50 protein-coding genes, 1 tRNA gene and 1 pseudogene (1 of these 52 running past the window's edge) are annotated in these 57,671 nt (G+C 45.3%); 28 read left to right on the top strand and 24 right to left on the bottom strand.

The features are described from left to right. From QUA03_RS12880 to QUA03_RS12860, 5 genes are all read left to right on the top strand, one after another. Positions 1-1,133, top strand: partial view of a serpin family protein gene (locus QUA03_RS12880; protein WP_333212603.1) — the 3' portion only. 7 nt of this gene lie to the left of the window's left edge; 1,133 of the gene's 1,140 nt are visible here — the last part of the coding sequence; its start codon lies beyond the left edge, outside the window; the stop codon is at positions 1,131-1,133. A 131-nt stretch (positions 1,134-1,264) separates the two neighbouring features. Next, a complete protein-coding gene (locus tag QUA03_RS12875; RefSeq protein ID WP_333212601.1) occupies positions 1,265-2,467 on the top strand; it encodes a glycoside hydrolase family 10 protein in 1,203 nt (400 codons plus the stop codon). 14 nt (positions 2,468-2,481) lie between these two features. Beyond that, positions 2,482-3,159 (top strand): TIGR02117 family protein, encoded by a 678-nt coding sequence (locus QUA03_RS12870; protein WP_333212599.1) that lies wholly within the window; start codon positions 2,482-2,484, stop codon positions 3,157-3,159. Positions 3,160-3,296: 137 nt separating this feature from the next. Continuing rightward, on the top strand, positions 3,297-4,070 hold the full coding sequence (hisA, locus tag QUA03_RS12865; RefSeq protein ID WP_333212597.1) for a 1-(5-phosphoribosyl)-5-[(5-phosphoribosylamino)methylideneamino]imidazole-4-carboxamide isomerase: 774 nt from the start codon (positions 3,297-3,299) through the stop codon (positions 4,068-4,070). A 147-nt stretch (positions 4,071-4,217) separates the two neighbouring features. Continuing rightward, complete coding sequence (locus QUA03_RS12860; protein WP_333212595.1) at positions 4,218-5,627, top strand: cation:proton antiporter; 1,410 nt, start codon at positions 4,218-4,220, stop codon at positions 5,625-5,627. A gap of 255 nt (positions 5,628-5,882) precedes the next feature. On the opposite strand, the gene QUA03_RS12855 is transcribed toward QUA03_RS12860, so the two are convergent. The 6 genes from QUA03_RS12855 to QUA03_RS12830 form a co-directional block, all read right to left on the bottom strand. Next, positions 5,883-8,714 carry a PAS domain S-box protein gene (locus tag QUA03_RS12855; RefSeq protein ID WP_333212593.1) on the bottom strand — a complete coding sequence of 944 codons (2,832 nt, stop codon included), beginning with the start codon at positions 8,712-8,714 and terminating at the stop codon, positions 5,883-5,885. A 41-nt stretch (positions 8,715-8,755) separates the two neighbouring features. After that, positions 8,756-9,829, bottom strand: coding sequence for a BMP family protein (locus tag QUA03_RS12850; protein WP_333212592.1), 1,074 nt, complete (start codon positions 9,827-9,829; stop codon positions 8,756-8,758). A 263-nt stretch (positions 9,830-10,092) separates the two neighbouring features. Then, positions 10,093-12,267 carry a glutamine synthetase III gene (locus tag QUA03_RS12845; protein WP_333212590.1) on the bottom strand — a complete coding sequence of 725 codons (2,175 nt, stop codon included), beginning with the start codon at positions 12,265-12,267 and terminating at the stop codon, positions 10,093-10,095. A gap of 935 nt (positions 12,268-13,202) precedes the next feature. Continuing rightward, positions 13,203-14,477 (bottom strand): alpha/beta hydrolase, encoded by a 1,275-nt coding sequence (locus tag QUA03_RS12840; RefSeq protein ID WP_333212588.1) that lies wholly within the window; start codon positions 14,475-14,477, stop codon positions 13,203-13,205. Between the two features lie 358 nt (positions 14,478-14,835). After that, complete coding sequence (locus QUA03_RS12835; RefSeq protein ID WP_333212586.1) at positions 14,836-15,495, bottom strand: hypothetical protein; 660 nt, start codon at positions 15,493-15,495, stop codon at positions 14,836-14,838. 4 nt (positions 15,496-15,499) lie between these two features. Further along, the gene (locus QUA03_RS12830; protein ID WP_333212584.1) at positions 15,500-16,786 is read right to left on the bottom strand and encodes an AAA family ATPase; all 1,287 of its coding nucleotides are present in this window, start codon (positions 16,784-16,786) and stop codon (positions 15,500-15,502) included. 554 nt (positions 16,787-17,340) lie between these two features. Between QUA03_RS12830 and QUA03_RS12825 the strand changes: the two genes are divergently transcribed. Beyond that, positions 17,341-19,119, top strand: coding sequence for an SWIM zinc finger family protein (locus QUA03_RS12825; RefSeq protein WP_333212583.1), 1,779 nt, complete (start codon positions 17,341-17,343; stop codon positions 19,117-19,119). A 57-nt stretch (positions 19,120-19,176) separates the two neighbouring features. On the opposite strand, the gene QUA03_RS12820 is transcribed toward QUA03_RS12825, so the two are convergent. After that, entirely contained in the window at positions 19,177-19,788 is a 612-nt protein-coding gene (locus QUA03_RS12820) for a 2OG-Fe(II) oxygenase (RefSeq protein ID WP_015176299.1), read from the bottom strand. A gap of 152 nt (positions 19,789-19,940) precedes the next feature. Between QUA03_RS12820 and QUA03_RS12815 the strand changes: the two genes are divergently transcribed. Both QUA03_RS12815 and QUA03_RS12810 read left to right on the top strand, forming a co-directional pair. Next, the gene (locus tag QUA03_RS12815; RefSeq protein ID WP_333212581.1) at positions 19,941-20,261 is read left to right on the top strand and encodes a hypothetical protein; all 321 of its coding nucleotides are present in this window, start codon (positions 19,941-19,943) and stop codon (positions 20,259-20,261) included. A gap of 176 nt (positions 20,262-20,437) precedes the next feature. Further along, positions 20,438-20,797 (top strand): group 1 truncated hemoglobin, encoded by a 360-nt coding sequence (locus tag QUA03_RS12810; protein WP_333212579.1) that lies wholly within the window; start codon positions 20,438-20,440, stop codon positions 20,795-20,797. A gap of 469 nt (positions 20,798-21,266) precedes the next feature. Here the strand turns inward: QUA03_RS12810 and QUA03_RS12805 are convergent, their stop codons facing one another. Further along, positions 21,267-21,602 carry a XisI protein gene (locus QUA03_RS12805; RefSeq protein ID WP_333102648.1) on the bottom strand — a complete coding sequence of 112 codons (336 nt, stop codon included), beginning with the start codon at positions 21,600-21,602 and terminating at the stop codon, positions 21,267-21,269. A gap of 104 nt (positions 21,603-21,706) precedes the next feature. Continuing rightward, on the bottom strand, positions 21,707-22,003 hold the full coding sequence (locus QUA03_RS12800; RefSeq protein ID WP_333212577.1) for an element excision factor XisH family protein: 297 nt from the start codon (positions 22,001-22,003) through the stop codon (positions 21,707-21,709). A 158-nt stretch (positions 22,004-22,161) separates the two neighbouring features. On the opposite strand from QUA03_RS12800, the gene QUA03_RS12795 reads away from it, so the two are divergent. From QUA03_RS12795 to QUA03_RS12765, 7 genes are all read left to right on the top strand, one after another. Then, positions 22,162-24,522, top strand: coding sequence for a glycoside hydrolase family 31 protein (locus QUA03_RS12795; protein ID WP_333212575.1), 2,361 nt, complete (start codon positions 22,162-22,164; stop codon positions 24,520-24,522). 19 nt (positions 24,523-24,541) lie between these two features. Further along, complete coding sequence (locus QUA03_RS12790; RefSeq protein ID WP_333212573.1) at positions 24,542-24,667, top strand: hypothetical protein; 126 nt, start codon at positions 24,542-24,544, stop codon at positions 24,665-24,667. After that, positions 24,667-25,275, top strand: coding sequence for a Uma2 family endonuclease (locus tag QUA03_RS12785; protein ID WP_333212571.1), 609 nt, complete (start codon positions 24,667-24,669; stop codon positions 25,273-25,275). Before QUA03_RS12790 ends, QUA03_RS12785 begins: the two co-directional genes overlap by 1 nt. A gap of 43 nt (positions 25,276-25,318) precedes the next feature. Then, positions 25,319-26,467 carry an AAA family ATPase gene (locus QUA03_RS12780; protein WP_333212570.1) on the top strand — a complete coding sequence of 383 codons (1,149 nt, stop codon included), beginning with the start codon at positions 25,319-25,321 and terminating at the stop codon, positions 26,465-26,467. Continuing rightward, positions 26,464-27,075, top strand: a complete 612-nt coding sequence (locus QUA03_RS12775; protein WP_333212568.1) for a hypothetical protein — start codon at positions 26,464-26,466, stop codon at positions 27,073-27,075. The genes QUA03_RS12780 and QUA03_RS12775 overlap by 4 nt, the downstream gene beginning before the upstream one ends. Positions 27,076-27,357: 282 nt before the next feature. Beyond that, a complete protein-coding gene (locus tag QUA03_RS12770; protein WP_333212566.1) occupies positions 27,358-29,223 on the top strand; it encodes an ABC transporter ATP-binding protein in 1,866 nt (621 codons plus the stop codon). 254 nt (positions 29,224-29,477) lie between these two features. Then, positions 29,478-30,074, top strand: coding sequence for a Uma2 family endonuclease (locus QUA03_RS12765; RefSeq protein ID WP_333212564.1), 597 nt, complete (start codon positions 29,478-29,480; stop codon positions 30,072-30,074). A 129-nt stretch (positions 30,075-30,203) separates the two neighbouring features. Here QUA03_RS12765 and QUA03_RS12760 read toward each other — a convergent pair whose 3' ends face one another. Further along, positions 30,204-30,626: a hypothetical protein gene (locus tag QUA03_RS12760; RefSeq protein WP_333212563.1), complete on the bottom strand. Its 423-nt coding sequence runs from the start codon at positions 30,624-30,626 to the stop codon at positions 30,204-30,206. 293 nt (positions 30,627-30,919) lie between these two features. On the opposite strand from QUA03_RS12760, the gene gnd reads away from it, so the two are divergent. The 3 genes from gnd to arfB all read left to right on the top strand — a co-directional run bounded on the left by gnd (position 30,920) and on the right by arfB (position 33,473). Beyond that, positions 30,920-32,374 carry a decarboxylating NADP(+)-dependent phosphogluconate dehydrogenase gene (gene gnd, locus QUA03_RS12755; protein ID WP_333212561.1) on the top strand — a complete coding sequence of 485 codons (1,455 nt, stop codon included), beginning with the start codon at positions 30,920-30,922 and terminating at the stop codon, positions 32,372-32,374. A gap of 142 nt (positions 32,375-32,516) precedes the next feature. Then, on the top strand, positions 32,517-32,987 hold the full coding sequence (locus QUA03_RS12750) for a restriction endonuclease (RefSeq protein ID WP_333212560.1): 471 nt from the start codon (positions 32,517-32,519) through the stop codon (positions 32,985-32,987). Positions 32,988-33,059: 72 nt separating this feature from the next. Beyond that, the gene (gene arfB, locus QUA03_RS12745; protein ID WP_333212559.1) at positions 33,060-33,473 is read left to right on the top strand and encodes an alternative ribosome rescue aminoacyl-tRNA hydrolase ArfB; all 414 of its coding nucleotides are present in this window, start codon (positions 33,060-33,062) and stop codon (positions 33,471-33,473) included. Positions 33,474-33,584: 111 nt separating this feature from the next. On the opposite strand, the gene QUA03_RS12740 is transcribed toward arfB, so the two are convergent. Further along, positions 33,585-33,884 carry a helix-turn-helix transcriptional regulator gene (locus tag QUA03_RS12740; RefSeq protein WP_333212557.1) on the bottom strand — a complete coding sequence of 100 codons (300 nt, stop codon included), beginning with the start codon at positions 33,882-33,884 and terminating at the stop codon, positions 33,585-33,587. 346 nt (positions 33,885-34,230) lie between these two features. Here QUA03_RS12740 and QUA03_RS12735 point away from each other — a divergent pair, with 346 nt between their 5' ends. Then, positions 34,231-35,232: a hypothetical protein gene (locus tag QUA03_RS12735; RefSeq protein ID WP_333212556.1), complete on the top strand. Its 1,002-nt coding sequence runs from the start codon at positions 34,231-34,233 to the stop codon at positions 35,230-35,232. A 7-nt stretch (positions 35,233-35,239) separates the two neighbouring features. Then, on the top strand, positions 35,240-35,401 hold the full coding sequence (locus QUA03_RS12730; protein ID WP_333084216.1) for a hypothetical protein: 162 nt from the start codon (positions 35,240-35,242) through the stop codon (positions 35,399-35,401). A gap of 145 nt (positions 35,402-35,546) precedes the next feature. On the opposite strand, the gene QUA03_RS12725 is transcribed toward QUA03_RS12730, so the two are convergent. The 9 genes and pseudogenes from QUA03_RS12725 to QUA03_RS12685 form a co-directional block, all read right to left on the bottom strand. After that, on the bottom strand, positions 35,547-39,095 hold the full coding sequence (locus tag QUA03_RS12725) for a PAS domain S-box protein (protein ID WP_333212555.1): 3,549 nt from the start codon (positions 39,093-39,095) through the stop codon (positions 35,547-35,549). A 538-nt stretch (positions 39,096-39,633) separates the two neighbouring features. Continuing rightward, positions 39,634-40,240 (bottom strand): annotated as a pseudogene (locus QUA03_RS12720) (Uma2 family endonuclease). Positions 40,241-40,403: 163 nt separating this feature from the next. Then, positions 40,404-40,477: transfer RNA gene (locus QUA03_RS12715), tRNA-Val, on the bottom strand. A gap of 86 nt (positions 40,478-40,563) precedes the next feature. Further along, positions 40,564-42,669, bottom strand: coding sequence for a serine/threonine-protein kinase (locus tag QUA03_RS12710; protein WP_333212553.1), 2,106 nt, complete (start codon positions 42,667-42,669; stop codon positions 40,564-40,566). 106 nt (positions 42,670-42,775) lie between these two features. Further along, positions 42,776-43,222 carry an SRPBCC family protein gene (locus QUA03_RS12705; protein WP_015175311.1) on the bottom strand — a complete coding sequence of 149 codons (447 nt, stop codon included), beginning with the start codon at positions 43,220-43,222 and terminating at the stop codon, positions 42,776-42,778. Positions 43,223-43,419: 197 nt separating this feature from the next. Further along, positions 43,420-44,856: a 9,9'-di-cis-zeta-carotene desaturase gene (zds, locus tag QUA03_RS12700; RefSeq protein ID WP_333212552.1), complete on the bottom strand. Its 1,437-nt coding sequence runs from the start codon at positions 44,854-44,856 to the stop codon at positions 43,420-43,422. Between the two features lie 62 nt (positions 44,857-44,918). Continuing rightward, positions 44,919-45,275, bottom strand: coding sequence for a type II toxin-antitoxin system PemK/MazF family toxin (locus QUA03_RS12695; RefSeq protein ID WP_333212550.1), 357 nt, complete (start codon positions 45,273-45,275; stop codon positions 44,919-44,921). A 4-nt stretch (positions 45,276-45,279) separates the two neighbouring features. After that, entirely contained in the window at positions 45,280-45,534 is a 255-nt protein-coding gene (locus QUA03_RS12690) for a hypothetical protein (RefSeq protein ID WP_333212548.1), read from the bottom strand. Positions 45,535-45,670: 136 nt separating this feature from the next. Then, a complete protein-coding gene (locus QUA03_RS12685) occupies positions 45,671-47,323 on the bottom strand; it encodes a DUF6930 domain-containing protein (RefSeq protein WP_333212546.1) in 1,653 nt (550 codons plus the stop codon). Between the two features lie 245 nt (positions 47,324-47,568). On the opposite strand from QUA03_RS12685, the gene QUA03_RS12680 reads away from it, so the two are divergent. From QUA03_RS12680 to QUA03_RS12670, 3 genes are all read left to right on the top strand, one after another. Next, positions 47,569-47,922 carry a HesB/IscA family protein gene (locus QUA03_RS12680; protein WP_006632680.1) on the top strand — a complete coding sequence of 118 codons (354 nt, stop codon included), beginning with the start codon at positions 47,569-47,571 and terminating at the stop codon, positions 47,920-47,922. A 125-nt stretch (positions 47,923-48,047) separates the two neighbouring features. Beyond that, positions 48,048-48,464, top strand: a complete 417-nt coding sequence (locus QUA03_RS12675; RefSeq protein ID WP_333212545.1) for a tetratricopeptide repeat protein — start codon at positions 48,048-48,050, stop codon at positions 48,462-48,464. 196 nt (positions 48,465-48,660) lie between these two features. Further along, positions 48,661-48,858: a hypothetical protein gene (locus QUA03_RS12670; protein ID WP_006632682.1), complete on the top strand. Its 198-nt coding sequence runs from the start codon at positions 48,661-48,663 to the stop codon at positions 48,856-48,858. A 277-nt stretch (positions 48,859-49,135) separates the two neighbouring features. Here the strand turns inward: QUA03_RS12670 and QUA03_RS12665 are convergent, their stop codons facing one another. Continuing rightward, the gene (locus QUA03_RS12665) at positions 49,136-50,767 is read right to left on the bottom strand and encodes a DUF3352 domain-containing protein (RefSeq protein WP_333212544.1); all 1,632 of its coding nucleotides are present in this window, start codon (positions 50,765-50,767) and stop codon (positions 49,136-49,138) included. 148 nt (positions 50,768-50,915) lie between these two features. Between QUA03_RS12665 and thyD the strand changes: the two genes are divergently transcribed. Together thyD and QUA03_RS12655 are read left to right on the top strand one after the other, a co-directional pair. Continuing rightward, positions 50,916-51,842, top strand: coding sequence for a thylakoid membrane protein ThyD (thyD, locus tag QUA03_RS12660; protein WP_333212543.1), 927 nt, complete (start codon positions 50,916-50,918; stop codon positions 51,840-51,842). Between the two features lie 236 nt (positions 51,843-52,078). After that, positions 52,079-52,729 (top strand): Uma2 family endonuclease, encoded by a 651-nt coding sequence (locus tag QUA03_RS12655; protein ID WP_333212541.1) that lies wholly within the window; start codon positions 52,079-52,081, stop codon positions 52,727-52,729. A 22-nt stretch (positions 52,730-52,751) separates the two neighbouring features. Here the strand turns inward: QUA03_RS12655 and QUA03_RS12650 are convergent, their stop codons facing one another. Beyond that, complete coding sequence (locus tag QUA03_RS12650) at positions 52,752-53,696, bottom strand: glutathione S-transferase family protein (RefSeq protein ID WP_333212619.1); 945 nt, start codon at positions 53,694-53,696, stop codon at positions 52,752-52,754. 207 nt (positions 53,697-53,903) lie between these two features. Then, complete coding sequence (locus QUA03_RS12645; protein ID WP_333212539.1) at positions 53,904-54,806, bottom strand: hypothetical protein; 903 nt, start codon at positions 54,804-54,806, stop codon at positions 53,904-53,906. 331 nt (positions 54,807-55,137) lie between these two features. On the opposite strand from QUA03_RS12645, the gene QUA03_RS12640 reads away from it, so the two are divergent. The 3 genes from QUA03_RS12640 (at position 55,138) to QUA03_RS12630 (ending at position 57,475) form a co-directional block, all read left to right on the top strand. Further along, positions 55,138-56,073, top strand: coding sequence for a class I SAM-dependent methyltransferase (locus tag QUA03_RS12640; RefSeq protein ID WP_333212537.1), 936 nt, complete (start codon positions 55,138-55,140; stop codon positions 56,071-56,073). Between the two features lie 303 nt (positions 56,074-56,376). Next, positions 56,377-56,700: a hypothetical protein gene (locus tag QUA03_RS12635; RefSeq protein WP_333212535.1), complete on the top strand. Its 324-nt coding sequence runs from the start codon at positions 56,377-56,379 to the stop codon at positions 56,698-56,700. A 478-nt stretch (positions 56,701-57,178) separates the two neighbouring features. After that, positions 57,179-57,475, top strand: coding sequence for a hypothetical protein (locus tag QUA03_RS12630; protein WP_333212533.1), 297 nt, complete (start codon positions 57,179-57,181; stop codon positions 57,473-57,475). Here QUA03_RS12630 and QUA03_RS12625 read toward each other — a convergent pair. Further along, on the bottom strand, positions 57,453-57,671 hold a 219-nt coding region (locus QUA03_RS12625), incomplete at its 5' end, for a transposase (protein ID WP_333212531.1). The two genes, QUA03_RS12630 and QUA03_RS12625, sit on opposite strands and share 23 nt — an antisense overlap.

The raw sequence follows: 57,671 nt of genomic DNA, 5'->3' as shown, positions 1-57,671 counted from the left end.
CCCCTAACAACCAGATAAATGTAGACGCCAGACTTGTTGCAGCTAATACCAAATTTGGTTTTAACTTGTTCAACACCCTCACCAAACAACAGCCGAATCAAAATATCTTTATTTCCCCTACTTCTGTCGCCCTCGCACTGTCAATGACATACAACGGAGTCAGCGGAGAAACCAAACAAGAAATGACAAAAGCTCTCGAATTAACGAAAATGAGTCCAAAAGCAATCAACGCAGCCAATCACAATTTGCAAAAGAGTTTACAAAAAGATGCCCCCAAAGTTCAAGTATCAATTGCCAACGCGCTTTTTGTCAGACAAGGCTTCTCATTAAAACCCGAATTTTTGCAAATAAATCAACAATACTACCAAGCCATTATTACCGAAATAGACTTTGAAAGTCCGCAAGAAGCTCTCAGCATCATTAACAACTGGGTGAGCGAAAAAACTCACGGAAAAATTGATAAAATAGTCACTAAAATCAACCCTAATACACTTTTATTTTTGATTAACGCCATCTATTTCAAAGGAAACTGGGAAACGCCCTTTGATAAATCTCAAACTGCCAACAAAACTTTTTATTTAACAGACAGCAGTTCCAAAGAGCATCCAATGATGTCCCAGATGGGCTCTTATCGGTGCTACGAAACAGAAACTTTTCAAGCAGTCAGTTTACCTTACGGCAAAAAAGGCGCTCTGAGTATGTATATTTTCTTGCCAAACTCCAATACCAATTTGGCAACTTTCTCGCAGCAATTAACACCCGAAAACTGGAATAAATGGATGCAAGAATTTAGAGTTAAAAGTGGAATGATTGAAATACCGCGCTTCAAAATGGAGTATGAGGTTCAACTGAAAGACACACTTATAGCTTTGGGAATGGCCGAATTTTTCGGTGGATTGAAAACAGACTTTTCCCCGATGACTGATAGCCAAGTAGCAGTAGAATCGGTAAAACACAAAACATTTGTCGAAGTTAACGAAGAAGGTACAGAAGCAGCAGCCGTGACTGTAATTGAGATGACGAGATCTATGCCGGTTTTTCAAATGAATGTAAACCGTCCATTCTTTTGTGCTATTCGAGACAATACTACAGGAACAATATTATTTATGGGTATCATCGTTGACCCCCAATAATATCAAAAATAGTAGGTGCATCAGGAAGTGTTTGAGTGACTTTTAATAAAATAACCCTAGCTGGCGCACCCTAGCAAGCTAATTATACGGTAAAATATCAATCTAAAAATAATCCTATTTGCGACAAATTGATGATTAAATTGCACAAATGGCAGCGGATACTGGCTTTAATAGTTGTTTTTACGATCGCCCTTACCTCCTCCGCGATTTTATCCCCCCGTCTCTTGGCTCAAACCCCGCCCACCACCCCAACAACCGAAGTGCGCGGCGTCTGGCTGACGAACATTGACAGCGACGTTATCTTCTCTCGCAACAACATCATTGACGCTGTAAATCGACTCGATAAACTCAATTTTAATACCATCTATCCCACGGTTTGGCAAGGAGGCTATACGCTTTATCCCAGCGCTGCAGCCGAACGAGTATTCGGACAGTCGATCGACCCCTCGCCTGGATTGAAAGACCGAGACATCCTCAAAGAAATCATAGCACAATCCCACCAAAAAGGTATAGCAGTAATCCCCTGGTTTGAGTTTGGTTTCATGGCTCCCGCCGAATCGGAATTAGCCACACTTCACCCAGACTGGCTGGCGCAGCGGCGCGACGGTTCAACTATTTGGAAAGAAGGCAAACATGATCGAGTTTGGCTGAATCCCTTTCATCCCGAAGTACAGCAATTTATCTCAGATTTAATCCTAGAAATTGTCGATAATTATGATATAGATGGCATTCAATTTGACGATCATTTCGGCTTGCCAGTAGAATTTGGCTACGAGCCGTTAACAGTGTCAATGTATCAGGAACAAATCAAAAGCCCTCCCTCCGACGACCCCCGCGAAACCTTCTGGGTGCGCTGGCGGGCGGACAAAATTAACGAGTTCGTGGGGCGAGTTTCCCGCGCCATCAAATCCCGCAAAGAAAAATGTATTGTCAGCTTATCTCCGAACCCTTTCCACTTTTCTTTACCCGCCCACTTGCAGGACTGGTTTACCTGGGAAAGACGCGGCTACATCCAAGAAATTGTGTTGCAGGTTTATCGCAGCGATATCAAGCGTTTTAGTGCCGAACTGGAACGGGAAGAAGTTAAATTAGCTAAACTTAACATTCCAACTGCGATCGGCATTTTGACAGGCCTTAAAAATAATTCCGTTCCCCTCAAACAAATTCAAGAACAAGTGCAAGAAGTGCGAAAAAGAGATTTCGCTGGCGTGTCGTTCTTTTTCTACGAAAGTTTGTCGAATTGGGCTAGCGAAACCCCCGAACAGCGCAATTATGCCTTGCAAGAATTCTTTCCCACAAAGATGCAGCGCCCGCCATCCGAAGCCAGAATTTGAAACCCAGGGTTAAAATGAGAAAAAGCATACAGCGCTTAGGAATTGTCATCTTATTTTTGACCGCTTTCCTAACAATTGGCTATTTCACTCCCAGAAAGTGGGGAAATTACTCGCAAGCAGATTGCACAATTTCTCTATACATTTCCAACCAAGGCATTCACACCGAAATCATCGTTCCAGTTAAAAATGAATATTTTGACTGGAATCAATTTTTACCGCTAAGAGAAATAGGGCGGGATGCCAATTATGATTATAAATATTTGTCTTTGGGCTGGGGAGATCGAGCTTTTATGCTCGAAACTCCCACATCAGGAAGTATCAACCCAGTTACAGCTTTCAAAGCCCTATTTCTCCTTACTCCGTCTACCCTACACGTTCAAAGTTATCGGGTTGTCCCCCAAAATATAGAAACCAAATGTGTTAAACTCAGTGGAAAAAATTATCTGATGCTGGTAAATTTTATTAAAAATTCATTCCAATTAGACGCAGCAGGTAAGAAAATGAAAATTAGCTACGGCTACGGTAACAGTGACAGTTTTTATGAAGCAAAAGGCAGTTACTATATTTTGAGAACTTGCAACGACTGGACGGCCGAAGCTTTGCAAAAAGCCGAGGTCAATACTCCTTTATGGTCAACGCTTTCTTCGGCGATTATGTTTCATCTTAATAGCGGTTGCGAATGTCACAAATAAATGGTAGTAGGCAATCGTAAGACTCTCTTTACTTTAGGTTGTTAAATTTATAATGAATGATTATGTATGGGTGGGAATATTGCCTAAAGTTGCATTCTTTTTTTTAGCTGGTATAATTAGCAATTTGAGGAAAAATTATGAACGTAATTCCAGCGATCGACTTATTGGATGGAAAATGCGTCAGATTGTATCAGGGAGACTACGCGAAGTCTCAAACTTTTAACGACAACCCTGTCGAAGTCGCCAGACAGTGGGTAAATGAAGGCGCGACAATGCTGCATTTAGTAGACCTCGATGGCGCTAAAGCCGGTCATCCAGTCAACCAAGCCGCCATTGAAGCGATCGTCCGATCAGTAGACGTTCCCTGTCAAGTAGGTGGCGGAATGCGCGATCGCACTTCTGTTGCTGCTATCCTCAATTTAGGCGTCCGCCGCGTCATTCTCGGCACTGTCGCCGTCGAACAACCGCAATTAGTCGGCGAATTGTGCGCCGAATTTCCCGATCAAATTCTGGTTGGAATCGATGCCAGAAATGGTAAAGTTGCCACTAGAGGCTGGCTAGAAACTTCGGAAGTTTTAGCAACTGAATTGGCGCAAAAAATGGCCGAGTTAGGGGCGGCTGAAATTATATACACCGACATTCACCGCGACGGTACTATGGAAGGGCCGAATTTGGAATCTTTGCGCGAAATTGCTAACGCTATTTCGATTCCGGTGATTGCTTCCGGTGGCGTTAGTTCGATCGCCGATTTGTTGAGTTTGCTGGCTTTGGAACCAATTGGTGTCAAAAGTGCGATCGTCGGTAGGGCAATTTATACCGGCGATATCTTGCTAAAAGAAGCAATTCAAGCAGTCGGACAAGGGCGGTGGCAGGATGTACCGCCAGATTTGGGTTCTTCGAGTTTTGCTTGATAATCATGTCGAGTTAACTGGCTACCCAATATGTAACAGTTATCAATTTTCCGACTCACACTCAACAGTCATTAGTCATTAGTCATTAGTCAACAGTCAACAATCAACAGTCACCGTAGAATCGTATTTCTTACCATCATCGTAACCATGTTTTTGAACCATACAATTACAGCTTTAAGTTCTGGGATGGCATCCCTAGTTGCTCCCATACCTTTGTTAGCAACAGTCGAGGCAGAAAATTCGCCGATCGTCCTCAGCGGAGTTTTGCTCACTTTAGTAGTGATTTATGTCGCCAGTAAATTAGGCGCGGAAGTGGCTAAAAAGTTCGATTTGCCGCCGGTTTTGGGTGAACTTGTAGCAGGGGTAATTGTTGGCGTATCTGCTTTACACCTGGTCATTTTTCCCGAAGCAGGGCTGTCAGCATCAGACTCAGGGATTATGACAGTTGTGCAATCGATTAATCATCTGTCTCCTGCCGCCCTCACCAGTGTGTTTGAATCGCAGAGTGAAGTCATTTCAGTGCTAGCTGAATTGGGCGTAATTATTCTGCTGTTTGAAATTGGCTTAGAGTCGGATATCAGACAACTCAAGGAGGTGGGGGCTCAAGCTGTCGTTGTCGCTTGTGTGGGCGTGGCAGTTCCCTTTGCTGCCGGTACTGCGGGTTTGATGATCATTTTCCACACGGCGGCGATTCCGGCGATTTTTGCGGGGGCTGCTTTGACAGCAACCAGCATCGGAATTACCTCCAAAGTTTTGTCGGAATTAGGACAACTCAAATCTAAAGAAGGTCAAATCATTGTTGGTGCAGCGGTGATTGATGATGTGCTAGGAATTATTGTCCTAGCTGTTGTCGCCAGTTTAGCCAAAACTGGTGAGATTGATGTTGTTAATGTCATCTATTTGATTGTCAGTGCAACTGCCTTTCTGCTCGGTTCGATTCTATTGGGCGGCATCTTCAACAAAAGCTTCACTGCGGTCGTGGAAAAACTCAAAACTCGCGGCAATATAGTCATCCCGGCATTTATCTTTGCTTTCTTCATGGCTTTTCTGGGCAACGCAATTCATCTCGAAGCGATTTTGGGTGCGTTTGCGGCTGGTTTGGTGTTGGATGAAAGCGATGCCCGCAACGAGTTGGATGAACTGGTGAAACCCATCGCGGATTTCCTGGTTCCCATCTTTTTTGTAACCGTGGGAGCTCGGGCGGATTTGGGGGTTTTGAACCCAACAGTGCCGGATAATCGGGCTGGTCTTTTGATTGCCGTATTTTTGATTGTGGTTGCGATTTTGGGCAAGCTGGTGACTGGTTGGGTGGTGTTTGGTCTGCCTGGAATCAATCGATTGGCGATCGGAGTGGGGATGATTCCTCGGGGCGAAGTCGGGTTAGTGTTTGCCGGCATCGGTTCCGCGAGTGGGGTTTTGGATAAACCCTTAGAAGTCTCGATTATTATCATGGTGATTCTAACAACATTTTTGGCTCCGCCTTTTCTGCGGGTTGCCTTTGGGGATACGGTAGAGCCTCCTGCTAGTGGCGAACCTTCTAGCGAGCAAATCGTTTGATTAGCGGGTGATATTAAGCCTGTGTTGAGGCGGTTGGGGGCGATCGGCTGGTCTTGAACCACTTTCCGGCGATCGTCTCCATTGTTACTCATATCAATTCCCGTTGCACCGGAATGATATAACAGCCCTCTTAAAACCCACAATGCCGTTCATAAAACCTTCACGAAACCTGTTCGATAAACTATCCCAGTGCGATTTGTAGCTAGCTTCATAGGCGTCTATCATCAGAAACGCTATATATAAATGCGATCGCAATTATTTACCCACGAGTGCTACAGCACCGCTTTGCAACACAGGAATTTCAATTACGAACTCTGCTCCTTGATGGGGTTGAGAGAAGCACTGGAGCAAGCCACCGTGCTTATCAACTACAATTTGATAGCTAATGGATAGCCCTAATCCAGTTCCTTTACCAATTGGTTGGGTGGTGAAGAAGGGATTGAACACCTGTTGTCTAACAGTTTCCGTCATCCCCGGTCCATTGTCTTGAACTTGAATCACCACGTTTTTAGAATAACCGCGCTGAGCTTCGTTTGTGATGAGCTTAGTCCGAATAGTGATGCAACTGGGATTCTTTTGAATGTCTTTTAGAGAACGCTGATTGTCGTAGTTTTCTAAAGCATCGATCGCATTTGCCAGAATATTCATAAAGACTTGGTTCAACTGTCCGGCATAGCACTCTACTAGCGGTAAGTCGCCGTACTCCTTGACAATTTCAATAGCAGGATGATTCGGTTTTGCCTTCAGTCGATTTTGCAAAATCATCAATGTGCTGTCAATTCCCTCGTGGATATCAACAGGCTTCATGTCTGCCTCATCCAGCCGTGAGAAGTTTCTTAGAGACAGGACAATTTGACGAATGCGATCGGCTCCTACTTTCATTGAACTCAGCATTTTGGGTAAATCTTCACTAATGTAGTCCAGGTCGAACTCTTCAATTTTTTCCTGAATTTCGGTATTAGTTGGATAGGTTTGCTGGTAAAGCTGAATCAACTTTAGTAAATTTTGCGTGTAGTCGGCAGTATGGCTCAGGTTGCCATAGATAAAGTTGACTGGATTATTAATTTCGTGAGCCACACCAGCAACCAGTTGCCCCAAACCTGACATTTTCTCTGCCTGAATAAGCTGTGCCTGAGTTTGCTGCAAGGTTTTGAGTGCAACCTCAGCTTCCTCTTTTGCTTGCCTTAATGCAGCTTCGGCTTGCTTGCGCTCAGTAATATCCAGTGCCAAGGATGCAACTCCAATAATATTTCCACCATCCCCTACTAAAGGCGTATTGAACCATTCGCAAATAATGATTTTGCCGTTTTTTGTAAAATTTTCATTGACGCTGTAGATTCCTTGGCTCTGCATCAACAACTCGTTCATAATTTGATCGACGACCTTTCGGGCAGATGCAGGCACAATTAATTCTGCGGGATGGTGTCCGATCGCCTCTGTAGCCGTGTAACCAAAAATCTGCTCTGCCGCTGGATTCCAAGCAGTGACTTTAAAGTTTAAATCCCATTCCACCACTGCTAGTGCAGTTTGGCGGAATAGAAAAGATAGCCGCTGTTCCGACGCTTTGAGTTCCTCTTCTGCCTGTTTCCGTTGAGTAATGTCAATGCCTGTTTTGATGATGTACTCAATTTGACCTTGATCATCGACTAAAGCAGTATCTGACCAGGCAATGAGTCTAAGTTGTTGATCTTTACTCACCCAACTGCCTTCATACTGCTGGGGAAAATTACCAGATTGTAAAGACTCAAAAGTAGTTTTGGCTTGTCTAGCTAAGTCTGAGTTCGGGAACAAGTCCCAAATGTAGCGCCCTTTCACTTCACTAAACGAGTAATGAGTCGTTTGTTCGCAAGCTCGGTTAAAGCGAACGATTTGTCCCTGCGGGTCGAGCACAACTACCAGGGCACCTGCAATTTCAAGAATAGCTGAAACAAAATTGCGTTCGACTTCAACTGCTTTAATCAGTTCCTCTAACTGGGTTGCCATATTGTTAAAGGCGATCGCCAATGTCCCCAATTCGTTTTGGCTGTCGATGTTGACCCGCGTCTCTAATTGCCCCGCACTGAGTTCCGTAGCTGCTGTAGTTAAGCGCTGTAGCGGCACCACAATTTGCCGAATAAATAGATACCCAATGCCAACAGCGACGATCGTCACCAGCGTCAATGAGCCTCCCATAATTGAGAGCATTTGGTAAACGGGAGCATACGCCTCAGCCGTTGGCAGTTCTACAACCACATTCCAATTCACGCTCCGAACTAAGGCACTGGCTCCCAATACTTCTACCTGCTTTAGACCCTGATAAACATTAAGGTGCTTAGTATCCTCGGATGCTTTCAAAAATTGAAAAAAGGGACGCTTTGAAATATCTTGAATTTGAAACGTTTCTGGCTTACTACCCTTTTGAGCAATGAGAAAATTACGCTCATCAACTACATAGACATAACCTGTATTGCCAACATCTGTTTGGGAAACAATAAACCAGAGAAAGTTGAGATTTACCTCGGCTAATAGCACCCCATCCACTTCATCTCGCTCATTCCGAATCGGAACTGCCAGAATGGTGGTTGGTTGGTGATTTGTAGGATTAATTTCTACAGGACTGACATAATCTTCCTGTTGTTTAAAGGCACGAATAAACAGTGGCGACTTGGCTGGATTTTCTAATTTAAGCGGTTTATAGGGTGAAACTGATGCAACAACTTTTCCCTTCCGGTTCAAAATGGCAACGGCTTCATAAGCATCATTATGACGAATCAACCCTTCCAACAGGCTCTGCTGCGCTTGAGGTTGAAAGTTGGTGAGTCCTTTGACCCTAGCTAAATAGCTCAGTTTTCGTTTCAAGTCATCTAGATAATTATCAATCTGCCCTCCTGCTGTCTGGCTACGCGCTTGTTGGAGCGATCGCGATTGCTGGATCTGCGCCTGAAAGCTGAGGTAGATCAGCAAGCCACCTGTGGGCAGTAAGCTCAGAAGAACCAAAAATATCAAACCATAGCGGAGCTGATTTGCAATAGAAAAGAAGCGTTGCCAGGGATGAGAACGAGAGCTTCTGGCGATCGGCAGAGCGCGATCGTTGCGTTGATTTTTCATCGGACTATTGATCAATATTGGTAAATCAATTAATGCGCGCACTAAGGAGAAACATCTATTTGGCCAGTCGTCACAGCATCTCGGATGGTCTTGAAAGTCTCCTCTTCCTGAGACGTGAGACTACCACGGAAAGGGGCAAAGTCGTAGATCTTTTCCTTGAGCCCAAACTTGTAAAGTTTTCCTTCCCAGCGACCTTGCTGGGTTAACACTGCCACATTTAGCACCAGATTGGGAATGTCCTGCAGAACGCTAGTTAGGACTTTGCCGGGAGCCAGTTCGTACTGATCCTTGGCCCAACCAATCACAAGGACTCCTGGCTTTTGCGTAACGGCTTTTAGCGCGGCTAATCCTGCCTCATCCGCGTTGATTGTCAAAACATCTACTCCAGAGGCAACCATATCCGTTGCAACTTTGGTGGCTTGCTCCGTATCAATCCAACTGTTGAGAAAAGCTGTCGAGGCTTGAACAGAGGGATTCGTTGCCTTCACTCCGCGCCTAAACAAGGCTTCTTCTTCTTTGTAAACCGGATAAGGTGCACCCACAATATAGCCAACTTTATTGCTTTTAGTCTTCATGGCAGCCAAAGCGCCTGTGAGGTAGCCCACCTCACCCGATCGAAAGGCAACAGCCCCCAAATTTTGGTTATTCCCTGGATAGGTTGTAACCAGGGCAAATTTCGTTCGCGGAAATTCTTTAGCAACCTTTTCGGCAGCTTTGATATAGCCACCACTGGCTGCAATTACCAGGTCATAGCCTGACTGGGCATATTTGCGAAGGGCAGCTTCACTATCTTCACCGTCAAGGCCAGTAAAGTCTACCTGAGCATTAAATTTATCTTTGATTAGGTTTAACCCTTCAAAGCAGGCTTGAGCCCAACTGTTGTTGTCTTTGGAGCCTGTGACGACCAATGCCACTCTAAAGCTGCTAGAGGTACTTGCTTCAGGGGAAGAGTTTACGTTCGGAGTTGATCGACTGCAACTGATCGCAAAAAATAGAGCTAGAGCCACCAGAGTCATTTGTTTGAAAAGAGATTGAATCCGCATAATAGCTTTTCGCAGCAATATTACTTTTTCTACGCCGATAAATTTGTTGAAGGGTATCTCAACAATCTTCACAACTCTTACTGTAGCTGGGATTTAATGACTCTGGCCGATTCAGCGTACCACTCATTTAACCTCAAAAACAAGTAAGGACACCGCACTGCCGTGTCCTTACAACTCTAACCTGCAATTAATCGAATTTGTTTGCTCTTAGGATCGCGAATTAAATAACTTACAATTTTAATTGTTATTGTGGGATGGGCGTCCCGCCCGTCCTTTTTGGACGGGCGGAACGCCCATCCCACTTTCAAGAGTGGAAGTTATCTCATTCTCATTCCTTACTTAACAAACAGCATTTCTTGATAAGTAGGCAGCGGCCACAAATCGTCAGCCACTTCACCTTCCAGAGCATCCGCATACTGGCGAACCTCATCCATCAAAGGACGAATTGTTTGCGAAGCATATTGCATATGGTCTTCTGTCGAAGCAAAATCGTGCTTGCTCAAAGCAGCACTCAATTTGCTGGCAGTATCAATCATGGACTTAACCAGCACCGCTACTTTTTCGGCACTTTCCTTTTCCAGTTCAATCCCAATCTCTTTCAATTTAGAAATCGTTCCAGAAACTTCAGCTAAATACCTCAAAGCTGCGGGGTAAATAATGGTTTTGGCCATGCTTATTACCAGTTTTGCTTCGACTTCAATTGCCAGCAAATACTGCTCAGCATAAACATCGTAACGGCTTTCCAATTCAACTGGAGTCAGAACACCTGTCTTTTCAAACAAGTCTTCAATGTATCCTTCCTTCAACACGGGTAAAGCATCTGCCGTAGTCCGCAAGTTAGCTAAACCCCGTTCCTCAACGGCCATTTTGTGCCATTTTTCGGAATAGCCGTCGCCACCAAATACAACAGCACCGTGCTCGTCCATCACTTCTTTGAGAATGGTTTGGATGGCAGCATTCAGTTCAGTTCCGTTAGCCAAATCGCTTTCTAATTTGTTAGCAATCCAGTCCAAAGAATCTGCAAGAATTGTATTCATCGCCACCAGCGGCCCGGAAACAGACTGACCGGAACCTACTGCACGGAATTCAAACCGGTTTCCAGTAAAGGCAAAGGGCGAAGTCCGGTTTCTGTCTCCAGCATCCTTCATGAAAGTAGGCAGTGTTTCTACACCTAAGTTCATAATTCCCCGACCTTTAGAATCCTTAACTTCTCCTCGGCTAATTTGCCCGAAGATATCTTCTAATTGCGAACCCAAATAGACAGAGATAATTGCTGGTGGAGCCTCATTTGCACCCAATCGGTGGTCGTTGCTGGCAGTAGCAACTACCGCGCGCAATAGCGGCCCGTATTTGTGAACTCCGCGAATCACAGCGCCGCAGAACACTAGAAATTGTATGTTCGAGTGCGGTGTATCGCCGGGGTCTAATAAGTTTCCTTGGGTGGCATTGCCGACCGACCAGTTGACGTGTTTGCCAGAACCGTTAATGCCGGCGAAAGGCTTCTCGTGCAGCAAACACATAAAACCGTGTTTCTTCGCAGTGTTGCGGAGAATTGTCATGGTTAATTGTTGGTGGTCGCTGGCGACGTTTGCAGCTTCAAAAACTGGTGCAATTTCAAACTGACCGGGAGCTACTTCGTTGTGGCGGGTTTTGGCAGGAATTCCCAGCCGGTACATTCTTTCTTCTACTTCCTGCATGAAGACTTGAACGCGCTCTGGAATCGCTCCAAAATAGTGGTCGTCAAATTGCTGACCTTTGGCAGGAGGTTTGCCAAACAGGGTGCGACCTGCTAGCAGTAAATCGGGGCGGTTGTTGGTGAAATTGGCATCTACCAGGAAGTATTCTTGTTCGGAACCGCAACTGGAATTTACCGGAGCAACTTCGGTATTGCCTAATAGCTTTAACACTCGAGTTGCTGCTTTGTTCATGGCGGCAATCGAACGCAACAGCGGCGTTTTCTTGTCTAAGGCTTCACCTGTCCAGGAGATGAAAACAGTGGGAATGCACAATGTCATGCCGTTGTCTGTTTCCATGACATAAGCAGGGCTGGTGACATCCCAGGCTGTATATCCGCGAGCGGCGGCGGTGGAACGGATGCCGCCGTTGGGGAATGAGGAGCCATCGGGTTCGCCTTGTACGAGAACTTTGCCTGCAAATTCTGAGATGACGGAACCGTCGCCTTGCACTGAGATGAAACCGTCGTGCTTTTCGGCGGTACCGTTGGTTAGCGGGTAGAATACGTGGGCGTAGTAGAGGGCTCCTTTGGAAATAGCCCAATCTTTCATTGCTACTGCAACTACATCAGCTACGGAAGCATCGAGTTTTTGGCCGGTTTGAACGGTGTTTTTTACTGATTTGAAAATGCTTTTGGGCAGACTTTCTTGCATCTTGCTCAGAGTAAAAACGTCTGTTGCCCACATATCTTCTAGCCGCTTGGGAGGCCGACCAGGCATCAGTTTGCGGTTGACGATTTGAGAAATTGCTTGAACGCGCGATTCGTTTCCACTCATGGTTATTTTTATTGGTATTGCGGGACGAGTAGTTGAAAAAAAATAGATGTTAGCAAAAGTCTAACGATTGACGAATATGTTGAATTTACCTCACATTTTGCACTATTCTCAATAAGTCTGGGATGGGCGGGTTCTCCTGCCCAACCCCTACTCCCCACAAGAAAAATCACTCTTTGTGGAATAGGCATGAAAGCCTGTTCTTGATCATGGTGCAACATCTGAGATTTACCCAACGTTTTTAGTCAAAGCTAACTTTTGGGAGAATGCCTTTTTTGGCAGGCTCGAAAAGATTGGAGGAGCGAGGCTCAATCACTTCGCCGTCCATCGGGTGTGACAATCCAGTGTGAGATGCGGTTGGATTTCGGTTATTAGCAAGAAGATAGATGGCAAGAGCCTGTACAAACTTGAGTCAACATTATAGATGTCTGCACTGCACAAATTTAGTAATTAATCTTCACCCTGGTCAGCTCAAAAATTTTGTGCGAATCAATTCCGATGAATTCAGGTCAAAACTACTTATGGTTTTTAACGGTTCGACGATCGATAAATCGCAGTCCAGCAAACAACGCACTCGTTTAGGAGTTTTGGAGAATTATGGAGAGTACACAATCTACACTTGGAGAGTTTAAACAATCATTAACCAAATAAATGTATTGTAGGCTACAGAATTTTATGTTTTTTTCAGAAAGGTCGATCGCACCGATCGCACACAACCGCAGGATTTCAGTTTAACAGGGCATGGGGCATGGGGCATGGGGCATGGGGCATGGGGCATACCTCATCACGCGATCGAACCGCTATATGATAAATAAAGTCTTGCAACTCTTCTCAAAGTTGGTGCGACAATTTGCCTGAGAAATCTTTAGGAGATTTGGGAACTTATTAAACTGTTATAGCCGCAGTTTATTGAGCATAAATGAATAAGTTGGTAATTTTTAGTTAACTCGTTGGTAATCCGAAGACTTCAGAGCATGAGCCAAAAAGCGTTCTGTGTAGTACAAAGCTAATTGATTGCTCGGCCCATTAAAAACTGCATCAAAAGCGTGTTCAGCCCAAGGAATTTCGAGCAAAATAGCCCGTGAAGCGAAGCTATCCCGTAGGGAATCGCCCGTGGCTCGCAATCGTTCGTAGAGCGATCGACCAAACTTGGGCTGAACGATATGGTCGCGACCTGCATAAACCAGTAGAGAAGGGGGAAGATTCGGTTTAATATAATTGATGGGAGAAGCCCGACGGTAAAGCTCATTGAGTTCGTCTGGCGTTCCTCCCAGAAAGGCACGCAAGACGGCTCGAACATTTATGGCATCAGGAAAAGGTGGGTCATTGTATCCGCGGATCAGGTCATTTGGCCCGTAATAGTTGACCACTGCTCGAACAGGAAGTATACTAGAATCATAAGCAGTTAGCATTGCTAAATGGGCACCTGCCGACCTTCCCATAATAGCAATTCGATCGAGATCGATTTCCCAATCAGCAGCATGAGTTTTGATATAAGAAAGAGCGGCTTGTACGTCCTCAAGCTGAGCAGGAAATCGATACTTGGGAGCGTGGCGATAATCAATTGCAACCACACAATAGCCTTGGCCTGCCATATAGCGGCTGAATTCTTCATTGGCATCGGGATTGCCTCTCTGCCAAGCTCCCCCGTAGAGTGTGATAATCGCCGGATATTTGCCAATTTGCATCGGCCGATAAAGGTTTAGTTGCAGTGAAACTCCGTCAGGGTTGGCAAATTCAATAGCCCGATCGATCCTAACCTCTCTGAGGGGAATTCCTCGGAACGCATCTGCGAGGATAAACGGTTGAGGGCGTAGCTGCGCGCGATCGGCTTGAGGAAGGGCTGCTAAATAGTTTTCCCCTAAAACTGCTTGCATTTGGGTAGCTACCGCTGCATTGGCTGCTGGGAACTGAATCAGGGGTAGCAGGCCAAGGATTAGGGCGAACAGGTTACAAAGTGACAAAATAATGTAGACTTTGCCTTGATGCCGTCTGAGCAGGTTCAGCAGAAGGGCGATCGTATTGATACCGACCAACCAAGGACTGATTTCTGGTGCTCCCACCGCCAAAGGGTACAGGAACATCGTGGGTGCTGGTACGATGACCCAGAGACTGAGAAATAGGGCGATCGCACTCAGGAACCAAGAAATAAATGGCGAGATTAAGAATGCTGCCAATAAGGGTAACTTTTTGCGGTTCTTCTTGTGGATCATCGGATTTTCGCAGCCTAATTTTTAATCAGTTTAAATTAATCTGGCCGTTTTTATTGGTAAGTCGATCGCCTCTGGTATTTTACCCAACCAGCAGCTTCATTGACTCCGACATCCTGCGTCGGTTGAAAATGCTTTGCATCGTTCTATTTTCATTTTTGGGGTTGTTCGCTGTTTCTGGAAATCTTAAGTTGAGGTTGTCCCGCTAAACTAGCTGTATGGGTTTTTACTCATCAAAAGTCTGGCTATTATTCCGATTTTGGTAGTTAGACAGGACTTAGGCACGGGTGTCTATAAACCGGTTTTTTTACGAGTCTACTTCGTTGCACTAGGCGATTGCCAATAAAAAAACCCGGTTTCTTTACTGACTCGTTAAGTCTCGAAGTTTATCTCGAAAATAACAGAAGCTTGGTGACAAATTATTATCTACGTCCATGAGGGGAGGAATCTTGTTAGCCCAGTTTGTTTTCTCTAAACCAATTGCTTGCCCACCTTGTTTAGATAATTTTTGTTTGCCACCGGAAAACACCGCATCAGCTAACTTCTCCCAAGTCCCACAGATACTATCATTGGTGTAAGAATTTAGGACTACTTCTTTTGCTCTCGGATAAGCTGCCTTAACTGCTGCTAAATCGCCTAGATACCATGCTTCTCCTTCTTCAATTGCTATGCAAAATTGCGTCTTTGGCGGAGGATTACACTTATCTACAATATCTAGTAGTTCTCTGCGAAACGTACTGAGGCATCGGTCATCAAGGTCGCAAATTACAATGAGGACAGCAGGGTAATCAGGAGGATATTGAGAGAATGTTTGGCCGATGCCTTGAATAAGTCGCGGAAGCTGGTCGAGCAGAATTCGTTTATTGGCTTCAGAAGCAGATTTTAAACCTTTAGGAATATGCCCAACTCCTTTGTAAGGATGGATCTTAAATGTGTGTTGTTCGGTGCTAATAATCTTTGGTATAAGAATTTCAAGAGCAGTTTTTCCAGAAATATCCTCGACAAGTATCTCAAAGTGCATTTATTCACCTTTTATCTAGATAATCGCTGTACCAAAGTCCGCCAAGGGGCAATCCTTCAGAAACAAGGTTATTAATGAGAGAATCTTCGCTAGCTCGTCTGATTGTAGAAAAACCATCCTCGCCCTTTTCAAGTACCCAAACCTCTTCAGGTTCAAGAGCATCTACAAAATAGGGTTGATGTGTTGTAACAAATACTTGCGATCTACTTCTTCGAGCTTTAGCGTGTTCTCGAAATTCTTGGGCTAGAGTTTCTAAAAGCTTATGGTAAAGTCCGTTTTCTGGTTCTTCAATGCACAAAAATGGCGGTGGTGAGGGGTCTTCTAAAAGAAGGAGATAGGCAAATACCTTCAGTGTTCCGTCTGACATTTGTTGAGCATAAAACGGTTCTTGAAAACCTCGATCGTTGAACTGCAGCAGAAGTCTACCGTCTGGACTTTTTGTGGTGCTAATCTTTTCCACCCCTGGAATCTTACTAGATATTTTTTGCAGAATTGATTGGAATTTCTTAGGATGCTCTCTCTCCATAAATTGAACCACATTTCCTAGATTATTTCCATGAATATTCAAATGTTTTTGTGGCCCAGCCAGAGGTAAGCTACGGGCAGCGTCTGGTGTGAAATAGCTGAGATACCATCCTTCGATAAATCTACGAAATGCGGAAATTCTTGGGTGTTGTTTGAGCGCTCCCAAAGTAGCAATTCCCAATTTTCGCTTGTCGTCTAGTTCAACGATTTCCGTTTCATTACTTTCTTCTAATATCCCACCTGTTTGAATTTTTTTTATTAAATTAGTTACATCAAATTTCCCTCCATCTTCATCAAAGCCTTCTGCTTCACCTTTCCATGCTAAACCCTTACCTTCATTTAAAATTAAAAAAGAAAAAGGTTGTCCTTTGAGTTGGTTTTCTCTCCGTTGTCTAAGTCTTTCTTTTTTTACATATGGTCTTTGAGAAGAGTCAAGGTCTATTGCCAAGTCATAGGTGATTGGTCGAGCGTTACGATCCTCTTTATAGTAAATCTGAAACTCAACACTTCCCTTTTGTCCTTGCGAGCGAATTCTCTCGAAACCTCCCCGCCCACGGGAATCACAGGCTTCTTCGACTCCCCCTTTTAAGCAGTCTGCAAGAAAGCCAAAAGTGTCGAAAAGCGTGCTTTTCCCAACACCATTTTTACCGATAACGGCTGTCATTGCCGTTAGCGGGTTGGCATTTTGCGTATTCCACAGCTTGCCCATAGTAATATCACGCAGCGAGCGGTAATTTATTACCCTAAATCCTTCTATTTTTGCCACTTAAGTTCCTCTGCTCCATTAGGAATGTTATAAGTTACTCTAACCATATAACAATTCAGTAACTCTAACATTATACTTGATTTTACTTATTGGCTAGCATCTGCCCAAGCGCATTGAGGCACGTTCCAACTGGCCAGCACTAGCAAAACACTGCAAACTAACTGCCTGAATCGATATCCGCTTGTCTGTTTTTGTTTCGTCATGTACGTTATGGAAGATTTTGTAAAAATCAGCGTAACATTTCTCTAACCCTACCCATTTAAAAACGATGCCAGCACTACTAATTTCTCCCAAACTCCTTAGTTTTTTTCTAGGTATTTTAGAGTATAGCGATCGCTAACTAGGTAGGTGCAAATAAACTTTACAATGTCACAGAATGTAAAGCTATCATAACAAGAGCGATTGCTTCGTTAAGCTACAAACGTTCTCAGTGCTTGCTTTACAGATTTTTGAAATTTATGGAAACCTCAAATCGGAACGCAATTAAATTGTAGACCAAGTGTATTTATCAGGTAAAATCGAGTCTAATCCTTTAATTTCTGAGGCATAGTCTCATGCCCATTCCCAAACTCAGTGAAACAACGATCGAGCTTCACACCTCTGCCCAATCCCTCAAGCGGGGTGAAGCTTACTATTTAGCTGGCAATGTTACTAGGGCAGTCCGGCGTGGCAATATGGTGCAAGCAGTAGTGGAGGGTTCCGAAGTAGAACCCTACCGTGTTACCCTGCCCTTTGATGATGCCGGATTAGCCTCTACATTATTCTGCACTTGTCCTTACGATAACGGTGGGTGGTGTAAACACATTGTTGCGACGTTGTTATTGTGTCTGCGGCAACCAGAAATAATTGAGCAGGGCCCGACACTGGAACAATTGCTCGATCGCCTTAACGATGTACAAACCCAGCAATTAATACAGCATTTAGTAAAACAAGAACCATCACTCATTGATGCGATCGAACAATACATTAACTTAAGTGCTATTCCTGCACCTTCAAACCAACCTACCAAAGCACCGCGCCACACCTCCATCGATCCTGCTCCTTTTCGATATCAAGTACGACGAATTTTGCGAGAGGCTGTGAGGTATTTGGAGGATGGATGGGAGGAAGACCCGATTACAGAAGAACTTTTAGATGTAATTCAGCGAGCCCAGGAATTCAGCGCACAGGGGGATGGCAACAATGCCTTAGTAATTTTAGAAGCCATCACCACAGCCTGCGTTGAAGATTGGAATGATGTAGAAGAATTTGGCGCTGACAATTCTGAGATAGCTAACGCTTTGAATGAAGCTTGGACAGAAGCCATTTTGACGGCTCAACTAACTACTGAAGAAGAGATCGATCTCCAGGTGATGTTAGAAGCTTGGCAAGATGAATGGGATTGTGATTTCAGTATGAGCTTGGAAGCTTTACGCCAAGGTTGGGATGACCCCCTACTCCAACAGGTACTTGAAGGAAACATTACTGGACAAGGAGTTTGGGCTGGTGACGCACCAGACTGTGCTCGCGACTTAGCATTGATTCGCTTGCAAATCCTCGATCGCCAGGAACGCGATCGAGAATACCTATACTTAGCCCAAGCAGAAGGTTGTACTCAACAATACTTGACGATGTTAACTCGTTTGGGGAGAGTAGAAGAAGCAGTGGAAGCTGCTGCTACCCAGATGCAATCAGCGGAAGAGGCTTTGGCTCTCGTTCAAACTTTAAAACAACAGGGAGCCTTAGAACAAGCTCTGAAAATTTGTCAAGCTGGGTTAAATTTGTCAGGTCATTGCCATTACCAACTGGCAATATCGATGAGTGAGCTGGCTGTTGAGTTGGGCGAAGACGAACTTGCGTTAAATGCTAGAATCGAGATATTTAAAATCAAACCGTCTTTTAGAGATTATAGTTTAGTGAAGGAGTTAGCAAGAGATAGTTGGTCAACTTTGAAACCAGATTTGTTAGCAACTCTGAAAAGTAAGGAAAGTTGGAATTTTTCTGACGCGAAGGTTGATATCTTTCTGGATGAGGGAATGATTGAAGATGCGATCGCCCTTGCTAATGGCTTGAGTTATTACGACTCAGCACTTATTCACCGAGTAATGGGGGCTGCTATCAGCCACAGCCCCGATTGGGTAATCACCAATGCTTGTCGGCGTGCTGCATCGATTATGGATCAGGGGAAATCAAGCGAGTACAATCTGGCGATTAAGTGGTTGGAAAAAGCCCGCGCTGCCTATTTACACACTGGGCAAAATCTTCAGTGGTCTACTTATCGTTCTCAACTGATGCAAGTACACAGTCGGAAGCGGAAGTTGATGGAAATGCTCAAAAGTCCCGATTTAGATTGAGCCTTAAGTTTACCGTAAACCCAAGTGAAAGCGACTCAACCCCGGATCGAATAAACCTTACTTAATTTTTGCTTTCACGGCCCTAGACTCCACTGTGAATCCTGGAATATCTTGCAATTCTGTTTCGCTCAAACTGTACTGTTCACAAACCAAACTCAAACGAGTTCCGGTACTTTTAACAGCGTTGACAGAGTGAGTCAAATCTCCTTGAAAATAGATCAGCGAGTTGGCTTGGGGCTTAATCTGCCCGACTTGCTGTTTGTTGCGCCGCAGTATCAACTCTCCCCCTTGCAAGTTCGGCGGTACTTGTACGTATAAAACGCTGACGGCTGCGGGAGGTTCAACTGTTTTGCAGTACGATCGCAAAGATCGATCGATATGCGGATCGACGCGGGAACCTTCACCCAGCAACAAAGGGTTGAGGTAAAAAGCATTGCATTCAGGCTGTAATGCTTGGTCTAGATAGGGTTTAAACAAGGGGAAGCGCCGTTCTACTTCGGCGATTTCCGAACGTTGAAACACCACGGAAAACCCTTTTGTGCCAATGAAATCGCGATTGAGGTTGTTGATTGCTAGATAAGGGGAGGCTAGAATTGCTCCTCGCAAGTCGTTGAGGTAGTCGATCGAGAAAGCGTTAGGATGTTGGCTATAGTATTTCAAGGCACTCAAAAATCATCAAAGTTTAAGGAAACAGCAGATAGAAATGCAGCAATCGCTCAGACTTGGGATTGCTTCGTTTCTCGCGGAGGACATAATAATCTTGATTTCAGTCCGCGTACTTAAGTCAAAGGTTTTTCTTAACTGCGGGCGATCGCCCGGAAGTGTCGCAACCGACTAGCAACTGCCAAATATTACTATACAGGCGATCGACTTTCGCCGCTCGTCGTTGCGATTCGATTATATTTGCAATTCAATTATACATGATGCCGCTGGGCAGCCGATCGCCCATTTATTTTAACTTGTGGAATTGCAGAGGCGATCGCGGAAATTGCGATCGCATTCGGCCTCTGTTTTCTCACCGATTTATTGAGTTTGCTAGCTGGAAAACAGATGCGTATTGGGGCTTTGTCGCAAACATCTTGCTAAAACCAGCAATCCGTGCATTAGGTCAAAATGCTGGGAGGGCGATCGACAATATCTAACTGGCGATCGAACGTTAATAAAGTTGACAAATAGAGGGTAGTCTACAAAATACCAGCAGTCCCAATAGTTACTAAATAATTATTTCAGATTAAATTAATATTTCACAGAGCGGAAAAAAGCAAAGCTGCCAGCTATAATTAAAGAGTGAGTAAAAAAAATAACTTTCTGAAACGATATGCCAACAACATTGTACGAAAAAATGGGTGGAGAACCAGCCATTAAAGAAATGGTAGATGATTTTTACCGCGATGTTTTGGCTGACGAGATAGTGAGCCACTTCTTCGATCATACAGATATGGAGAAGCAGCGCCACCATCAAACTGCTTTTATCTCTTATGCCCTCGGCGGCTCCGAGCAATACTCAGGCCGTTCAATGGAGAAAGCACACGCAGGTTTGAATTTACAGCCTGAACACTTTGATGCAATTGTGAAGCATTTGACCGATGCAATCGTTACCCACGGCGCATCCCAAGAGGATCTCGAAGCAGCGCTAGCTAAGGTAGCGACTTTGAAAGAAGCTGTTTTGTACAAGTAAAATCGAGTGAAGGCAAGAGGGTTTTTCCAGCCACTAGAATAGTGAAGAAAGTGGAGATTTCGTAAGGGTGAAGCGAAAGATCCACTTTGTTTTTTGCCGGATATAATGAACCCCGAAGAGGCGAAGGAAGTAGCCTGTAGGGTGCGTCATTAGATTTTAGATTTTAGATTTTAGATTTTAGAGGCGACCCCACGGATAAATTCGGGGGCTTGAGGATTTTAGATTTTAGATTTTGGATTGATTCCACGGATAAATCACGTGGCGGGTACCACCTTTGAAATTATTGGTCAGTTCGCTCACTTATTAGGCAAGAAAAACGCTGCGGCCCGTGGCACCCTACAATACTATTTTAAATGCGTAACAGCTTAAGTAGATTTAGTAAAGTAAAGTAATTGTTCGGCCATCCATGAGAGCGACGCTGATTGTTTCTTCGGTGAAGTACAGGTTTTTAACTCTATCGCCGGCAACCTCATGCCACCGCATATCCGGTATGAGGGCGGGCGTTGGGCGGTTGAAACCCCAAGACAATCTGATCTTTCCCAATCCCGGCTTCGACTAGCTCATTTGTAATCCCATCCTCAATGCCATCGCGTTGAATCCAAATTTTGTCATCAATAATTTGGACGTGAGTTATACATCCATGCACTCGCCGTTTTTGCTGCCAACCCACATCAAACAGCATAAAGTGATTGCGATCGCGATCGACAATTAAGTGCTGGTCGATTTCTCCAAAAGAATAGGGAATTTCTGCATACTTTCGTAAAATCGTCTCGATCGTTTGCCGATAAAACTCTAAGTTATCCATCTTCTAACCTCCGCTGTGTTCGCATCAAAAATTAGCAATTTTAAGTGATTGATTTCAACCATTAATTGTGGCAGCTCCTCTGAAAAAAAATCTAAAAACACGCTTTATGGAATGGCTAAGTACAACAAACGCGCCGAATTCTGCCGCTCCAAAACTTGTGAATACATGATGTATTGACCTAGCGCCTGCTCCAAATCATGTACGGGTGATGGGCCGATAAAGCTTTTCACCTCCACTGCAATCTGCTGACCTTCTTTCTCTGCTGCCAATAACTTCTGTGCACCCAAATCTATATAAGCCGAGCGTCCTCCTATCTTCAAGGTTAAGGGATCGTTAGTAATCGTCCAACCATCATTTTCTAGAGCCGTTCTCACCGTATTGTGGTAAATGTCTTTAGCCATCTTCAGAGTACCTCATCCAACTTAATGTCGGCTCCTTGTCGCCCATTATACCCTGGCTACGGGTGGGGAATACTCAGTTTGGCTATAGTTCAGCCTTTTGCCAGATGACAACCCTTAACTGCTCATAGCAAAATCGATAATATTTCGAGTCAGAGTGTATGCCGCAATACTTCGGAAAACTCCAAACAACCGAACAGCCTTGGTCAACCATCGGCTCAGTACAATCGATCGATAAAACCGATTCCCTACGGGATAGCTGCGCTTCACGCACAATTCACTTCAACTGTACCAATTCCTCCCTAAACATCAGCATCCTCGCGCCGAATTTAATCAGAGTGCGAATGTCCCCGACAGGTGAATTCAAAAGCCGATCGCACTCAATAACTCTCGCTGACGAAGAGTGGGAAATTACACCATTTGAAGTGCGAGAAACTGACGAAAAAATAGAAATTGAAACAGCACAAATAACGATTTCAGTCAAGCGCGATCGCACTGCCATCGAATGCTTTGACAAATCGGGAAAACCCTTTGCTAGCGACTGCGATCCCAGTATGGGATGGCGCACAGGCGCAACCGCAGGCTGGAAACGCATCGAAGCAGACGAACACTTCTACGGTTTCGGCGAACGCACCGGCTTTCTCGACAAACTCTCCGAAGTCAAGACAAACTGGACAATAGACGCGCTTGACTACAACTCCCTCAGCGATGAAATGTACCAGGCGATCCCATTTTACATCGCCCTGAATCCCGATCGCGCTTACGGCATCTTTTTCAACACGACATTTTGGAGTCAATTCGACATCGGCGCCCAACAACCGGGAGTTTTGCGGATGGAAACCAGAGGCCCGGAACTCGACTACTACATCATTTACGGCCCGGAACCCGCCCAAATTCTCGCCACCTACACGCAGTTAACCGGCCGGATGCCGCTTCCGCCAAAATGGGCGCTGGGATACCACCAATGCCGCTGGAGCTACGACTCCGAGGACGTTGTGCGGGAGTTGGCGAAGGAATTTCGCGATCGGGCGATTCCCTGCGATGTCATCCACCTCGACATCGACTATATGAACGGCTACCGTATTTTTACCTGGAGCCCGAAGCGTTTCCCCGATCCCGCGAAACTGATCGCAGAGTTGAAAGCAGCCGGTTTTAAGGTTGTCACCATTGTCGATCCCGGTGTCAAGTACGAACCGGAAGGAGATTATGAAGTATTCGATCAGGGTGTGGAAAACGACTATTTCGTCCGCACTGCAGAGGGTAGGCTATTCCACGGTTACGTTTGGCCCGAAAAAGCGGTGTTTCCCGACTTCCTGCGGCCAGAGGTGCGCCAGTGGTGGGGCGAATTGCACAAAAACCTTACAGATATGGGCGTTGCGGGAATTTGGAACGACATGAACGAACCTTCGATCGCAGAACGGCCTTTTGGTGACGGTCACGAACACATCTGGTTTCCGCTGGATGCACCGCAAGGCCCGGAATCCGAGGGCGCAACCCACGCGGAAACGCACAATTTGTATGGGTTGATGATGGCGAAAGCTTGTTCGGAAGGGTTGCAAAAAGTGCGATCGAACGAGCGATCTTTTGTGCTGACGCGATCGGGTTTTGCCGGCATTCAGCGTTACTCCTCGGTATGGATGGGTGACAATCAATCGCTGTGGGATCATTTAGAAATGTCGCTACCAATGCTTTGCAATATGGGGCTTTCCGGCGTGGCGTTTGTCGGTTGCGACATCGGCGGTTTTGCGGAGAATGCAACCGCCGAAATGTTCGCGCGGTGGATGCAGGTGGGAATGCTGTATCCCTTGATGCGCGGTCATTCGGCGATAAGTACGGCGCAGCACGAACCGTGGGTTTTTGGCGATCGCACTGAGAAGATTTGCCGCGAATACATGAATTTGCGCTATCAGTTGTTGCCTTACATTTACACGTTGTTTTGGGAAGCTGCAACGACGGGAACACCGATTTTGCGACCGCTACTGTATCACTTTCCGCGCGATCGGGCAACTTATCACCTTTACGATCAAGTATTACTCGGCCCGTCGCTGATGGCTGCACCTGTTTACCGGCCGGGAGTTGAACATCGCGCTGTGTATTTGCCGGAGGGGACTTGGTACGATTGGTGGACGGGCGAATGCTATCAGGGCCCGACGCACATTTTGGCTTATGCACCTTTGGAGAGAATGCCGCTTTACGTGCGGGGTGGAGGCATAATTGCGATCGCACCTGTGAGGCAATTTGTCAGCGAAGAACCGCTTGAGTCATTAAAAATGCGAATTTGGCCCGGAAGCGGTGAATGGACGCTTTATGAGGACGACGGACACAGTTTTGAACATGAAAAAGGTGTCTGGGCAACGACTAATTACAAGGTGTATTTGGAAGGGGAAAAAATCATCGTTGAAATTGCCGCGCGCGAGGGTCAATTTTTGATATCAGAACGCGAAGTTATTGTGGAAGTTGTTGGCGTTGGCGAACAGCGATTTACCGATGATGGTACGGTGCGGCGTTTGACATTTGGATAGTTTTGGCATCAAGCGGTTTATGCTATGGTGGCATTCAGGGCGATCGCTCGATCTGGCAGAGTTTGAGATGGAAAGGGCGATCGTATCCCTCGATCGAGCTCAAAATATAATTATTCATCGACCTATCACTAAAGAGGCTTTCTGATGACTCAAACAATATCCAAGTTAATAACTTTTGATGATTTTCTGGAAGGAAAACCAGAAAACGGACATTATGAATTACATAACGGAGTTGTTGTCGAAATGCCAAATCCAACTGGTAAACATTTAGCCAGCGCAGGTTTTCAGGCGATCGAATTGGGCTTTGAAATCAGGCGATTGCAACTTCCTTACTTTATTCCCAAGGAATGTACAATTAAATTTAGCGATAACTCTGGCTACGATCCTGATGTAATTGTATTAGATAAACAAGCTGTAGAAGCCAATGAGTCTCGATGGGAAAGAGAATCAGTCATCACTCAGGGAAATTCCGTTAAATTAGTTGTTGAAGTTGTCAGCACTAATTGGCGCGATGATTATGCACACAAAATGATAGACTATGAAGCATTAGGCATTCCTGAATATTGGATTGTAGATTATTTAGGTTTAGGCGGTAGCCGTTATATTGGTTCTCCGAAACAGCCTACTTTATCGGTTTATCAGCTAGTAGATGGTGAGTATCAAATTAAGCTGTTTCGAGAAAGTGAAAAGGTTGAGTCTTTGGTGTTTCCAGAGTTAAATTTGACTGCCAAGCAAATTTTCAATGCTGGGTAAAAATTAAATTTATGCTCAACTATTTATGGATTAGGTTAAAATAATGATTATCTCCCATATAGCTCTGAAAAATTGGCGCAATTTTCAGTCCGTGAATGTTGACTTGCGCGATCGCGTTTTTGTGGTAGGCCCTAATGCTTGTGGTAAGTCAAACTTTCTCGATTCATTGCGCTTTTTGCGGGATCTGGCTAAAGCAGGAGGCGGATTGCAGAAAGCCGTGAGCGATCGAGGTGGCGTATCAAAAATTCGCAGTCTTTATGCGCGCCGTTATCCCGATGTAGAAATAGAAATTCACCTTTCCGAATCTAATGCCCAACAGCCATTATGGAGGTATGGGCTGGGAATCAAACAGAGAAAAGGGGGGAAAAATGAGCCGATTGTTGCCTACGAACGAGTTTGGAAAGGCGAGCAACAAATTGTTAATCGCCCTACCCAAGAGGATGACAACGATGAGCTACGTCTCACCCAGACTTATTTAGAGCAAATTAATGCCAATGCAGAATTCCGAGAAATTTCTAAATTTTTAGAAGCGATTTTATATTTACATTTAATTCCTCAGTTAGTTCGCCATCCCGAAGCTTTTGCTACCCCTGGACTTTCCGAAGATCCTTTTGGGAGAACTTTTTTAGAGCGAGTTGCTAAAACTCCCGAAAAAACTCGAAGATCGCGATTAAGAAAAATTGAAGATGCTTTAAAGTTGGCTGTCCCACAATTGAAAAACCTCACAGATACCAAAGATGTGATGGGGGTTCCTCATTTGGAAGCTGTTTATGAACATTGGCGGCCAGGAGCGGGAAAACAACGGGAAGACCAATTTTCTGACGGAACTTTACGATTAATTGGTTTGCTTTGGTCTCTTTTAGAAACCGATTCATTATTGTTACTAGAAGAACCAGAACTTTCCTTAAATTCGGCGATTGTTAGCAATTTACCGTCTCTCATTTATCGCCTTCAGCGTCCGAGAAAGCGACAGGTTATTCTCAGTACCCATAGTGCTGATTTGCTCTCTGATAAAGGCATTGGTGGTGAAGAGGTACTGCTAATGACACCGACTCCTGAAGGAACTCAGGTAAAACTTGCTTCAAGTAATGAACAAATCAAAATGCTATTAGAAGGAGGTTTAAGCATAGCTGATGCTGCACTTCCTCTTACAGCACCGCCCGCGATTGAAAAACTGAGTTTATTCAAATGACGGATATTCCCATCAATTTAGTGTTTGAGGATGTACTGAGTGAAGCAGTTCTTAAACAAATGCTCAAACAGTCTCAACGTCCTTTTTCAGTGGGACAGTGCTTGAATCAGAGAGGATATGGCAAAATTAAAAAGGTTATTTCTGGATTAAATTATGCGGCCAAGGGAATGCCATACTTAGTATTAACTGATTTGGATAATGCAGAATGCCCGTTAGTAATTATTTCGGAGTGGTTAACTCAACCAAAACATCCTAATCTGCTGTTTCGGATTGCTGTTAAAGAAGTGGAAGCGTGGTTACTTGCACATCGAGAGGGCTTTGCCCAATTTCTGGGTATTTCAGTAGACTTGATTCCTGGCGACGCGGATCGAATTCCTGACCCCAAGCAGCTTTTAATCAATCTGGCTAAAAAGTCAAAGAAGCGAAATCTGCGGGAGGCGATCGTCCCCGATCGTAATAGTACGGCAAAAATTGGTAAAGACTACAATGGTCAACTCATCCACTTTGTCAATCAAAGTTGGCAGGTTGCGTCAGCACAGACTAATTCCCCCAGTTTGGAACGAGCTATGAATGCGATCGTAAATTTTCAACCAACCTGGGAAACTTGAGGAGAAAAACCAATACTGTACCCTGTCAATGCTAGGCAAACAGTTAACTCTCTTTTGTCACTCTGGGAAATTAAAAATGAGAACCAAATTTTCAACTGTAGATAGCTCAAGGATTTGAGCATTTATTTTCTAACAGAATGGCTGAAATCAAGGTTTTTGGTAAAAGTCTTATGATATAACCATCCCAGATTATTTTCTGCCGAAACTGACAAAAGAGGGTTAATAACTACTGTTATAATATACCGTCCGGGGATGAGTAGACCCGACACCTACCCACAAACTATGCAACCCATCCAAATTACCACATTCCAAGCTTTGTGGCGCAGTCTGGGCCTGATAATCAAAGCCGCACCAATTGAACTCCGCAATTTAATAATACTCAACATTATCAGCGGTGCTGCCCCCTCTGCCGTCCTATTTTTAGATAAATTAATCATTGATGAAGTATCTCGGTTGCTGTCGCAAACCCAAACTGCACAGCCCTTTGCTTTGATGCTTTCCCGACCAATATTGCTGTGGAGTATTGGCGGAGTCTTAAGTCTCAAGTTAGTCGGCGATGCCCTAGACACAATGAACTCTTTTGTCGCGACATCTTTGCGCGATCGCGTTCAAGGCTTTGTCGAAGGAAAAGTCCTCGAAAAAGTCGCCAATTTCGACGATATTGCCCTATTTGAAAACCCCGAACTATTAAATATTGTAGAACTAGCCAAAACCGGAGTATCCAAAATACAGCAACTAGCCTTTACCATCAGCATGACCATCACGGGAATTTTTATATTTATTCCATCGATAGGCCTTGCTGCTGCGATAGCTTGGTGGGTGCCAGTGCTGATGTTAATCTCATCATCTCCCTCAATTTATACCCAAAGAAAATATAGCAGAATCATCTGGAGAGTTCAAAGAAAGCAAGCTAAAATCAGCCGCGAAATGAACTTATCCAGTAGAGTCTTGACGGGCGAAGAATATGCTAAAGAATTGCGTTTGTTTGGGTTGCAAGAACTTTGGCTCAAACGCTGGCAGGGTCAGTTTTTGCAATTTTTTAGCGAGATGCAGCAAATCCGAAAAAAAGGAGCAATTGTTGTACTTTTCTGGTCGATGTTTAGTAGAATCGGAGTGGCATTGCCATTTATTTATGTAGTAATGGGAGCTTTGGGTGGTCGCTATACTTTGGGCGATTTAGCACTCTATTCGGGTTTGATTGTTCAAGTAAAGCAAAGTTTGCAGATACTGATTAGCACTTCTACTAATTTGTACGATATCTCTCTCAGCGTTAGTCCAATTTTTCAACTTTTGGAACTCCAACCAGAATTGCAGTCTCCGCTTGGGGATGTAGCATCTCGCCTGCCTAGTTTACCAGAAGGCGGGCAAGATTCCCCCCCCACAAAAGATAAAATTGGCATCGAGATGAAGCATTTATCTTTCTGCTATCCCGGTAGCAATAAAAGCACAGTTGAGGATATCAACTTAACGATTAATCCGGGTGAAATGCTAGTGCTTGTAGGTGAAAATGGCGCGGGTAAAACCACCCTTGGCAAACTCCTCGGTCGCCTGTACGACCCGACAAGTGGTACGATCGACTGGAACGGCAAAGATTTGCGATCGTACTCTCTAGCATACGTGCGATCGCGCATCGCTGTCGTTATGCAAGATTACGCCCGTTTCCCCTCCACAGTCCGCGAAAACGTCGGTTTCGGCGACTTGCTTTCACTGTCGGATGACACCGCAATTAACGAAGCTATTTCCGAAGCAGGAATTAGCGCAAAAGTCAATAGTCTTTCCGCAGGTTTAGAGACACCGTTGGGGAAACAATTAGAAGACGGCATCGACTTATCGGGGGGACAGTGGCAAAGAATTGCGATCGCCCGCGCCTTAATGCGGCTTTCTACAGCCGAAGTGCTAATTTTTGACGAACCAACCGCCGCCCTAGACCCCAAGACAGAACACGAAATTTACAGCATCTTCCGCCAAATAGCCGCCGGGAAAACAACAATAGTCATCAGTCACAGATTAGGATTAGCGAAAATAGCCGATCGTATCGCCGTGATGGAAAACGGTAAAATAGCAGAAATAGGAACTCACGACGAATTGATAGCATCAAACGGAATTTACTGCTCAATGTTCACCCGTCAAGCTAGCAGCTATATTTAGAGTGAAATCAACAGAATTACCGGAGGGGCGGGTTCATCAACCATCTTGAATTCCCACAAACAATTTATATGAACCAGCCCTAACGCTCGCATTTGTGTCGCTGCGTGGCGAGAAACCGAGTTTCTGCGACAATTTTCAGTTGAGTACGAAAAATATCGGAAGAAACCCGGTTTCTGATCGTGCGATCTTTTTGAGAAAATTTTCAGAAAGTGCGAGCTATAATAAAACCAACCTAGTTGGCGATAATATCAACGATGGAAACTATAACCCTCAACCTACCTGCAGCCGTCGCTTTAACCGACGAACAATTTTATCAATTGTCCATCGCTAATGAAGAGTGGCGATTAGAACAAACCCCCGAAGGAGAACTAATTATTATGCCTCCAACAGGCGGCGAAAGCGGCATCAGAAATTCCGATCTCAACCTGGGACTCGGTTTGTGGAATCGTCAGACTCGATTGGGAAAAGTCTTTGACTCTTCCACTATCTTTCAATTACCCAACGGTGCGAAGCGTTCCCCTGATGCTGCTTGGGTACTCCTAGAACGTTGGGAAGCATTATCCGCAGAAGATAAGCGCAAATTTCCTCCCCTGTGCCCGGACTTTGTAATAGAATTGCGATCGCAAAGTGATTCCCTAGAAACATTGCGGGCTAAAATGCGGTATTATCGAACTAACGGCTGTCGCTTAGGTTGGCTAATTGACCCCCAAACACCTTTAGTAGAAATCTATCGCTTGTCTGAAGAGGTAGCAGAAGTGATTAATTTCTCTTTTGACCAACCGCCTACACTTTCGGGTGAAGATGTACTTCCCGGATTTCTTCTAGATATTACACCTATTCTCAATCCTTGAATCTAGATCGAGAACTGTCGCTCAAGTGGCGAGAAACCGGGTTTCTGCGACAATTAGGGTTGAGTACGAGAAATAAAGGAAGAAACCCGGTTTCTGAGATGAGCCTCCATCCACAAAAATGATGAGCAATTATCTCCCCGTCAACGTATCCGCATAAGGATCAGGCAAAGCTTGCTGCACCTCCAAAAGCGGCAAAGGATCTCCAGTCAACGGTTGGCTAATCAAATTTTTTTTTACCCCATCCCCCTTGCGATCGCGCTCTTGCAAATGCGATAATTCCTCTTGATAAACCGCAACAATCCGCGCCAAACTCCCCGCCAAATCATCCCAATTATCATCTCCTCCCAACTTCTCAGAAATTCCCTCAAATAACTCTCCCGCTTGCCTTTTTTGAACATAAGCTTTCAAAAGCTTTCCCGACTTTTGCAAAACGGCCTGATAAATATCCCCATCAGACCACCACAGCCCCTGTTGACTCAGCAGCCAAGTCAAAATATACTCGCGAGCGTGTTGTTCCTTCACCCAGGCCGCGAGATACTGCAAATCTTCCATAATTACAACAGTCTCCTCAATTGTCCTTAAAATGTCCGCTTGTTTGTATCTACCGTTACTGCGATCGACATAATACCTGCCTTATCATCACCTGCCCGCGTCATTAATATCCCTTAAATCTTAAAAAAACCCTACTGATTTACCAAACAGCAATTCTGAGAATATAAAAATAAACCTAAACCTCCTAGGTCTATTGTCCAATACTTTTAGTCCACCGGAAAGCGGTACACCCCGCCTCGCTTTCCTCTCTCGCAAACCTATCATCAAGCGGGAACAACCAGCGGGTTATTAGCATGACAAAGCAAAATTTTGGTTTAATCGGTCTAGCCGTGATGGGCGAAAACCTAGCGCTCAACGTCGAAAGCAGAGGCTTCTCCGTGGCTGTGTACAACCGCACAGCAGCCAAAACCGACGACTTCATGGCCCAACGCGCCCCCGGCAAGAACATTGTAGCCGCCAAGACTCTGACAGAATTCGTCGATGCCCTAGAAACCCCACGCCGAATCTTAGTTATGGTGCAAGCTGGGAAACCCGTAGATGCGGTCATCGACCAGCTCAAACCCATGCTGTCACCGGGCGACATGATTATTGACGGTGGCAACTCGCTCTACGACGACACCGAACGCCGCACCAAAGATTTAGAATCGATGGGACTGGGATTTGTCGGCATGGGCATCAGCGGCGGCGAAGAAGGCGCGCTGAATGGTGCTAGCTTGATGCCCGGTGGCACCCGCACTGCTTACGGCCTACTAGAGCCAATTCTCACCAAAATTGCGGCTCAAGTAGATGACGGCCCCTGCGTCACATTCATCGGCCCTGGTGGCGCAGGCCACTACGTGAAGATGGTTCACAACGGCATTGAGTACGGTGATATGCAGCTCATTGCTGAAGCCTACGATTTGCTCAAAAACGTTGGTGGATTGAACGGCCAGCAGTTGCAGGAAGTTTTTGCCGAATGGAATACCACAGACGAGCTCAACTCGTTTTTGATAGAAATTACGGCTAATATTTTCAAGTACATTGATCCGGAAACTAAGCAACCCTTAGTTGAGGTAATTATGGACGCAGCCGGTCAAAAAGGCACCGGCCGCTGGACTGTTATGAGTGCTTTGGAATTGGGCGTGAGCATTCCCACAATTATCGCGGCTGTGAATGCGAGAATCATGTCTTCTTACAAAGACGAGCGCATCAAAGCTTCCCAAGAACTTACGGGGCCTAGCGGCAAGTACGAAGGCGATACTAAAGAGTTTGTGAACAAAGTTCGGGATGCGCTTTACTGCTCGAAGATTTGCTCCTACGCGCAAGGCATGGCACTTTTGAGCGCGGCCTCGAAGTCGTACAACTATGACTTAAGTTTGAGCGAAATTTCCCGAATTTGGAAGGGTGGCTGTATTATTCGGGCTGGATTTTTGGACAAGATTAAAACAGCTTTCAAGGACGACCCCACGTTGCCGAATTTGCTGTTAGCACCGGAGTTCAAACAGAGCATTCTCGATCGCCAATCAGCTTGGCGGGACGTGTTAGCTACTGCTTGCCAACTGGGGATTGCAGTGCCAGCATTTAGCGCCTCGCTCGACTATTTTGATAGCTACCGGCGCGAAAGATTGCCACAAAACCTCACGCAAGCTCAGCGGGATTATTTCGGGGCTCACACCTACGAACGCACCGACAAACCGCGCGGTGAATTCTTCCACTCTGAGTGGACACAGACTGCTAAAGAGTCGCTGCAAACTGGTACTACCGATTAATTAGTTTTTGTAGGGTGCGTTTCGGCGCACCTTACTAATTATTCTGGTGTTGCTGTTTTGACTGACGTTTGTTTTTGAGATAGTTTTAATATATTCGTCGTTAAAGAGCGATAGCGTCCTTTGTAGTAATTTATGTAATTTCATGAAACCTTTTATAGTAAAAGCCGCTGCCGTTTTCGGTGTGATTGCAACATCGGTATTGGATACATTGAAAGAAGAAGAGTCAAGAAAACGTTTATTAGACAGTGGTATTCTGGAAGTAGATGAAATGACGGGAAAAGAGTTTGAAAATTTTCTATATCTTTATTTTATAAACTTTGGTTATAGTGTTAAGTTAACTCAAGATAGTCAAGATTATGGGGCGGATTTAATTTTATACAAAGATGGCTCAAAAACTGTGGTTCAAGCGAAAAGAAGCAAAAATCCAGTTGGTATTAAAGCAGTTCAAGAAGTAGCAGGAGCCGTCAAATATTACAACGGCAATAAAGGAAGAGTCATCACCAACAACAGATTTACCGAAAATGCTTACAACCTTGCTGAATCTAACGACATAGAGTTATGGGATAGAAAAAGACTCATCGAATTCATCCTGACAGCTAAGAAGTGTAAATAATTTATCTACCCAAGTAAGTTATATATAAAAGATGCACTGCTTTCTCAGTATCTTTAATTTCACTTATTCATCATGTTACAAATTTCTAACACTGTGTTCATAGACGATCGCGAAATCGAGATTAGTGCGATTCGCTCTCAAGGCGCGGGGGGGCAAAATGTAAATAAGGTGGCGAGTGCGATTCACTTGCGCTTTGATATCCCAGCTTCCTCATTGCCCGATCGCTACAAGCAGCGTTTGTTCCAAATCAACGACCAGCGCATCACCTCCGAAGGTGTGATTGTCATCAAGGCCCAGGAACACCGCAGCCAGGAACAAAACCGGGAGGAGGCTTTGAGACGGCTGCAAGAACTCATTAAAAGTGCGATCGTCATACCGAAAAGGCGCAAACCCAGCAAAGCGACTCGTAGTTCCCAGCGCAAGCGTCTCGACAGCAAAACCAAGCGAGGGCAGATTAAAGCTCTGAGAGGGAAAATTACGGATTGATCGATGAAAGGTCGATCGGGCTTCTGAGTTTTTAGTTATAGCGTTTGTATTTTCCGGGCTTGGGTGCATGACTCAAACCCGTTTCCCTAGACATTTCCGAACCCCTGCGGGTTAGTTGTCTTTCGGCGAGGGCGATCGACTTGGTAAGTCATCGGGAATTTTAGTTACATCTAATCCTAAAAGCTCAAACATAGTTTTTAGAGAAACCTGGTACAGGTTAGCCAGTGCAGCTACGTTTTCAACAGTTGGCATGGACTTTCCTGATTCCCAGTCAGCTTGCATCCGCTCAGAAACGCCGATATGTTGTTTGACTTGAGGGCGGGTTAGGCCAGCTTGTTCTCTGAGAAGCCTTAATGGAGACTTGTCCTTTTCTTGCAAATTTTCTTCCACAGTGCATGAAGTTTGTTTCATGAAGCGAACCTCTTGACATGGTTGTTTAGATGAAGTAGACTTCATGTATAGCGACCAAACAAAGGCCCCCTGGCGAGCCTACTTTCGTCAAAATGCAGGTTTGAAAGACCGCCTTATTTTTAGTGTCTATCAATTATGCCTGCATACCCAAGCGTATTTTCGGGGGTTGGGCGCATACCTCAAGCCCCTTTTTTCTCAACGCCGAGGAGGTGATGCCATGTAAAAGGTCGATCGACCTCACAGGACACTCCAACTCAACATTTTATCAAAGATCCAGACCAAAACTTCAACTTTGCGATCGCACAACTTCCGTGCTATCGTGCCATTTCTCGAACCATTCCAGATCATGCCCCCATCAATTGACAACTTCTACCTAGGCGATGTCGCCTCCAACTTTCACTTTGCAGGCCCGCTGCTAGACTTTGAAGAAGAAATCCAGAATCAATCTCCCTTTCACGATTTAGACTATCTCACAGGCGAAATTAAAAGGGGATTCCTAGACTACGTGCGTCAAGGAATCATGCTGGATGCCATCCGAAAGCTGCGATTGTACAAAGACAAGTTCAAAACTTTTAAAAGTTACTGCGAACAAGCATTAGGTCGGCAGTATTTTTACTGCACACAAATTATCAAAGCAGCGAGTATTTGCCTGCGCTTAATTAAAGCAGGATTTGAGATTTTGCCTAGCTGCGTTGCTCAAGTTGTCCCTTTGTTCAAACACGCAATTACAGACCAATATGGCGACTGTCGTTTACAGGAAAAGTGGCAAGAAGTTGTCGATGTCATACCAAAAGAAAGGATTACCGCAGTAACTATTGCCGAAACCGTTGACAACAATCCCAACCTTCGGCTCAAACAAATTCGCATAAAAACCGACACCTACGCCCTTTTAACGAAAAAAGCAGCCGCAGCCGGACTGTCAATTTCGGAATTTTTGGCAAGGTTGGTTGGCGAATACAATCCCAGCAATTTAGAGCAGCCAGCGGAACATACTCCCGAGCAAGAGGAGATTTTAGACCAATTAGATGCGGAGTTTAAGAAGCCAGCCACGGAACAGACTTCAACTTCTGCCCCACCAGGAAAAGTTAAGTCTAAAGGTTTTGGAGTCAAAGTTGAGCCTAAAGGTGGTAAAAGGGAAGTGAAGGCGAAAACTTCGGAAAGGGAAGTTAAGGCAAAAACTTCGGAAGGTGAAGTTAAGTTCAAAAATCGGCAAACTGAAATCCAAGCCGAGAAACAGTCGAATTCATTTAATGAGAAAAATCATGAAGTCATCTGCCCAAAATCCAATCATGCGTCAACTGAAATTAATGGAGGCTCAACTGAACGAAATTCAGTGCCACCTTATTAAAGCCAGTGTGTTGAATTGGTGGCAAATAGTTTTGCCTGACGGTCAGAAAATTGCGATCGAACACGCGGGCGGCGGACACTGGGTTTTTCGGGCGAACGGGCTTGAGAAATCTCATCCAGAAGTGCGGCTAGCGGTGTTGAAGGCGATCGCCCAAGGCTGTCACAGGTAAGTTACGGCTAAGGACACGGCGCGGTGCCGTGTCCTCAGATCGACTGGCGATCGGATTTGATATGATTTGGGGATGTAGGACCAGATAAACACAGATTAATGCAGATGAATTATATCAATCACTGATGGTGCAAGCAAAATTAATATTACTCGATTTGATGAAGCAATTTCTCAATTGTCTCCACTAACGTTTCAGGCTCAACAGGCTTGGGAAGATGCCTGTGAAATCCGGCTGCTAGTGCTTGCTGTTGATTTGCCTCACCTGCATACGCTGTGAGAGCGATCGCGGGAATCTCTCCTCCCTCCTGTGTGGATAGTTGTCTGACTTGACTAATCAACATATAGCCATCAATTTGTGGCATCCCAATATCAGCAATCAAAACATCTGGCTTCAATTCATTGAGCTTTTGTAGCGCATCTTTTGCTGAAGATACAGAGATCACTGTGGCTCCCGCTTGCTCCAAAATACATTGAACTAACTCTAAATTGTCTACTTCGTCATCGACGGCAAGGATACATAATCTAGCCAAGGGTGAAGTGTGAGCTTTGAGTGATAAATTATCGTTGCGATCGCTGTTTGCATCATTGCTCCTGGCTAATAAGGGAAGTGTGACAGTAAATGTTGCTCCCTGTCCTTCTCCACAACTTTCGGCTTTGACAGTTCCACCGTGTAGCTCAACGACGTGACGCACGATCGCTAATCCGATCCCTAATCCACCAAAGGTTCTCGTAATACTGCTATCAGCTTGTCGAAATGTGTCAAAGACATAGGGAATAAATTCTGGCTTAATCCCTTTTCCTGTATCCCTGACTTGAATTTGAGCATAGGAATCAATCGTTTTTAGCTCAACTTCAACTCTACCTCCCGTTGGGGTGAACTTAATGGCATTGGTGAGCAAATTCCAGACAACCTGTTGCAATCGGGTAGCATCTCCTAACACATCGCCGACATCGGGTTCTAGGTGAGTTTGAATTTGAAGGTTTTTCGCTTCGGCGGCTAAACTAACTGTTTCGATCGCGGCTTTAAGAGTTGTTTTCAAATTAATAGGAGTAGAGTTCAAACTCAGCTTCCCTTGCAGAATCCGAGAAATATCCAGCAAATCCTCAATCAGTTGAACTTGCAACTGGGTATTGCGTTCAATTGTTTCGAGAGCTACCGCCGTCTTGCCAGAATCCAGGCTTCCCCTTCGCAGCAGCCGAGTCCAACCCAGAATCGGATTCAACGGAGTTCGCAATTCGTGCGACAAGACAGCTAAAAACTCATCTTTAATTCGGTTAGCTGCTTCTGCTTGTGTCCGTGCTTGCGATTCTGACTCGTAGAGCCGTGCTCGGTCGATCGACTGCGCCGACTGCTGTGCCAGTGCCAAAACGAAAGCGCGATCGCTCTCGGAAAGTCCGGGAACGGTCGAAAAACTCAGCGACAGTCCACCAACGGCTTGTCCTTCAATCAGTAATGGCACTGAAATCCAGGCTTTTGAACCAGCCTGGGCATAAGCTTGGGCTAAATCAGGATAACGGGCAATTCGGTTTTCGATAGTTTCTAGCCAAACAGGTTGCCCACTTCGCACAGCTTCTGCGAGAGGATAGGGTGCATGAATCGAAAAACTGCGCTGAAATTCTCCTACGTGCTCGTACCCGATCGCTTGAATAATCTCCAGTTCGCTTGCATCCTGGTTTAATACCGCAACCAAACCACAACTTGCTCCCAGTGCGGACATTCCCTGTTCAATAATCACCTGAGCCACTTGAGCCGAGGTTAGCGATTCCGACAAAGCTGTCATCACCGCCAGCAGTCGAGCCGTCCGGTTAGCAGCGAGTTCGGCGGCTAATTTCGCTTGTTGTGTTTCATTATATAGACGAGCATTATCAATGGCGATCGCTGCTCGCTGAGCCAAATCTTCAGCCAGGCCAATGTCTTCCAGGCGATAGCGGCGATCGGATTCAGTAAACACAAACGTAATGCTACCCAACACCCGCCCGCGTGCCTGTAGTGGTGCAATGATGCAGGACTTTAACCCAACTCCACGTAAGATTTCCAGGTATTCACCATTCGGCACTGTGGCAACTAACTGTTCATCTGTAATCTCAATCCCAATTTCAACCTGTCCTGTTTGCATGACTTTAGCAATGCCATACCCATCATCGAGATGTCTGGGAAAGCGTTGAGCCAACTCCCAGCCAAACTTCACTTTTTCGGGATCTGAATGAGCCACTGCAACACGACCAATTGTGCGATCGTCATTCAGCAGATCAACACTACACCAATCTGCAAAATAAGGAACTGCCAGCTTTGCAACGCTTTGGAGAGTTTGTTCATACTCTAGTGAAGAGGAAAGGACAGCACTCACTTGGGCTAAAAATGCTGATTGTTGTTGAGAATTCTCTGCTACAGCACGGGCTGCCTGTTCTTGAACAAGCTGTACTCGTTCGTCTTCGGTTTGCTTCCGTTCAGTAATGTCGCTGAAAGCAGCAATGATATTGATAATTTGCCCCTCTGCGTCAAACAAAGGGGAAGCATTGATCGAGAGAATCGTGCGAGTTCCATCAGCATGGCTAATAGCCTGTTCAATACCATAAACAGGCTCACCTGTCTGCATCACCCGCGCAAACGGCAGTTCATCTTCTGGGAAAGGATGACCCTCCACGGTTGTAATGAACCAGGATGGAGCGTTATACCCTCGCTCCACACTGTCCCTGCAAGTCAATCTTAAAATCCTTTCTGCGGCCCTATTGGCAGCTATAATCTCCCCGGTAGAATCTAGAATAGTGATACCATCAGGAATAGTTTGGAAGATGCTGGATAATTGCGCTTCACCCTCACGCAGAGCAGTTTCTGCCTGCTTGCGTTGTGTAATGTCGTGCATCACAACAACTGCACCCTGTTTTTCGCCGTTTGGAGCTATAATCGCCTGTCCAGTTACTAACAGCATTCGCGCCGTTCCCTGCTGCGGAACAATCATCATTTCCACATCACGAACGTTCTGTCCTTGCAATGCCTGGAACAGGGGAATATCCTCTGTATTCATGGGTGTTTTGCCGTCGGGCAAATACAAGTTATAATACTCAGCCCATTGAGCCGATGGAACTGGCTGCTGAGGTAATCCATGAAAATCTTTAGCTGCTTGGTTAAATACCGTCAATATGCCATCGGCATCGCAAGCCACAATGCCAGCTTGAACGTTGTTTAGGATGGCCTTCAAAAACTCCTGTTCTTTCTGAAGGGTGGCTTCCACCTGCTGCGAATTGGCGATTTCGGCTTTTAATTGTCGATCGAGTTGAGATGTTTCAGTAGTGTCTTGGAAGTAAATAAGTAACCCATCTTCACTCTTGATGAGGCGAATTCTCAACCATTTGTTGAATGAGGGGTAATGTTCTTCAAACTCGATTGCAGTTCGCGTTGCGATCGCTCGATGACAATACTTATATAGCTCCGAGGTAAGATCGACCGAAAATATAGTCCATATATTTTTGCCTATCAGGTGTTGCTGCTTACTGTTTAAAAGCTCCTCTGCTTTATGGTTGACATAGGTACAGTGCCACTCTGAATTAATAGAAATAAAAGCCTCAGCCATGTGCTCGACTATCACCGCAAATCGTCGTGCTTCCAGTGCTTGGCAGTCCGTACATAGCTCTTGAGGAAAATTTACAGTAAGCTCTTCTCGATCGTTCAAGGAGTGTGTACGTTCTACATTCATTGCGGTTAGTCCTGCCTATTTACCTATTATGCCAGCTATTGTTAGGGAATCAAGATATAATATGCCCCAAACCTAAGTCATTCAGTATTTAAGCACAGGGGCGATCGCACCTCATGCCAGAACACCGCTAAAAATTCGTCTTTAATCCGGTTAGTGGCTTCTGCTTGGGATCGTGCAAAGCGATCGCGTTCTCACAGTGGTTTTCTTTCTTGTTCTGCTTGCTTGCGCTTTGTTCACGGATGGGGATGGTGCCGACGAGAATCGGGCTAGCCTTTCTTTAACACCGAACTCCTGCAAACAACCCAACTGCTCAGCAACAGCCTCGACGAAACGTGGCAACTATACTAAATCTCTAGCCTAGACATATTCTGTCATTCCTAATTGAGAATGCCAAATCTATTAGTTTGGTGATAGAAACCACAAAAACCGCTTTGTGGGCGGGTTTTAGGTATGGAAAGAAAGGGACTCGAACCGCTGACCCCTCCTACAATGGCATTGTAATGCTCTAACTAACTGAGCTATGCGATCGCCTCAGCACTTATCCACCGTTAAAAATTTGCTTAGCGGTCAAATTTAACTCTGGAAACACCGCTGATTCAATTCTTTCATCTCCCCAAAACAGCTTAATTTGATACTCACCATCTACTAACTGATAAACCGATAAAGCAGGCTGTTTGGGATAACCAATATAACGGCTACCCCCTAAGCCCAAATAATCTACAATCCAATATTCAGGAATGCTTAATGCTTCATAATCAATCATTTTATGTGCATAATCATCACGCCAATTTGTGCTGACTACTTCAATAACTAATTTAACCGAATTTCCCTGAGTAATAACTGATTCTCTTTCCCATCAAGACTCATTGGCTTCAACGGCTTGTTTATCTAATACAATCACATCGAGATCGTAGCCAGAGTTATCGTTAAATTTAATTGTACATTCCTTGGGAATAAAGGAAGTTGTAATCGCCTGATTTCTAAACCCAATTCTATCGATTGAAAACCCGCGTTGGATGAATGCTTACCAGTTGGATTTGGCATTTAATTTAAACCATAAATCAGTTATGTAATTCATAACGGATTTATGGTTTTCCTTCCAGAAATTCATCAAAACTCCTGAACTTCGATATCGCTTGAGTCATGGTAAAGTCTTCCATGCTCTAATATCATTTGATTTTGATTCAGTAGGGTGCGTCAGATTTTTAAATTCATGATCTAACGAATAGGTTAATTGTCGAGCGAAAGACAAAACTCTCGGTAGGAGGGCAAACCTAAAACCCTTGATTTATAAATGATTGAAATTCATGGACACAACTGGACTCGAACCAGTGACCCCTACGATGTCAACGTAGTGCTCTAACCAACTGAGCTATGCGTCCTCACGAATTCCTAATGTAGCAGAACATTCGATCGCCTGTCAAGCATAAATATAAGATTTTTTAGACGGACACTCTTGACATCGCCCCTAATGCCCAATCCCCCGCCAAATCCTCACAGTTCGATCGCCCGCACCGCTAGCCAAACTCCCCCCATCAGCACTAAACGCCACCGACAAAACCTCCCCCCCGTGGCCCGTCAGAATTTCCAGCAAACTCCCCGTACCCGCATCCCACAAATAAATCGTGCCATCCCGACTCCCCGTCGCCAAAACCCGACCATCGGGACTCAACGCCACACACAAAACATCCCCAGAATTGTCCCTCATACTCCGCAACAGCGTCCCTCGCCCCTGTCCATCCACCCGCCACAGCTTCGCCGTACCATCCCGACTCCCCGTCCCCAAAATCAATCCTTCTCCTACTCCCCCCCTTACCAAGGGGGGGCTGGGGGGGGTCTGACCGGCAGGGGACACAGAGGAAGTCAATCCTTCTCCTACTCCCCCCCTTACCAAGGGGGGGCTGGGGGGGGTCGGGCCGGCAAGGGAGTTGGGGGAGTTCGCAGCAAAAACGATCGCCCGCACCCAATCCCCGTGCTCCGCCAGAGTACAAATCGATCGACCATTTTGCCAATCCCACAACTGCACAGTCTTGTCCCGACTGCCACTAGCCAAAAACTCCCCGCCAGGACTAAAAGCCACCGCCTCCACCCCGCCAGCGTGACCAGTCAAAGCCGACATCCGCCTTCCCTTATTCAAATTCCACAACTGCACAGTTTTGTCCCGACTACCGCTAGCCAAAACCTGACCATCCCGACTAAACGCGACAGCAGAAACCCTGTCAGAATGACCAGCCAAAGCGTACCACCACTTACCCTTATTCAAATCCCAAATATGAATCATTTTGTCCCTGCCGCCACTAGCCAAACTCGCGCCATCAGGACTAAACGCCACACAAGTCACCCAGTCAGAATGACCCGTAAGAGTGTACCACCGCTTACCCGCGTCCAGCTTCCACATCTCAATCGTCTTGTCCTCACTGCCACTAGCTAAAGTCGCACCATCAGGACTGAAAGCTACCGACGTAACAGCATTAGAATGCCCTACCAGAGTATGAACACACCTCCAAGTGGGCGCGCGTGTGGGAACAACCCGCTGCATCGGCGGCACAGGTAAAATTGTGCCTGCAACCGTTGGCGGCACTGCATTCTGCACCACCGGTGTCCTCTGCGGCACGGAAATTTTAGGCGCTGGTAGGGGCGATGCCCCCGTGCCCGCCCCCGCCGACTGCTGCGGCTGCAAATCTTTCAATACCTCAGCTACAGATTTGTAGCGCCGACTGAGACTCGATTCGATCATTTTGTCGAGAATGCGACTTAATTTCGGATCAATTGGAACCTTCAAAAAGTCTCGCCAAACCCAAGCATCTTGATTGATATCGAACAAATCAAAAGGAGATATTTGAGTCAGCAAATAAATGCAAGTTACTCCCAAACTATACAAATCACTGGCATAAACCGCTTGACCTCTAATTTGTTCCGGCGCCACGAATTCGGGAGAACCGATGACTGTACCGGTTTCTCTCAAACCCTCCACAACTTTTGCAGCGCCAAAATCAACTAAAACTAATTCCCCGGTTAATGTGGGGTAAGTATAAATGATGGGAGTTTGAGAAAGGCGGCGGCGGATAATATTGGGGGGTTTAATATCTCGGTGAATTACACTGCGATCGTGCACGAACTGCAATACTGGCAATAAATCCTTCAGCAGACTGAGAATCTTACTTTCGCTGAAAGGCCCAGTCCGCGCCAACTCTTCCTGTAAATTCTGACCTTCTATAAATTCCTGTACCAAATACTGATAGCGTTCCTGCTGAAAGTGCGCCAACAATTCGGGAATTTGCGGGTGTTTCCCCAACTCGTCCAGCCGCACCGCTTCTCGGTTGAATAATTCTGCTGCTTTTTCGCTGCTGCTGGTACCTTGAGATAGCGGGAAAAACTGTTTAATTGCACAGCGGGGTTTTGAGGGTTTGTCTTGGTCTATTGCTAAAAAAGTGCGACCAAAACCGCCGCGCCCCAGGGGTTTGATGGCGCGGTAACGCTCTCTGAGCAACAGTTTGGAGCCGCAATTCAGGCAGAATTGGGTACGATCGGCATTTTGCGGGTTTTGACAGGCGGGGTTTAGGCAATAACTCATAACTAAACCGAGAAGGAATCAGCAGCACATCTCTATGATACTGACGCCAAAGGGCGATCGACTCTCGCGTTACAATTAAAAACCACAGGACTTTAGTCCTCAGAATTTAAGATGTGGCTTTTACTTTCAGAGCATACTCTTTAAACCTTTCCAAGTCAGCCTGAATAGTCGATTCAACCACGCGGCCCAGAAATAGGTTATCCATCAATTTTCCCAGCCAGCCGGGAATTCCGTAAGCCACTGTCAGCTTGACTATACTGCTGTCTTTGCGATCGTAAAATCTTACGGCACCTCTATTTGGCAAACCGTCTACCGATTCCCACTGAATTATCTGATTTGGCACTAATTTGAGAATCCGAGAAAGCCAGCTAAATTCTAACCCGCCAGTTGCGAGTTTCCAGCGAGACAATTCTGGATCTTCTTCGAGAACATGAACAGATTCTATCCACTTCATCCAGCGTGGCATTTGCTCTAAATCTGACCAGAGTTGCCACGCTAATTCGATGGGAATTGCCACTTCTACTTGGACACTGTGTTCTAACCAATCAGTCATGGGATTTTAGATTTTAGATTTTAGATTTTAGATTGTGGATTTTCTCGTTTATTGTCGAATCTAGATCCCCCTAAATCCCCCTTAAGAAGGGGGACTTTGAGAACACTGTTCCTCCCCCACTTATTAAGAGAGACTTTGAGAACACTCTTGTCCCCCCCTTATTAAGGGGGGTTAGGGGGGATCGAGACGACTAATGACTAATGACTGTAAGCTTCGAGAATTGCCTTAGCCGCTTGATGGCCTGAAAGTGTCGCTCCTTCCATACTATCAATGTAGTCTTGCTGAGTGTAACTTCCTGCTAGAAAGAAATTGGCGATCGGAGTTTTTTGAGCTGGGCGGAAAAGATCCATTCCCGGTGCTTCGCGATACAAAGATTGAGCGAGCTTCACTACACTGTACCAAGTCATGTTTAATTCCCGCGCTGACGGGAATAAATCCTGAACTTGCTTAAGTACGTGTTGGGCGATCGCCTCATTGCTTTGTTTAATAAACGGATCTCCCGGAGTCAACACCAACTGCAACAGAGAACCTTGTCCTTCCTTATAATAATCCTTGGGACTTGTCAGCGCCAAATCAGCAAAACAGGAAAAATCTGCATCTGCTGAATATAGCAAATTATCGATTCCTACAGCGTGGCTCAACTGCTTGCGCTTGGCTTCGTCTTCTAGTTCCGTTACCCAACCGTCGAACCGCAATTGTACTGTAGCAACTGGCACAGCATCTAATTTATAAATGTTGTCAAATTCTGACCATTTGCGCCAAGCTGGGGGCAATATTTTCTGAATTCCAGGCACATCTAATGCAAAAACATAAGCGTCTGCGGTAATATTTTCTTCTGTTTCGCTGTTAGCTACTACCAAGCCTGTGACGCGGGTTTCTTTGCCTTCTTCAAACTGAATTTCTCGGACTCTGCGCCGCGTGTAAATTTTTGCTCTTTTGCTTTCCAAATATTCCACAATGGGTTTGTGCAAATATTCGTTGGGAGAACCAGCCAGCATCCGCATGACAGAGGCTTCGGTTTTGGAAGCAAAGAATTGAAAGATTGTCAACATACACCGGGCTGAAATATTTTCAGTGTCGATAAAACCCAGTGCGTAGGCGATCGGATTCCACATTCTTTTGAGCGAGTTTTGGTTGCCCCCTTGACTGCGGAACCAGTCAGCGAAGCTAACTTTATCCAAATCGCGGATCGTTTTCATCGCTCCGTCAAAGTCTATCAAACCTCGGACGATCGGGCTAGTTCCCAGGGCGATCGCATTTTGAATTTTGTCTTGTACGGATAGCTGGGATGTAGTAAAAAATGCCTTCAATCCGTGCAAAGGAGCACCCACCGGAAAGCGAAAATCTAAAGAACCGGTTTCGCCGCCTCGATTGATAAAAGTGTGGACGTGTTCTTTGAGGAGCAAATCGTCAAATGCTCCCACTTTTTTCATCAGAGCAAATAAGTTATAATAGCAGCCGAAGAAGACGTGCAAACCCATTTCCACGTGATTGCCGTCGGGATCTACCCAACTGCCGACTTTGCCGCCAACAAAGGGGCGGGATTCAAAAATTTCTACTTCGTGGCCGGCCTCCACTAAATCGACTGCTGTGGTCATTCCAGCCAGTCCCGCACCTGCGATCGCAACCCGCATTTTACCTATCCTTTACAGTATTTTTACAAATTGTAACAAAATTTAGAATATTAGAAATATTATTAAAGTTCGTAAATGCCGATCGACATTTGTATAGCCCTCTGAACTCTTGCTAGGACATCGGCACTAAGTTGACCGTAAGGGCCTTGTTCCAGATAAGTCTTTTGGACAGTTATAATTTGCTCGCAGACAGCCAGCGAGTCAGATTCTAACCCTCCTTCACCAGGCGGAATCAAAACCCGAGTCGGAGTTTCGCCCCCTCTCAAATCGCTAGTAAAAGGGACAATCAGTACAGTACGGCTCAATTCATTCCGGCTATCTATGGAAACGACAGCAACAGGACGCTTTTTGGTATCTCCGATCGTTCGCAAAGCTCTAACAAGATAAACTTCGCCTTGTCGCGGATAAGCTTCTGTCATTGTATCAAAGACCTTCCTCTATTAAAATTTCTTCCATTTGTTCCTGAGCAAATGTTGCCCATTCTTCCTCAAACTCAATATCTTCTTGGCTGCGGTTTTGATAAAACTTCCGCAACTTATCTTCTATTTGCTTAGCGTACCAGAGACGGAGAGCTTGTTCGATAGCCTCCGTCCAATCATCAGTAAGCTGGTCTATTTTCTCCGCGAATTCAGCATCAAGGGCGACTAACACTTCTCGCTTTTGAGTAGAATTTGACATAATCATTTTCCTTTATAATTTAAAACCTAGGGTGCGCTGGGGCGCACCTTACAAATTACTTTTACATATTCTTTCTTCCTTCTTCCTTATTCCTTATTCTTTCTTCCTTCTTCCTTCTTCCTTATTCCTTCTTCCTTCAAAACATCGGCATTAACTGAAGTGGCCCAATTCCCAACTCTTTAGCAGACACCCAGCGCACCTCAAGCAAAGCGATCATATCCTTAAACTGAGGCTGACCGCGAGAAGCACCCATCAACCCTTTAGCAATAATCAAACCGCACCAACCGTTGGTTAATTTACAGCGACGGTCCCACTTCTTGCGAGCTTCCTGATGCACCGGATCGTCTTCATTGAACTCCCCAAACAAATACAACTCTCCATTTTTAGTTTGCAAAATACCCAAGTCGAATTGCTCATCCTGAAAAGGATTTTCGCCCGGATTAAAACCAATTCCCTTCACACCTCCAGCTTCTTTCAAATCCTGAATCATAGTTTTTGCCTTTGGATGAGAAGTTTGAATCATCACCACCGGCAAACCATCTCCGGCGGTATTAATATCAACTTCTGCACCTTGGTGAAACTGGACACTTTGGCGCAGGAAATCTACCGTTTCCCAAGGTACGGCGCCGAGACTCAAAAATGAATTTTGCGGCACCAAATCGTCCCGCAGCAGTGGCTTGTCAAATTCCTCATCATCGTCATCATCGTCATCATCGTCATCACCGAGCATCTGTAATAATTCGTCTGAAACATCCGGCATCGTGGAAACTTTAACGGATACCTGTTGAATTTCTCCGTCAGGCTGCGCCACTGGGATGCGGTAGCGGCTGCTAAGAGTGGGAAAAGTGTCTGAACCCAATTTCCGGCGGCCGTTGCGGAAAAAGCGATGAAAGGCTTCGAGAGCAACTAACATCGTGAGGGCTTCTTCTTCGTAAAGAATCGATCGCAATCCTTCTAAAGGATGTAGGTTGCCGAAATTTGGTTCAATTTCCGATGGAGGCAAATCGGCTAAATCAATTTCGTCGTCCTCGTCGTCCTCATCAATATCTGCGGCACTTTCAAAGGTAACAAACAAACAGTCTTGCCCTAAAAAAGCCTGTTCTAAATCTTCAAAAGATTCATCGTTGACGACTCGTTCTCGAAACCGTTTCAAGGATTCTAGAGAACGGTACAGTAAAACTCCGTAATCCATTCTGCCTTGCCCCAATACAGACACGTAGAGGCTGGCGACATCCCACTGATTGATTTCAATAGATATAATTTGATGTTCCCTCAAAGTCCGCCACGGAGCATCTTGCCAAATTTGAGCAGCTTTTTCCATTAAAACTTCAGCATACTGAGGGGGCAACTCAGGAGGTCTGTTGATTGCGACCTCTTCCATGCCGCGAAATATTTCGTCAATTAGGGGCAATTCCGGTACGTAGTCAATGGAAATGCCTAAATCTTGAAGTACGCCCCGCAGATAAAATTGAATTTCTCGGTTTTTGACTACTATTTTTTGGGGGCGGACTGCGGGAGCCGGACTTTGGGGATGTTCCATTGCCCGTAGCAGGGCCCGGACGATCGCCTCTGGGCCGGCATCTGGGCCTACCATGTCCATAGCCCTCACGACTCCTTCGGAGCCATCGACCCAGAGAATGCACTCGCCACCTGCTTCTAGAACGTCGTCGTCATCTAGCATCATGTGCGAGTCAGCATTAGACAAGGGTCGGCGATCGCCCTCCCACACGCTGGGAATTTGAGGTAAGTTTTGTAGCCGACGAAGAGTAGTGCGATTCAGCGCTGCCATAGAGTAAGCCCGTTGGGTGAAGCATTGTTGCGGTGCCGGTAGCCGGTCAACCGCTGCTTATCAATCATAAACCCTATAGGGGGAGAGGACATCGAGCTTGGGAACGAGGCCCCACGCTAATTAAAAATTAGAAGCTAAAAATTCGGTCTTCAGCATCTAACCGAATGCCTTCCGGCGAATGCCTGTACAATGGAGCAATAAGATTAAACTCTTTGCATTAGACAGTCTCAGGAGTTCGGCAAATTATGACTCAAGCCATTTCTGAAAAGCGCGGCATTCAAATGACGGACTCTGCTGTCCGTCAAGTTTTAGCCCTGAGAGAAAAACAAGGTAAAGACCTCTGCTTGCGGGTAGGGGTGCGGCAGGGCGGATGCTCTGGAATGTCCTACGTGATGGATTTCGCAGATCCAAGCACTGTGAAATCCGACGATGAAGTGTTCGACTACGACGGTTTTCAGGTAGTTTGCGATCGCAAAAGCATTCTTTATCTCTACGGTTTGGTTCTCGACTTCAGCGATGCTATGATCGGGGGCGGTTTTCAGTTTACTAACCCCAACGCAACTCAAACTTGCGGTTGTGGCAGTTCTTTTTCTACATAAATTGGAAAATAGGGCATTGGGGATTGGTAATTGCTAATTGCTGAGAATGCCTCGGACTGCCTTGCTGCGTCCTGCACCCAATGCTCTTTCCAATCTACAATCTAAAATCCCAAATCTAAAATCGAATGACCCCTGAAGAATTGTTTAAAGACGGTTTCGATCGCTACCAAGCTGGCGAAGCCCCGGCTAATCTGATCCCCGTGTTTAAAGAAGTGTGCGAAAAAGCTCCCAAAAATGGCAATGCCTGGGCTAGCCTCGCGTGGCTCTACCTGTTGGAAAATAAACCTGCACCGGCTCAAAAGGCAGCGAAAACAGCCGTTAAATTGAACCCTCATGACCCCCAAGCTCGCATCAACCTAGCAGTAGCGATCCTCGATCTCAAAGAAAAAGGAGTGCGCCCCCACGTCGAAGTGGCTCAGCAATTAGTGATGGCTTCGGAAGAGTTGCTCGACGAAGTTAAAAAAAATTTTGAAGAAGGATTAAAGAGAAAACCCGACTGGAAGAGTCTCGCCCGCGTTAAACAGTGGCTTCTGGAGCCGTAACCACGCAAACAAGTCGATTTTTGGGCGGGGATCGAAGAAATCGGCTGTGCGGTTTATTACGACATCGTAATAAATCAATAAATAACTTTATGGAAAACTCAGGAAGTCAGTGCTAGTATTTGAAAACTTAGACGATTGCCAAATCCGCTCAGCGGTTTTCAGATTTTATTAGGATAATACTAGGAGTTGTAAAAACATGAGCACTGACAGCCACGTTAACATCAAACCAGCAACCCGGAACCACAAAGGTTTCTTTATTCAGCCCGCTTCTTACAAGTTGATGAGCATAGATAAATCTGGCTGGGCATTAATTTGCATGGACAAAGCAGTTTGTCACTATGTAGATCCTGATGATTTGCAATTGCCCAATAAATCGGGAATGTCTGAAGGTTAATTCTGAAGTTTTGAGAGACTTTAAGATGCTTTATTTGAGTAGCTGCCCTCCATTGAGGGCAGCATCTTTTTTTTGTCAGAAAAAACTCCGGCCATGAAGTCGTGTAAGGGATTTATATCAATTCCGGTTGCACTCCTCCGGAATAGTTGACTGTTGACTGTTGACTGTTGACGGGCCGGTCGAAAAACTGAATGGTTGAGTGTTAACTGTTGACTCGATTTGATTATTCCGATGCAACCGGAAAGGATATTAAGGGATAGAAGGATAGAAGGAAAAATTACCGGTTAGATTTGAAGGCAAAAAGCATCTCCAACTCAGCAGTTGTCGGTTGTGTAGAAGCTGTGGCTACGCTAACTCCTCGGAGAGAATTGAGCAATTCAGCAGCAGGCGGTGAAATTAAATTTGGCTGTACAGCAAGCAAATATTGGTTAGCCCAAGACATGGTTTTTTCCATATCTATGTAAAAGTAACCTTGGTTTGCCCGCGGTAAAGAAGTAGCGATCGCCTGAAAACTTGGACTGCTGCTTAACGGCTGGGGTGGCGTCGAAGTAATCACATCAACTAAAGGCCCGCCGAAAGCTACAAACACAGAATTTTCATTCAGCCAACCGTGCCCGAATAAAGTGCCTTGCTGGGGTATTTGCCACTCCGTAACCTCTTTGCCTTGAACTTGTCTGGGGGCGACACTGACTGTAGGATTGCTTTTGGCGATCGCATCGAGTTTTTTCAGGGTTGCTTCGGCTGCAGGGCGATCGCTAGTTTCAAAAATCATCGCCGCCCCCATGCCCAACTGAGATAAAATGCCTTGATTAGAACCGATCGCCCCGATCGCAAATTCCCCGTTCATCCAACCAAAAACATCTCGATCCGCATCCAGATCCAAGCGCTTAAAACTATTCCTCACTTGCTGAACTCCCCTATCAACTTCCGGGCTATCTTTTGCCTGGGCGGTTGCTTGTGACCAAATTTGATCGATTCCCTTGCCGCCGACTAAAGCAATAGTTTCATCCGGAAATCTGGGCAACAATTTCGATGCGAATTGTGGATTTTGCTGAACGAATTTAGGGTCTAACTGAGCAATAGTTTTTACCCTCAATCCCTCACTATCCGCTCCAATTCCCGCAACCAAAGACTTAACTTGTTTGAACTGCGAAAACACTGTCCAAGGCAACTGGATATCTGGGGGCAAATTAGCTTTCAATTGCTCAATTGCCGCAGGATAGTCAGCAATATAAACAGTTGCGATCGGATTCTTGACACCAGCACTTTCTGCAAAAAACTTAGTTGTGCTCTGCTGGGTGGCGAGGGAGGGTTCTCCTTTAAAAGTATCGATCGCCAATTCCACAGGCTTTTTCAAAGGAGCCATCACTAATTGGTCGTTCAGCAAAGCCACACTGTAGCGCTTGCCAGTTGGCTCTGCAATCTCATAAATTTTAACTCCCTTATACTCGGTTTCTTGAGTAGTTGCACCGGGCTGAGATTTTAATTTATTAGCAAAATTCCAAGCGCTAATTTTATTTTTCACACTGACTACTACCAGCAGTTTTGGAGGCTCGGTTTTCGCAGCAGCATCAGGGGGCAGCACAGCGACCATCACCCCCCCCAGCCAAGGCTTTAAGTCCCTGTCAAAGTCGATTTGAGTGCCTGCCAAGCTTTGTTCTTGAAAGGCTTTCAAACCCTGACCGATCAACTTTTGAGCCCCAGGGGTGCCAAATCGCTGCAACTGTGACAGCGCTTGGGGATTGGGGGAGATGAACGCGGCCATCATTGCTTCGTCGGGCACAACTTTGGCGCTGTCTTGAGGGTTGGATACTTGTTGGCCCAAACCCTGGAAGTAAAAGTAGACCCCAGCGCTACCTGCTGCGGCGACGGAGGCAGCAATTAGAAGCTTTGATTTTTTTGCAGGCATGGCTTGTGTTCCTCGTGTCCCATATCAGTTTAATCAAAATACAGAAAGCTTGTCGGGAGGCGATCGAGGCTGCTCTTTATTTTTGTATAATTCAAAACAAGTTTGGACGATCGTCTAAACTACTGTTGATGTGCATTGCGGGTAAAAAATGAAAGTAGCGATCGCGGGAGCAACGGGATTTGTAGGTAGCCGACTGGTGGAAAAGCTGCAAGCTGCGGGACATCAAGTTGTGGTTTTGAGCAGGGATGCGGCGAAGGCTGGGCGAGTTTTTCCGGCTTCAGCTTATCCGAATTTGCAAGTTGTCGCCTACACTCCTGCCGAGTCTGGTGATTGGCAAAAGTCGATCGCGGGCTGCGACGCTGTTGTCAATTTAGCTGGGGTTCCAATTGCGGAGGAAAGGTGGACGGAGGCGCGCCAGCAAGCAATTCTGGACAGTCGCAGACTGACGACGGCAAAATTGGTCGAGGCGATCGTCAATGCTAATCCTAGACCATCTGTGTTGGTTAGCGCATCGGCGATCGGCTATTACGGAACCAGCGAAACCGCTGAGTTTGACGAAACTAGCCCTGCTGGGGATGATTTTTTAGCAGCAGTTTGCAAAGACTGGGAAGCAGCCGCCCAACCTGCAAAAAATGCGGGAACGCGGCTAGCAATTTTGCGGCTGGGGATAGTTTTGGGAATGGGAGGCGCGTTGGCAAAAATGCTGCCACCTTTTAAACTATTTGCAGGCGGCCCAATTGGGACAGGAAAACAGTGGTTTTCTTGGGTTCACCGCGAGGATGTGGTTGATTTAATTTTGTACGCTTTGCAAAATTCGCAAGTTGAAGGCGTTTTGAATGCGACAGCACCGAATCCGGTGCGGATGAATGAATTGTGTCAAACTTTAGGGGAAGTTTTAAAGCGGCCTTCTTGGTTGCCGGTGCCAGGTTTTGCTTTAGAAATGCTTTTGGGAGACGGGGCAAAAGTTGTTTTGGAAGGGCAGAAAGTGTTGCCGAAACAAACTTTAGCTAGCGGTTTTCAATATCAATATCCGACGCTGAAATTAGCACTCGAAGAGATTTTGTCTGGAAGCTAGGAAGTAGCCGAATCATCGTTGTCCAAGAAACCGGATTTCTTCGATAATTGTGGCATCCTCACGCCGGATTTTGTTAATAAACCCGGTTTCTGAGGGTCCTGCGGGCCTAATCCAAGAAACCGGGTTTCTGCGAGAATGTTGGCATCTTCACGCCCGATTGTGGTAAGAAAGCCTGTCTCTGAGTCCCATGCGATCGCTGTTATCATAAAATCACTTGAGAACAGAAGGGAACGACAATGCAAACCCAAGAAAAACCAGCAACCGAAAAGCAACCACAAACAGAAAAACGCTACTACACGCCAGAGGAATATCTCGCATTAGAAGAAAGTGCGATCGACAAAAGTGAATACCATGATGGGGAAATCGTACCAATGACAGGCGGAACAACCAACCACAACAAACTTGCACTGAATTTTTCTCGCAAATTCCCCTTGACTGTGAATGGTCAAGATTACGAGACATTTATCAATGATGTGCGCCTGTGGATACCCCAAACTCGCCGCTACGTCTATCCCGACATCATGGTCATTCAAGGAGAACCTATTTATCACGAAAACAACAAAACAATTGTTACAAATCCTCTGGTAATCGTCGAGGTTTTATCCAATTCAACCAAAGACTACGATCGAGGTGGTAAATTTCTCGCCTATCGATCAATCCCGGAATTTCGAGAATACATTTTAATTGACCAATACAGCTATCACATTGAACAATTTGCTAAAAGTTCTAATGGCAAATGGGTATTAACAGAATATGATTCAGAGGAATCTCTATTAACCCTAGAATCCGTAGAATTTCAAATGTCGCTGAGAGAGATTTACGAACGAATTAATTTTGAAGTTGAAGACGAAGAAGTAAACCAGACAAAAAGTGAAATTCAAGAATAAGAGCGAGTCCGCGCCAACTCGTTCAAAAACTGGCTTTCTTTGCGACTTTTTCTCGATCGTGAGCTTTGAGCAAACTCGCCGGATCGGGCCCAGCGGGGATAATGCAGCCGGGATTCAGCGGGAACAAATTGCCGTAATAATCGCGTTTGACAGCCTCCAAATCGCAAGTGCCAGCAACTCCCGGTAACTGGTACAAATCGCGCAGATAAGCTCCCAAATGCTCGTAATCTTGAATGCGGCGCACATTGCATTTGAACAAGCTGTAGTAAACGGCATCAAAACGGAATAGAGTAGTAAAAAGCCGCACGTCTGCTAATGTCACCCGATCGCCACAAAGATAACGACTCCTCAAGAGCGATCGATCGATCTCGTCTAAAACAGCAAACAATTCACTGCAAGCCGAATCATAAGCAGCTTGAGATTGCGCGAAACCGCAGCGATAAACGCCGTTATTCACCGATTGGTAAATCTTCTCATTCCACTCGTCAATTTGTTCTCGCAAATCCAGAGGATAAAGATCCATTTGAGGATTGCTCGCAAACTCGTTAAACTCCGAGTTTAGCATCACAATAATTTCCGAACTCTCGTTATTGACGATCGCCTTTGTCGAGTCATCCCACAGCACCGGCACCGTACACCGCCCCTGATAGCCCGGTAAAGCCAACTGGTAAAGTTCCGGCATCGTATTGCAGCCAAAAGTCTCCGACTCCATCACCCACATTCCCCCTTCCGAGGGATACACAATAGACACCGATATCGCATCTTCCAGCCCTTTGAGCGCCCTCGTCACCAGAGTGCGGTGCGCCCAAGGGCATCCCGTACCCACGAAGAGGCGATACCGTCCCGCAGCGGGTTGGTGAGGGTTGTCTGGTGCAGTGCTGACAAAGTTGCGGAAACTGCTGCTGGGGCGAATGTATGCTCCCGTGCGATCGGGCGGCGCTAGTTTTGACATCATTAATTGCCACATTGATGTCCAGACAAATTTGCCGAGCTTGACTGTTACGGATGAAGGAAGCGATTTGTTTTTCACAATGCGATTAAAAGAGGTTTGCTAACATAATCTGCTTATTTTAACTCACATTGCGAGGTTTATTCCCTCGTTCCCAGGCTCTGCCTGGGAACGCAGATGCTTTGGCTCTGCCTCCCTCTGTTCCCTCACCTGAGAACGAATTTTCTAGGATCTGCCAGAGGCTATTTCAGCATAAGCTCGATCGATCAATCGGCGAGCAACCGTCTGAATTCCCGTATGTTCGTAATAATTGGTAGTCATGTCTAAAAACGCCGCCACATAATCCAATTTGTCATCAGTAACATCAACGTATTGCTTGAGATGGCCCAAAACTATGGCGGGAGTTAAGCCGCGAGACTGTACTAAATTGTTCATCCAACCTTGCGCTGAAGCGAAAGTAGTTGTCACAAATCCGAACTTTTGTGAATTATTTGCGCCGGGAATTAGGTTGCTGATATTTTGGAATGTTGAGTTTTGCTGCAAGGTTGAAGGATTCAATCCGCCTATGGTATTTTGTGCTACTCGAATGAAGTCCGGGCCAAGGGGAATTAAACCGTCAACACACACTAAAGCAGCCATCCGCATCAGAGATTCGCCTTTGTAATGAGATAAATAATTACCAAAGCTTCCCACATTGTTAAGGGAAATATTGTTAAGTTTGCAGTAGGCTATTAGCTCGATCGCCACTTTGACACACAAGTCGATCGTTTGAGTTGTGTCAGCTTTGGGAGTGAGGCGGTTGAGAAAGGAAAGAAAGCCGATGTTTTCGCCAATTTTACTGGCCATAGCCGTTGCACCTAACGCACTGTCGGCGCTGTCTGCTAACTGGTAAAGCCTGACTACGCCTTGATATGGCTCATTGGGGTTAGCGTAAAGCTCGATCGCGCGATCGCGAATTTTTTCAACTAATTTGCGCTTGGTTTCCCCAGTCACCGCTTGAATAGTATTCTCAAAACCCGTTAGATTATTCCACTCCCCCGGAACCACAAAATCGAGGGATTTGAGCATCATCACAGTGACGCCACCAGACGGCAAATTGTCAACCAATTCCACAATAGATTTGCTCATCAAAAACTCCTGAATAGCCCGATTTAAAGTGTTCTTCCAAATACTCCAACTTCGGCAAATCCGATTCCAGATTCCAGATGAATTCCCCAGAAGGAAGTAGGTAAGCACAAATAAATATTATACCACCCGATCCACTTTTGCCCTACTCTGATCTTTCCTCTCTTCTCTAACTCTGCGTTCTCAGCGCCCTCTGCGGTTCATTAAAAAAAGTCTTTTTCACCAAACATTTGCATTTCACTCGCCAGCATAAAGTTAACTTTCATTATATTAACCGACTCAAAATCGCCTAAGCGTGTTAAAATAAGTGGCGCAAAATAGAAAAACATAAAACATGACGGTTGCAGTTAACAAAACTCCGGGATTAGCCTCGCGCTTAGTAAATGGCGTCCTTTCCATCAAGCCTTTGGCTAATCTAGCCAAGCACCAAGCACGGGAAATGATGATAAAAAGAGGAGAAAAAATCGGAGTGCATTGGCGACAAGAATCCCAAGCACTTTTGTCCCGGAATTGGGATGCAGAATTGCTCAGCGTTCAAAATCCCGATCTTGTTTACCCGAAATATTATCTAACATCATTCCACGCTTATGAAAAAGGTAATATGAGTTGGGAAGCTGCTACAGAAGTTGAAGTTGCCGCCCGTACAGTTCACGCCACTATTTGGCCGGAAGCAGGTGCAGAAGGCGATGCAAAACTCCGCGCCAGCTATCACGAAGTCATCAAATCTCAGATTGCTTCTTCGCCGCGAGATATTGTTGATTTAGGATGTAGTGTGGGAATGAGTACCTTTGCCCTTGGGGAGGTTTACCCGCAAGCGAAGATGACTGGGGTGGAGTTATCGCCTTATTTCTTAGCCGTTGCTAAATACCGTTCCCAACAGCGAGAATCTGAATCTTTAAATCAAAAATCTCCCACTTGGGTGCACGCTGCTGCTGAATCTACTGGTTTGCCTGCGGCTGCTTTTGATTTAGTTTCTATGTGTTTAGTTTGTCACGAATTGCCACAGAAAGCTACGAGAGAAATTTTTCGGGAAGCGAGGCGTTTGCTACGTGTTGGCGGACATTTGACAATTATGGATATGAATCCTCAGTCGGAAGTGTATGCCAAAATGCCTCCTTATATTTTGACTTTGCTTAAGAGTACGGAGCCTTATTTGGATCAGTATTTTGGGTTGGATATTGAGCAAGCTTTGGTAGATTCCGGTTTTGCCCAGCCGACAATCACTTGTAATACAGTCCGACACCGCACTATTGTTGCTGAGGCAATATAGCGGTTTTCAGTATAGTGAAGTACAGATATCGGCTAGGACACGGCACTGCCGTGTCTAAAGCTGTATTTATTTCATCGGGTTGAAAACTGCTATAAATAGTAAAGTTGCATCGATATTATTCAATGCTTGGGGCGGTGCGTGAGTGTAAATAGTCTAATCTGTGGATTTAAACATTTCGGCGATCGCACCCCCTACCGATAAATAATGGCGATGCTACCGGATTTGATATTAGACAGCCGTAGAAGCTATTCACAGCGCCATTTGTTAGACATTTTGATAGAACCCTAAAAGAAGGACATGAGCATGAACCCGACCGACCCATCTCCAAACGTCATCGATTGTTTGCAGGTTATCTTGGATGCGACAGCATCGAAAAATTACGAGCTTTTTACTACAGTCGGTGATGCAGGCTACAAAGCGAGCATTACACAAAAAATGTTTGACGATGTTAGCGAGCAGCTTGCTTCCCGCCTGCAAAAGGGATACTCAATTAATTATTTTGGTGAAATAAAACAAGGTAATTTTCCGATTTATTTGTGGAAGCTGAGTTTTGAAGATGGTGGAGATGAATTTGTGGCACACATGACTATGAATGGAGACAAAGTTGCTGGGATTTTCATCGAATAACCTATCTTGGTGATAGTGATTCCGGTTGCACGAATGATATGATTGTTGAATGTTGAGTAAAATTAGGATTTCCTGAAAACTGACTGTTGGGATATTTGAACAATACTGATGCAACCGGAAACAATATGATTAGAAAGCTAACGAAACACACTATTTTTAGTGTAGATTGACCTTGACCATGAAATTTATTTTCGGTCTATCGACATAGGGTAGAAACCGGGTTTCTGAGCGTAAGTCACACCAGAACTATGAATGGACAAAACATCTGTTGGTAGAAATGTGTGCACCCATATCTCGAAAGTGGCGAGAGGAATGCTTAACTCAAGGACTTGATGTTTGTAAACGAGCCTTGATTTACTGAATAGAGATAATTCCAGTTAAACTAAAGTTAATGGGGCATCTCAGTTTAGCGGTTGGGTGCTCCTATCTACATTAGTTAAAGGTCTTTTGTTTATCTTTTTTATAAATACACAATATTATGAGCACTTGTCATCAAAGCCTGATTACTCATATCTCTTGGGGACGTATTAAAGTAACCACTGACGGCCAAACTTGTCAATTCAAAGATTGTAAAATATGGTGGGGAGGTGCTAAGGAATGGGATTGGAGACTCACAGGTACTCGTCACCAACCAGGTATTCAACCTGCTGATATCGAAGAAATTTTAGAGCAAGGTATAGAATTTATGGTTTTGACACGTGGTATGGAACTCATGCTACATATAGTCATTTCAAATAAGTATGAGACACTCTTCATGCACAATAAGCACGAATAACTTCATCAAGAGATGTGTTAGGAGACGCATACATTTTAGCTCTCTTTAATGCACTAAAATCATGCTCAATATCATTTAAGTCAGGAGAGTATTTTGGTAAAAATATTATCTGATGACCGGCCTCCTCAACCAATAGTCTAATGACCGTCTTACGATGAATGGGTGCATTATCCATAATCAATATAGATGGACTGGT

Origin of the sequence: Microcoleus sp. S36b_A4 (assembly GCF_036700645.1) — a bacterium.
GTDB lineage: Bacteria > Cyanobacteriota > Cyanobacteriia > Cyanobacteriales > Microcoleaceae > Microcoleus.
Note: the sequence above shows the minus strand (reverse complement) of the source record. Positions and strands in the feature narration are given on the sequence as shown.

What these genes read in the sequence shown, in the direction of transcription:
- QUA03_RS12875 (WP_333212601.1), top strand. Translation starts at nt 1,265, where the DNA reads ATGATTAAATTGCACAAATGGCAGCGGATACTGGCTTTAATAGTTGTT.
- QUA03_RS12870 (WP_333212599.1), top strand. Translation starts at nt 2,482, where the DNA reads ATGAGAAAAAGCATACAGCGCTTAGGAATTGTCATCTTATTTTTGACC.
- hisA (WP_333212597.1), top strand. Translation starts at nt 3,297, where the DNA reads ATGAACGTAATTCCAGCGATCGACTTATTGGATGGAAAATGCGTCAGA.
- QUA03_RS12860 (WP_333212595.1), top strand. Translation starts at nt 4,218, where the DNA reads ATGTTTTTGAACCATACAATTACAGCTTTAAGTTCTGGGATGGCATCC.
- QUA03_RS12855 (WP_333212593.1), bottom strand. Translation starts at nt 8,714, where the DNA reads ATGAAAAATCAACGCAACGATCGCGCTCTGCCGATCGCCAGAAGCTCT.
- QUA03_RS12845 (WP_333212590.1), bottom strand. Translation starts at nt 12,267, where the DNA reads ATGAGTGGAAACGAATCGCGCGTTCAAGCAATTTCTCAAATCGTCAAC.
- QUA03_RS12840 (WP_333212588.1), bottom strand. Translation starts at nt 14,477, where the DNA reads ATGATCCACAAGAAGAACCGCAAAAAGTTACCCTTATTGGCAGCATTC.
- QUA03_RS12835 (WP_333212586.1), bottom strand. Translation starts at nt 15,495, where the DNA reads ATGCACTTTGAGATACTTGTCGAGGATATTTCTGGAAAAACTGCTCTT.
- QUA03_RS12825 (WP_333212583.1), top strand. Translation starts at nt 17,341, where the DNA reads ATGCCCATTCCCAAACTCAGTGAAACAACGATCGAGCTTCACACCTCT.
- QUA03_RS12810 (WP_333212579.1), top strand. Translation starts at nt 20,438, where the DNA reads ATGCCAACAACATTGTACGAAAAAATGGGTGGAGAACCAGCCATTAAA.
- QUA03_RS12805 (WP_333102648.1), bottom strand. Translation starts at nt 21,602, where the DNA reads ATGGATAACTTAGAGTTTTATCGGCAAACGATCGAGACGATTTTACGA.
- QUA03_RS12800 (WP_333212577.1), bottom strand. Translation starts at nt 22,003, where the DNA reads ATGGCTAAAGACATTTACCACAATACGGTGAGAACGGCTCTAGAAAAT.
- QUA03_RS12795 (WP_333212575.1), top strand. Translation starts at nt 22,162, where the DNA reads ATGCCGCAATACTTCGGAAAACTCCAAACAACCGAACAGCCTTGGTCA.
- QUA03_RS12790 (WP_333212573.1), top strand. Translation starts at nt 24,542, where the DNA reads ATGCTATGGTGGCATTCAGGGCGATCGCTCGATCTGGCAGAGTTTGAG.
- QUA03_RS12785 (WP_333212571.1), top strand. Translation starts at nt 24,667, where the DNA reads ATGACTCAAACAATATCCAAGTTAATAACTTTTGATGATTTTCTGGAA.
- QUA03_RS12780 (WP_333212570.1), top strand. Translation starts at nt 25,319, where the DNA reads ATGATTATCTCCCATATAGCTCTGAAAAATTGGCGCAATTTTCAGTCC.
- QUA03_RS12775 (WP_333212568.1), top strand. Translation starts at nt 26,464, where the DNA reads ATGACGGATATTCCCATCAATTTAGTGTTTGAGGATGTACTGAGTGAA.
- QUA03_RS12770 (WP_333212566.1), top strand. Translation starts at nt 27,358, where the DNA reads ATGCAACCCATCCAAATTACCACATTCCAAGCTTTGTGGCGCAGTCTG.
- QUA03_RS12765 (WP_333212564.1), top strand. Translation starts at nt 29,478, where the DNA reads ATGGAAACTATAACCCTCAACCTACCTGCAGCCGTCGCTTTAACCGAC.
- QUA03_RS12760 (WP_333212563.1), bottom strand. Translation starts at nt 30,626, where the DNA reads ATGGAAGATTTGCAGTATCTCGCGGCCTGGGTGAAGGAACAACACGCT.
- gnd (WP_333212561.1), top strand. Translation starts at nt 30,920, where the DNA reads ATGACAAAGCAAAATTTTGGTTTAATCGGTCTAGCCGTGATGGGCGAA.
- QUA03_RS12750 (WP_333212560.1), top strand. Translation starts at nt 32,517, where the DNA reads ATGAAACCTTTTATAGTAAAAGCCGCTGCCGTTTTCGGTGTGATTGCA.
- arfB (WP_333212559.1), top strand. Translation starts at nt 33,060, where the DNA reads ATGTTACAAATTTCTAACACTGTGTTCATAGACGATCGCGAAATCGAG.
- QUA03_RS12740 (WP_333212557.1), bottom strand. Translation starts at nt 33,884, where the DNA reads ATGAAACAAACTTCATGCACTGTGGAAGAAAATTTGCAAGAAAAGGAC.
- QUA03_RS12735 (WP_333212556.1), top strand. Translation starts at nt 34,231, where the DNA reads ATGCCCCCATCAATTGACAACTTCTACCTAGGCGATGTCGCCTCCAAC.
- QUA03_RS12725 (WP_333212555.1), bottom strand. Translation starts at nt 39,095, where the DNA reads ATGAATGTAGAACGTACACACTCCTTGAACGATCGAGAAGAGCTTACT.
- QUA03_RS12710 (WP_333212553.1), bottom strand. Translation starts at nt 42,669, where the DNA reads ATGAGTTATTGCCTAAACCCCGCCTGTCAAAACCCGCAAAATGCCGAT.
- QUA03_RS12705 (WP_015175311.1), bottom strand. Translation starts at nt 43,222, where the DNA reads ATGACTGATTGGTTAGAACACAGTGTCCAAGTAGAAGTGGCAATTCCC.
- zds (WP_333212552.1), bottom strand. Translation starts at nt 44,856, where the DNA reads ATGCGGGTTGCGATCGCAGGTGCGGGACTGGCTGGAATGACCACAGCA.
- QUA03_RS12695 (WP_333212550.1), bottom strand. Translation starts at nt 45,275, where the DNA reads ATGACAGAAGCTTATCCGCGACAAGGCGAAGTTTATCTTGTTAGAGCT.
- QUA03_RS12690 (WP_333212548.1), bottom strand. Translation starts at nt 45,534, where the DNA reads ATGTCAAATTCTACTCAAAAGCGAGAAGTGTTAGTCGCCCTTGATGCT.
- QUA03_RS12685 (WP_333212546.1), bottom strand. Translation starts at nt 47,323, where the DNA reads ATGGCAGCGCTGAATCGCACTACTCTTCGTCGGCTACAAAACTTACCT.
- QUA03_RS12680 (WP_006632680.1), top strand. Translation starts at nt 47,569, where the DNA reads ATGACTCAAGCCATTTCTGAAAAGCGCGGCATTCAAATGACGGACTCT.
- QUA03_RS12675 (WP_333212545.1), top strand. Translation starts at nt 48,048, where the DNA reads ATGACCCCTGAAGAATTGTTTAAAGACGGTTTCGATCGCTACCAAGCT.
- QUA03_RS12670 (WP_006632682.1), top strand. Translation starts at nt 48,661, where the DNA reads ATGAGCACTGACAGCCACGTTAACATCAAACCAGCAACCCGGAACCAC.
- QUA03_RS12665 (WP_333212544.1), bottom strand. Translation starts at nt 50,767, where the DNA reads ATGCCTGCAAAAAAATCAAAGCTTCTAATTGCTGCCTCCGTCGCCGCA.
- thyD (WP_333212543.1), top strand. Translation starts at nt 50,916, where the DNA reads ATGAAAGTAGCGATCGCGGGAGCAACGGGATTTGTAGGTAGCCGACTG.
- QUA03_RS12655 (WP_333212541.1), top strand. Translation starts at nt 52,079, where the DNA reads ATGCAAACCCAAGAAAAACCAGCAACCGAAAAGCAACCACAAACAGAA.
- QUA03_RS12650 (WP_333212619.1), bottom strand. Translation starts at nt 53,696, where the DNA reads ATGTGGCAATTAATGATGTCAAAACTAGCGCCGCCCGATCGCACGGGA.
- QUA03_RS12645 (WP_333212539.1), bottom strand. Translation starts at nt 54,806, where the DNA reads ATGAGCAAATCTATTGTGGAATTGGTTGACAATTTGCCGTCTGGTGGC.
- QUA03_RS12640 (WP_333212537.1), top strand. Translation starts at nt 55,138, where the DNA reads ATGACGGTTGCAGTTAACAAAACTCCGGGATTAGCCTCGCGCTTAGTA.
- QUA03_RS12635 (WP_333212535.1), top strand. Translation starts at nt 56,377, where the DNA reads ATGAACCCGACCGACCCATCTCCAAACGTCATCGATTGTTTGCAGGTT.
- QUA03_RS12630 (WP_333212533.1), top strand. Translation starts at nt 57,179, where the DNA reads ATGAGCACTTGTCATCAAAGCCTGATTACTCATATCTCTTGGGGACGT.